Annotated in this window: 54 protein-coding genes (2 of these 54 running past the window's edge); 34 read left to right on the top strand and 20 right to left on the bottom strand. The window is 49.0% G+C overall.

Annotated elements, in window-relative coordinates:
- The 10 genes from topB to ACESPU_RS11305 all read left to right on the top strand — a co-directional run.
- On the top strand, nucleotides 1-33 hold the final stretch of the coding sequence (gene topB / locus ACESPU_RS11350; protein WP_004291456.1) for a type IA DNA topoisomerase. Its footprint begins 2,055 nt before the window's first position; 33 of the gene's 2,088 nt are visible here — the last part of the coding sequence; its start codon lies beyond the left edge, outside the window; it ends in the stop codon at nucleotides 31-33.
- Between the two features lie 162 nt (nucleotides 34-195).
- On the top strand, nucleotides 196-648 hold the full coding sequence (locus tag ACESPU_RS11345; RefSeq protein WP_004304266.1) for a DUF1896 domain-containing protein: 453 nt from the start codon (nucleotides 196-198) through the stop codon (nucleotides 646-648).
- Complete coding sequence (locus ACESPU_RS11340) at nucleotides 638-6,454, top strand: N-6 DNA methylase (RefSeq protein WP_004291462.1); 5,817 nt, start codon at nucleotides 638-640, stop codon at nucleotides 6,452-6,454. The genes ACESPU_RS11345 and ACESPU_RS11340 overlap by 11 nt, the downstream gene beginning before the upstream one ends.
- A 657-nt stretch (nucleotides 6,455-7,111) precedes the next feature.
- On the top strand, nucleotides 7,112-9,037 hold the full coding sequence (gene tet(Q) / locus ACESPU_RS11335) for a tetracycline resistance ribosomal protection protein Tet(Q) (RefSeq protein WP_004291466.1): 1,926 nt from the start codon (nucleotides 7,112-7,114) through the stop codon (nucleotides 9,035-9,037).
- Nucleotides 9,037-11,355, top strand: coding sequence for an ATP-binding protein (locus ACESPU_RS11330; RefSeq protein ID WP_004291467.1), 2,319 nt, complete (start codon nucleotides 9,037-9,039; stop codon nucleotides 11,353-11,355). The genes tet(Q) and ACESPU_RS11330 overlap by 1 nt, the downstream gene beginning before the upstream one ends.
- A complete protein-coding gene (locus ACESPU_RS11325) occupies nucleotides 11,348-12,670 on the top strand; it encodes a sigma-54 dependent transcriptional regulator (RefSeq protein ID WP_004291471.1) in 1,323 nt (440 codons plus the stop codon). The genes ACESPU_RS11330 and ACESPU_RS11325 overlap by 8 nt, the downstream gene beginning before the upstream one ends.
- A gap of 279 nt (nucleotides 12,671-12,949) precedes the next feature.
- A complete protein-coding gene (locus ACESPU_RS11320) occupies nucleotides 12,950-13,372 on the top strand; it encodes a dihydrofolate reductase family protein (protein ID WP_004291474.1) in 423 nt (140 codons plus the stop codon).
- 238 nt (nucleotides 13,373-13,610) lie between these two features.
- Nucleotides 13,611-14,216, top strand: coding sequence for an RteC domain-containing protein (locus ACESPU_RS11315; protein ID WP_004304269.1), 606 nt, complete (start codon nucleotides 13,611-13,613; stop codon nucleotides 14,214-14,216).
- 301 nt (nucleotides 14,217-14,517) lie between these two features.
- Nucleotides 14,518-15,648: an ATP-binding protein gene (locus ACESPU_RS11310; RefSeq protein WP_004291480.1), complete on the top strand. Its 1,131-nt coding sequence runs from the start codon at nucleotides 14,518-14,520 to the stop codon at nucleotides 15,646-15,648.
- A 16-nt stretch (nucleotides 15,649-15,664) separates the two neighbouring features.
- A complete protein-coding gene (locus ACESPU_RS11305; RefSeq protein WP_004291481.1) occupies nucleotides 15,665-18,919 on the top strand; it encodes a P-loop NTPase fold protein in 3,255 nt (1,084 codons plus the stop codon).
- A gap of 131 nt (nucleotides 18,920-19,050) precedes the next feature.
- Here ACESPU_RS11305 and mobC read toward each other — a convergent pair whose 3' ends face one another.
- From mobC to ACESPU_RS11285, 4 genes are all read right to left on the bottom strand, one after another.
- Nucleotides 19,051-21,069: a conjugal transfer protein MobC gene (gene mobC / locus ACESPU_RS11300; RefSeq protein ID WP_004291482.1), complete on the bottom strand. Its 2,019-nt coding sequence runs from the start codon at nucleotides 21,067-21,069 to the stop codon at nucleotides 19,051-19,053.
- Nucleotides 21,070-21,099: 30 nt separating this feature from the next.
- On the bottom strand, nucleotides 21,100-22,347 hold the full coding sequence (gene mobB, locus ACESPU_RS11295; RefSeq protein ID WP_004291483.1) for a conjugal transfer protein MobB: 1,248 nt from the start codon (nucleotides 22,345-22,347) through the stop codon (nucleotides 21,100-21,102).
- On the bottom strand, nucleotides 22,326-22,754 hold the full coding sequence (mobA, locus tag ACESPU_RS11290; RefSeq protein WP_004291488.1) for a conjugal transfer protein MobA: 429 nt from the start codon (nucleotides 22,752-22,754) through the stop codon (nucleotides 22,326-22,328). Before mobA ends, mobB begins: the two co-directional genes overlap by 22 nt.
- Before the next feature lie 381 nt (nucleotides 22,755-23,135).
- Nucleotides 23,136-23,300, bottom strand: a complete 165-nt coding sequence (locus ACESPU_RS11285) for a hypothetical protein (protein WP_196029218.1) — start codon at nucleotides 23,298-23,300, stop codon at nucleotides 23,136-23,138.
- Between ACESPU_RS11285 and ACESPU_RS11280 the strand changes: the two genes are divergently transcribed.
- From ACESPU_RS11280 to ACESPU_RS11190, 19 genes are all read left to right on the top strand, one after another.
- Nucleotides 23,299-24,225: a ParA family protein gene (locus tag ACESPU_RS11280; RefSeq protein ID WP_005783105.1), complete on the top strand. Its 927-nt coding sequence runs from the start codon at nucleotides 23,299-23,301 to the stop codon at nucleotides 24,223-24,225. The genes ACESPU_RS11285 and ACESPU_RS11280 overlap by 2 nt on opposite strands.
- A 2-nt stretch (nucleotides 24,226-24,227) precedes the next feature.
- Nucleotides 24,228-24,668 (top strand): DUF3408 domain-containing protein, encoded by a 441-nt coding sequence (locus ACESPU_RS11275; RefSeq protein WP_004291503.1) that lies wholly within the window; start codon nucleotides 24,228-24,230, stop codon nucleotides 24,666-24,668.
- Nucleotides 24,669-24,670: 2 nt separating this feature from the next.
- Complete coding sequence (locus tag ACESPU_RS11270) at nucleotides 24,671-25,024, top strand: DUF3408 domain-containing protein (RefSeq protein ID WP_004291505.1); 354 nt, start codon at nucleotides 24,671-24,673, stop codon at nucleotides 25,022-25,024.
- A gap of 16 nt (nucleotides 25,025-25,040) precedes the next feature.
- A complete protein-coding gene (locus ACESPU_RS11265; protein WP_004304280.1) occupies nucleotides 25,041-25,769 on the top strand; it encodes a hypothetical protein in 729 nt (242 codons plus the stop codon).
- A gap of 201 nt (nucleotides 25,770-25,970) precedes the next feature.
- On the top strand, nucleotides 25,971-26,288 hold the full coding sequence (locus tag ACESPU_RS11260) for a DUF4134 domain-containing protein (protein ID WP_002560983.1): 318 nt from the start codon (nucleotides 25,971-25,973) through the stop codon (nucleotides 26,286-26,288).
- A gap of 10 nt (nucleotides 26,289-26,298) precedes the next feature.
- Nucleotides 26,299-26,631: a DUF4133 domain-containing protein gene (locus tag ACESPU_RS11255; protein WP_004291514.1), complete on the top strand. Its 333-nt coding sequence runs from the start codon at nucleotides 26,299-26,301 to the stop codon at nucleotides 26,629-26,631.
- The gene (locus ACESPU_RS11250) at nucleotides 26,628-29,132 is read left to right on the top strand and encodes a TraG family conjugative transposon ATPase (RefSeq protein ID WP_004291515.1); all 2,505 of its coding nucleotides are present in this window, start codon (nucleotides 26,628-26,630) and stop codon (nucleotides 29,130-29,132) included. Before ACESPU_RS11255 ends, ACESPU_RS11250 begins: the two co-directional genes overlap by 4 nt.
- 40 nt (nucleotides 29,133-29,172) lie before the next feature.
- Nucleotides 29,173-29,553 (top strand): DUF3876 domain-containing protein, encoded by a 381-nt coding sequence (locus ACESPU_RS11245; protein WP_004291516.1) that lies wholly within the window; start codon nucleotides 29,173-29,175, stop codon nucleotides 29,551-29,553.
- Between the two features lie 23 nt (nucleotides 29,554-29,576).
- Nucleotides 29,577-30,206, top strand: coding sequence for a DUF4141 domain-containing protein (locus ACESPU_RS11240; protein WP_004304283.1), 630 nt, complete (start codon nucleotides 29,577-29,579; stop codon nucleotides 30,204-30,206).
- 3 nt (nucleotides 30,207-30,209) lie between these two features.
- Nucleotides 30,210-31,214 (top strand): conjugative transposon protein TraJ, encoded by a 1,005-nt coding sequence (gene traJ, locus ACESPU_RS11235; RefSeq protein ID WP_004291518.1) that lies wholly within the window; start codon nucleotides 30,210-30,212, stop codon nucleotides 31,212-31,214.
- A 31-nt stretch (nucleotides 31,215-31,245) separates the two neighbouring features.
- Entirely contained in the window at nucleotides 31,246-31,869 is a 624-nt protein-coding gene (traK, locus tag ACESPU_RS11230; RefSeq protein ID WP_004291519.1) for a conjugative transposon protein TraK, read from the top strand.
- A 6-nt stretch (nucleotides 31,870-31,875) separates the two neighbouring features.
- Nucleotides 31,876-32,184 (top strand): TraL conjugative transposon family protein, encoded by a 309-nt coding sequence (locus tag ACESPU_RS11225; protein ID WP_004291520.1) that lies wholly within the window; start codon nucleotides 31,876-31,878, stop codon nucleotides 32,182-32,184.
- The gene (gene traM, locus ACESPU_RS11220) at nucleotides 32,165-33,517 is read left to right on the top strand and encodes a conjugative transposon protein TraM (protein WP_004291521.1); all 1,353 of its coding nucleotides are present in this window, start codon (nucleotides 32,165-32,167) and stop codon (nucleotides 33,515-33,517) included. The genes ACESPU_RS11225 and traM overlap by 20 nt, the downstream gene beginning before the upstream one ends.
- Before the next feature lie 34 nt (nucleotides 33,518-33,551).
- Nucleotides 33,552-34,538 carry a conjugative transposon protein TraN gene (gene traN / locus ACESPU_RS11215; protein WP_004291522.1) on the top strand — a complete coding sequence of 329 codons (987 nt, stop codon included), beginning with the start codon at nucleotides 33,552-33,554 and terminating at the stop codon, nucleotides 34,536-34,538.
- 2 nt (nucleotides 34,539-34,540) lie between these two features.
- Nucleotides 34,541-35,116, top strand: a complete 576-nt coding sequence (locus tag ACESPU_RS11210; RefSeq protein WP_004291523.1) for a conjugal transfer protein TraO — start codon at nucleotides 34,541-34,543, stop codon at nucleotides 35,114-35,116.
- 7 nt (nucleotides 35,117-35,123) lie between these two features.
- Nucleotides 35,124-36,026, top strand: a complete 903-nt coding sequence (locus tag ACESPU_RS11205; protein ID WP_004291524.1) for a toprim domain-containing protein — start codon at nucleotides 35,124-35,126, stop codon at nucleotides 36,024-36,026.
- Nucleotides 36,023-36,526: a DUF3872 domain-containing protein gene (locus ACESPU_RS11200; protein WP_004291525.1), complete on the top strand. Its 504-nt coding sequence runs from the start codon at nucleotides 36,023-36,025 to the stop codon at nucleotides 36,524-36,526. The genes ACESPU_RS11205 and ACESPU_RS11200 overlap by 4 nt, the downstream gene beginning before the upstream one ends.
- The gene (locus tag ACESPU_RS11195) at nucleotides 36,523-37,050 is read left to right on the top strand and encodes a glycoside hydrolase family protein (RefSeq protein WP_004291526.1); all 528 of its coding nucleotides are present in this window, start codon (nucleotides 36,523-36,525) and stop codon (nucleotides 37,048-37,050) included. Before ACESPU_RS11200 ends, ACESPU_RS11195 begins: the two co-directional genes overlap by 4 nt.
- Nucleotides 37,051-37,114: 64 nt before the next feature.
- Nucleotides 37,115-37,504 carry a hypothetical protein gene (locus ACESPU_RS11190; protein ID WP_004291527.1) on the top strand — a complete coding sequence of 130 codons (390 nt, stop codon included), beginning with the start codon at nucleotides 37,115-37,117 and terminating at the stop codon, nucleotides 37,502-37,504.
- A gap of 33 nt (nucleotides 37,505-37,537) precedes the next feature.
- Here the strand turns inward: ACESPU_RS11190 and ACESPU_RS11185 are convergent, their stop codons facing one another.
- From ACESPU_RS11185 to ACESPU_RS11145, 9 genes are all read right to left on the bottom strand, one after another.
- Nucleotides 37,538-37,846, bottom strand: coding sequence for a hypothetical protein (locus ACESPU_RS11185; protein WP_004304290.1), 309 nt, complete (start codon nucleotides 37,844-37,846; stop codon nucleotides 37,538-37,540).
- 53 nt (nucleotides 37,847-37,899) lie between these two features.
- Nucleotides 37,900-38,202 carry a hypothetical protein gene (locus ACESPU_RS11180; RefSeq protein ID WP_005783104.1) on the bottom strand — a complete coding sequence of 101 codons (303 nt, stop codon included), beginning with the start codon at nucleotides 38,200-38,202 and terminating at the stop codon, nucleotides 37,900-37,902.
- Complete coding sequence (locus ACESPU_RS11175) at nucleotides 38,142-38,375, bottom strand: DUF3873 domain-containing protein (protein ID WP_004304291.1); 234 nt, start codon at nucleotides 38,373-38,375, stop codon at nucleotides 38,142-38,144. The genes ACESPU_RS11180 and ACESPU_RS11175 overlap by 61 nt, the downstream gene beginning before the upstream one ends.
- A gap of 19 nt (nucleotides 38,376-38,394) precedes the next feature.
- A complete protein-coding gene (locus tag ACESPU_RS11170; RefSeq protein WP_004291531.1) occupies nucleotides 38,395-38,652 on the bottom strand; it encodes a hypothetical protein in 258 nt (85 codons plus the stop codon).
- 24 nt (nucleotides 38,653-38,676) lie between these two features.
- Nucleotides 38,677-40,008 carry a PcfJ domain-containing protein gene (locus ACESPU_RS11165; protein ID WP_004291532.1) on the bottom strand — a complete coding sequence of 444 codons (1,332 nt, stop codon included), beginning with the start codon at nucleotides 40,006-40,008 and terminating at the stop codon, nucleotides 38,677-38,679.
- The gene (locus tag ACESPU_RS11160) at nucleotides 40,005-40,421 is read right to left on the bottom strand and encodes a PcfK-like family protein (protein ID WP_004291533.1); all 417 of its coding nucleotides are present in this window, start codon (nucleotides 40,419-40,421) and stop codon (nucleotides 40,005-40,007) included. Before ACESPU_RS11160 ends, ACESPU_RS11165 begins: the two co-directional genes overlap by 4 nt.
- A gap of 13 nt (nucleotides 40,422-40,434) precedes the next feature.
- Nucleotides 40,435-40,656, bottom strand: a complete 222-nt coding sequence (locus ACESPU_RS11155; RefSeq protein ID WP_004291534.1) for a hypothetical protein — start codon at nucleotides 40,654-40,656, stop codon at nucleotides 40,435-40,437.
- Between the two features lie 11 nt (nucleotides 40,657-40,667).
- On the bottom strand, nucleotides 40,668-40,883 hold the full coding sequence (locus tag ACESPU_RS11150) for a hypothetical protein (RefSeq protein WP_004291535.1): 216 nt from the start codon (nucleotides 40,881-40,883) through the stop codon (nucleotides 40,668-40,670).
- Between the two features lie 161 nt (nucleotides 40,884-41,044).
- Nucleotides 41,045-41,455 carry a hypothetical protein gene (locus ACESPU_RS11145; protein WP_004291538.1) on the bottom strand — a complete coding sequence of 137 codons (411 nt, stop codon included), beginning with the start codon at nucleotides 41,453-41,455 and terminating at the stop codon, nucleotides 41,045-41,047.
- A gap of 106 nt (nucleotides 41,456-41,561) precedes the next feature.
- On the opposite strand from ACESPU_RS11145, the gene ACESPU_RS11140 reads away from it, so the two are divergent.
- Entirely contained in the window at nucleotides 41,562-41,774 is a 213-nt protein-coding gene (locus ACESPU_RS11140; protein ID WP_007567577.1) for a hypothetical protein, read from the top strand.
- A gap of 212 nt (nucleotides 41,775-41,986) precedes the next feature.
- Here ACESPU_RS11140 and ACESPU_RS11135 read toward each other — a convergent pair whose 3' ends face one another.
- Nucleotides 41,987-42,838: a DUF6261 family protein gene (locus ACESPU_RS11135; RefSeq protein WP_373133365.1), complete on the bottom strand. Its 852-nt coding sequence runs from the start codon at nucleotides 42,836-42,838 to the stop codon at nucleotides 41,987-41,989.
- Between the two features lie 624 nt (nucleotides 42,839-43,462).
- On the opposite strand from ACESPU_RS11135, the gene ACESPU_RS11130 reads away from it, so the two are divergent.
- Complete coding sequence (locus tag ACESPU_RS11130; protein ID WP_122144966.1) at nucleotides 43,463-44,806, top strand: hypothetical protein; 1,344 nt, start codon at nucleotides 43,463-43,465, stop codon at nucleotides 44,804-44,806.
- A 344-nt stretch (nucleotides 44,807-45,150) separates the two neighbouring features.
- A complete protein-coding gene (locus ACESPU_RS11125; protein ID WP_121735780.1) occupies nucleotides 45,151-45,744 on the top strand; it encodes a hypothetical protein in 594 nt (197 codons plus the stop codon).
- 60 nt (nucleotides 45,745-45,804) lie between these two features.
- Here the strand turns inward: ACESPU_RS11125 and ACESPU_RS11120 are convergent, their stop codons facing one another.
- The 5 genes from ACESPU_RS11120 to ACESPU_RS11100 all read right to left on the bottom strand — a co-directional run bounded on the left by ACESPU_RS11120 (nucleotide 45,805) and on the right by ACESPU_RS11100 (nucleotide 52,562).
- Nucleotides 45,805-48,156 carry a glycoside hydrolase family 3 C-terminal domain-containing protein gene (locus ACESPU_RS11120; protein ID WP_217773618.1) on the bottom strand — a complete coding sequence of 784 codons (2,352 nt, stop codon included), beginning with the start codon at nucleotides 48,154-48,156 and terminating at the stop codon, nucleotides 45,805-45,807.
- Nucleotides 48,157-48,332: 176 nt separating this feature from the next.
- Entirely contained in the window at nucleotides 48,333-50,108 is a 1,776-nt protein-coding gene (locus ACESPU_RS11115) for a DUF4091 domain-containing protein (RefSeq protein WP_122378544.1), read from the bottom strand.
- Nucleotides 50,109-50,165: 57 nt separating this feature from the next.
- Entirely contained in the window at nucleotides 50,166-51,242 is a 1,077-nt protein-coding gene (locus ACESPU_RS11110; RefSeq protein WP_022192255.1) for a TIGR04133 family radical SAM/SPASM protein, read from the bottom strand.
- A gap of 3 nt (nucleotides 51,243-51,245) precedes the next feature.
- Nucleotides 51,246-51,716, bottom strand: coding sequence for a radical SAM-associated putative lipoprotein (locus ACESPU_RS11105; protein WP_022192254.1), 471 nt, complete (start codon nucleotides 51,714-51,716; stop codon nucleotides 51,246-51,248).
- Nucleotides 51,717-51,719: 3 nt separating this feature from the next.
- Nucleotides 51,720-52,562 (bottom strand): radical SAM-associated putative lipoprotein, encoded by an 843-nt coding sequence (locus ACESPU_RS11100; protein WP_217788611.1) that lies wholly within the window; start codon nucleotides 52,560-52,562, stop codon nucleotides 51,720-51,722.
- Between the two features lie 129 nt (nucleotides 52,563-52,691).
- Here ACESPU_RS11100 and ACESPU_RS11095 point away from each other — a divergent pair, with 129 nt between their 5' ends.
- Both ACESPU_RS11095 and ACESPU_RS11090 read left to right on the top strand, forming a co-directional pair.
- A complete protein-coding gene (locus tag ACESPU_RS11095) occupies nucleotides 52,692-54,539 on the top strand; it encodes an ABC transporter ATP-binding protein (protein ID WP_005853867.1) in 1,848 nt (615 codons plus the stop codon).
- 82 nt (nucleotides 54,540-54,621) lie between these two features.
- The gene (locus tag ACESPU_RS11090; RefSeq protein WP_057326858.1) at nucleotides 54,622-57,051 is read left to right on the top strand and encodes a glycoside hydrolase N-terminal domain-containing protein; all 2,430 of its coding nucleotides are present in this window, start codon (nucleotides 54,622-54,624) and stop codon (nucleotides 57,049-57,051) included.
- 60 nt (nucleotides 57,052-57,111) lie between these two features.
- On the opposite strand, the gene ACESPU_RS11085 is transcribed toward ACESPU_RS11090, so the two are convergent.
- Nucleotides 57,112-57,671 carry the 3' end of an OprO/OprP family phosphate-selective porin gene (locus tag ACESPU_RS11085; RefSeq protein WP_057326849.1) on the bottom strand. 655 nt of this gene lie beyond the right edge of the window, so the window shows 560 of its 1,215 coding nt (coding positions 656-1,215); the start codon falls outside the window, past its right edge — the gene reads right to left on this strand; its stop codon occupies nucleotides 57,112-57,114.

The following is a 57,671-nucleotide window of genomic DNA, read 5'->3' as shown; positions in this document are numbered from 1 at the left end:
AAGGACAAGAAATTTTCAGGACGGAAGAAATAGTATTAACTTTGCCACTTGTTCAGAGTAATGAATTGTTCTTCGATACCGGATTACACTCATACTTTGGATTTAGTGGTGGCACTCGGAGGGATACCGAGTGCCTTTTTCTTCCTTTTTCCAACCGATTATCCCGTTAATTATCAATCCGCTAAATCCAAAGTAATGAACAACAAGAAGAAAAACGAGGGTCAGACCGACTTTTCCTATTACGGTCTGTACCTGCTGGACTATCTCCGCACGAACAAGTTTGAACAGGCTGACGACACCGCTTTCATACGGGAACGGGCCGACCGTGCCGCCGAAACGTATGAGAGGGCACGGCTTGAAGGCTATCCCGCCGATGGTGCGCAGGAACTGGCGATGGACACGCTGCTGCGCGGGCTGCATTATTCCCGTTACGCCATCCTCCGCGAAGTCGTGGAAAACGAGTTTGCCGATGAAGTGCCGGAAGAGAAGCGTGAAGCCTTTGTCCTGAAACTGCTGCCGCTTGTCGGCAACGTGTTCTCCGTCTATGACCTCTCGGATGACAATTTCGCCCTGTCTTCCGATTACGACCTGCTCTACACGGAGCTGACGGGAGCAACCGTCCTTTACTTAGACGAATATGGCGTTTAACCGCAAACAGAAACTGCGGGACAACATCGAGGCGATACGGACGGCATTCATCCTTGACAGGGAAAATAGGACAGCGACAACCGAAGAGCGTGCCATACTTCAAAGGTACTGCGGTTTCGGCGGTCTGAAATGTATCCTCAACCCTGCAAAGGAACTGACGGATGCCGTCCGGTGGGCGAAATCCGACCTCGAACTGTTCGCCCCGACGGTGGAGCTGCACAGGCTTATCCGTGAGAACAGCAAGGACGAAACAGAGTACAAGCGGTTTGTGGATTCGCTGAAAGCGTCCGTGCTGACCGCTTTCTACACCCCCAAAGAGATAACCGACACCATCGCGGACGTGCTGGCAGATTACAGCGTCCGCCCCGCCCGTATGCTCGAACCGTCGGCAGGTGTCGGCGTGTTCGTGGATTCCATGCTGCGGCACAGCCCCAATGCGGATGTGATGGCTTTCGAGAAGGATCTGCTCACGGGTACAATCTTGAGGCATCTCTATCCCGACCAGAAAATGCGCACCTGCGGTTTTGAGAAAATCGAAAGACCGTTCAACAATTATTTCGACTTGGCGGTGTCCAACATTCCGTTCGGTGACATTGCCGTGTTCGACGCGGAGTTTCAGCGGAGCGACTCTTTCGGCAGACGCTCCGCCCAGAAAACCATCCACAACTATTTCTTTCTCAAAGGACTGGATGCCGTGCGTGACGGCGGTATCGTGGCGTTCATCACCTCGCAAGGGGTATTGAATAGCACCAAGACCTCCGTGCGTAACGAGCTGTTCAGTCAGGCCAATCTGGTATCCGCGATACGCCTGCCCAACAACCTGTTCACGGACAACGCGGGCACGGAGGTGGGCAGTGACCTGATTGTCCTGCAAAAGAACCTCAGCAAGAAGGAAATGTCGCAGGACGAGCGGCTGATGACCGTGATACAGACGGACACGAAAACCGCCCTGACCGACAACGCCTATTTCATCCACCACCCGGAACGCATCGTGCATACGATGGCGAAACTTGACACAGACCCCTACGGGAAGCCCGCTATGGTTTATCTGCACGAGGGCAAGGCAGCAGGCATCGCCGGGGATTTGCGCCGTATGCTCGACGAGGATTTCCATTACAGGCTTGCCATGCGCTTGTATTCGGGTTCAATCCGGCAGGCAGGAACGGAAGAAAAAGTTGCCGTTCAAAATAAAGTAGAGCGTCCTGCCATAAAATTGGAAACAGTATCCTCGGCGCAGACGGTGGAAACTCCGACAGAAAAGCCGCAACCCGCAGATGAAAAGCCGGAGATAGAACCGCGCCCGCAATATTCCGCAGGCGTGCAGCTCACCCTGCTTGACCTCTGGGGGATGACGGAAGAGGTCAGCCAACCGAAAACCTCCAAAAAGAAAAAGACGGTGAAAAAGGCAGTTACGGCAAAGTCCACTCCGCCCAAACCGAAAGTCACGGTTACACCGACAGCTCCAACTGCAAAACCCGCAATGGAGAATAAGGAGGTGAAAGCGGAGAACACCGCCAAGCCTGCCGACCCGGACGACATCTATGCCACACTGGACTGGGATACCAATCCTCCCATCAACGGTTTCTATGAAATGATGATGGGTTTGACGCCGGAGCGTAGGAAAGAACTTCGGGAACTGGCAAGGCAGCATAACGAGAAACAAGTGGCGGAAAAGACGGAAGTGAAAGCCGTGCCGGAAACTTCCCGTGAGCAGCCACGACAGGAGGAAACACAGCCGGAGGCAGTCGCCGCACCTGCCGTTACAGATACCCCATCGGAAGCGGTGGGGACTTTCCTTTTCCCCGACATCGAAGCGGAAAAGCCGAAGGAGGAAGTCGTGGACCTTTCTCCGCGTGCCTACCACCGCACGCCGGAGATGCACCTGCGCGAAGGGTCGCTGGTGGCTGACCGGGGGCGTCATAACATCGGCTACCTGAAAGACATCACGCCATACGGGGCGACATTCCAGCCGCTCGACCTGAAAGGATACCAGAAGGAAAAGGCGTTGTTGTATGTGTCGCTGCGTGACGCCTACGAGCGTCTGTACCGTTATGAATCGCTCCGGCGCGAGGCAAATGTTCCGTGGCGAGAGCATCTGAATACCTGTTACGATGAGTTTGTCATGCGCTACGGCAACCTCAACGCCAAGCAGAACGTGAAGTTAGTGATGATGGATGCGGGCGGGCGCGACATCCTTTCGCTGGAACGGATGGAAAACGGAAAGTTCGTCAAGGCGGACATCTTCGAGCATCCTGTTTCCTTCGCGGTGGAGAGCCATGCCAACGTAGGCTCTCCCGAAGAAGCCCTGTCTGCGTCGCTCAACAAATATGGTACGGTCAATCTCGACTATATGCGGGAGATAACCGACAGCACGGCGGAGGATTTGCTCACTGCCCTGCAAGGGCGCATCTACTACAATCCGCTCGTGACCGGTTACGAAATCAAAGACCGTTTCATCGCCGGAAATGTCATAGAGAAAGCGGAACGCATAGAGGCATGGATGGGTGACAATCCCGAAAATGAGCGTATGCCGGAGGTGAAGCAGGCGTTGGAGGCTCTGAAAGATGCCGAGCCGCAGCGCATCGCCTTCGAGGATCTGGACTTCAATTTCGGGGAACGCTGGATTCCGACGGGTGTCTATGCCGCCTACATGAGCCGGCTGTTCGACACGGAGGTGAAAATCGCCTATTCCGCAAGCATGGACGAGTTTTCGGTGGTGTGCGGCTACCGCACCATGAAAATCACGGACGAGTTTCTGGTGAAGGGGTATTACCGGAACTATGACGGTATGCACCTCCTAAAACACGCCCTGCACAACACCTGCCCTGACATGATGAAGTCCATCGGCAAGGACGAGCATGGCAACGACATCAAGATGCGCGACAGCGAGGGAATACAACTCGCCAACGCCAAGATTGACGAGATACGAAACGGCTTCTCCGAATGGCTCGAAGAGCAGTCGCCGCAGTTCAAGGAGCGGCTTGTGACGATGTATAACCGCAAGTTCAACTGTTTCGTGCGCCCGCGCTACGACGGCTCCCATCAGACCTTTCCCGACCTCAACCTGAAAGGGCTGGCAAGCCGGGGTATCAAGAGCGTCTATCCCTCACAGATGGATTGCGTCTGGATGTTGAAACAGAACGGCGGCGGAATTTGCGACCACGAGGTGGGAACCGGTAAGACGCTGATAATGTGCATCGCCGCGCATGAGATGAAGCGTCTGAATTTGGCACACAAGCCGATGATTATCGGGCTGAAAGCCAACGTTGCGGAGATTGCAGCCACCTATCAGGCGGCATATCCCAACGCACGTATTCTGTACGCTTCGGAGAAGGACTTTTCGACCGCCAACCGTGTGCGCTTCTTCAATAATATAAAGAACAACGACTACGATTGCGTCATCATGTCGCACGACCAGTTCGGCAAGATACCGCAGTCGCCGGAATTGCAGCAGCGCATCCTGCAAGCAGAGCTTGACACGGTGGAGGAAAACCTCGAAGTGCTACGGCAGCAGGGAAAGAACGTGTCGCGGGCGATGCTGAAAGGATTGGAGAAGCGCAAGCACAACCTTGAAGCGAAGCTGGAGAAGGTGGAACACGCCATAAAGTCACGCACGGACGACGTGGTGGATTTCAAGCAGATGGGCATCGACCACATCTTCATAGATGAGAGCCACCAGTTCAAGAATCTGACTTTCAACACGCGCCACGACCGTGTGGCGGGATTGGGAAACAGCGAGGGAAGCCAGAAGGCACTTAACATGCTCTTTGCCATACGCACCATACAGGAGCGCACAGGAAAAGACTTGGGTGCGACCTTCCTCTCCGGCACGACTATCAGCAACTCACTGACTGAATTGTACCTGCTGTTCAAGTACCTGCGCCCGAAGGAGCTGGAACGGCAGGACATAAGGTGTTTCGACGCTTGGGCGGCGATATTTGCCAAGAAGACGACGGATTTTGAATTTAACGTGACGAACAATGTGGTCCAGAAGGAGCGTTTCCGCTACTTCATCAAAGTGCCGGAGCTTGCCGCCTTCTATAATGAAATCACGGACTACCGCACGGCGGAGGATGTGGGCGTTGACCGTCCTGCCAAGAACGAGATACTGCACCATATACCGCCCACGCCGGAACAGGAGGACTTCATACAGAAACTGATGCAGTTCGCCAAGACGGGCGATGCCACCTTGTTGGGCAGGCTGCCGCTTTCGGAAACGGAAGAAAAGGCGAAGATGCTCATCGCCACGGACTATGCCCGGAAAATGGCACTCGACATGCGCATGATAGACCCGAATTACGAAGATCATCCCGACAACAAAGCGAGTCACTGTGCCAAGATGATCGCGGAGTATTATCAAAAATACGACGCCCAGAAAGGCACGCAGTTCGTTTTCTCTGATTTGGGGACATACCAGCCGGGCGACGGGTGGAACGTCTATTCGGAAATCAAGCGCAAACTGACGGAGGACTACGGTATACCGCCAAGCGAGGTGCGCTTCATTCAGGAGTGCAAGACCGACAAGGCGCGGAAGGCGGTGATAGACGCCATGAACGCCGGGACGGTGCGTGTGCTGTTCGGCTCTACCTCTATGCTCGGAACGGGTGTGAACGCCCAGAAACGGTGTGTGGCTATCCATCATCTCGATACGCCGTGGCGACCGTCCGACTTGCAACAGCGTGACGGACGCGGAGTTAGGGCAGGTAATGAGATTGCCAAACATTTCGCCGGGAACAACGTGGATGTAATCATCTACGCGGTGGAGAAGTCACTGGACAGCTACAAGTTCAACCTCCTGCACTGCAAGCAGACTTTCATAAGCCAGCTCAAAAGCGGTGCGATGGGTGCGCGTACCATCGACGAGGGGGCAATGGACGAAAAATCGGGCATGAATTTCTCGGAATACATGGCGTTGCTCTCCGGCAATACCGACCTGTTGGACAAGGCGAAACTGGAAAAGCGGATCGCATCGCTCGAAGGGGAACGCAAGTCGTTCAACAAGGGCAAGCGTGATTCGGAGTTCAAGCTGGAGTCAAAGACCGGCGAGTTGCGCAACAACACGGCTTTCATAGATGCCATGACGGAGGACTGGAACCGCTTCCTGTCGGTGGTGCAGACCGACAAGGAGGGCAACCGCCTTAATATAATAAAGGTGGACGGAGTGGATTCCGCCGATGAGAAGGTCATCGGAAAGCGTTTGCAGGAGATAGCCAAGAATGCCACGACCGGAGGGTTGTACACGCAGGTCGGTGAACTTTACGGTTTTCCGATAAAGGTGGTGAGCGAAAGGATACTCAAAGAGGGATTGGAGTTCACCGACAACCGCTTCGTGGTCGAGGGGAACTACAAGTACACCTACAACAACGGGCATCTGGCGATGGCTGACCCGTTGGCCGCCGCCCGCAACTTCCTCAACGCGATGGAGAGGATACCCTCCATCATCGACCAGTACAAGGCGAAGAACGAGGTGCTGGAGATGGAGATACCGCAGTTACAGGAGATAGCGGGTAAGGTGTGGAAGAAGGAGGACGAGCTGAAGCAGTTGAAGTCCGAACTTGCCGCCCTTGACCGAAAAATTCAGCTGGAGCTTGCGCCACCCACGCCCGAAGTCGCAGAAAAGGAGAATGAAGGGCAACAGCTCAAGCCGGAAGCGGAAGATGTGAGGAACAGGCAGGCGCAATATCCCGAAAATGCACCGCCGCAGATACGCAGTCCGGCGGATAGTATCGTTGCCAACCATGTCATAATCGGGCGTCCGGGACTGTATGCCAAGGAGGAAACCCGGTCCAAAGGATTGAAAATATAACCTAAGGAATTTTATCTGAAGTATTAATAAGGGCTATCCCAAAAGGTCTAAAAGTAAATTTTATCCTTTCTGCAAGTATCTATAGGATGGCAACTGCATTTTTTTCTTTTTGGGCAGCCCTTATTAAAATTTATTCTTATTTTAGGTTATATACATTCATGTCCATTTATGTAAAAAATTCCTGCTGACCTTGTTTATGTCTTGTCAGTCACCATTTGCAAAACCATATTTGACCCTCAAAGAGGCTGAATTTGATAAGTAACTTGCTACATACTCATAATAAGGAGCTAAATAGAACACGAATGGGAAATACACAAATGCTAAACTAAAGAAGATATTGGCCAAAATAAACGCTATACCGAGAGAGAAACTTGATTTTTCAACTTCCTAAAACGGTGTTGTTCAAACATTTCTACTTATTTGTACTTGCCAGTTGAACCTACGCTTCCCTAATAAAATGTCTATGGTAAAAAGTTAAAAAATCCTCCCACTTTTGTTAGATATATTTTTTTGTGTAATTTTGTAATCGTTATGCGGCAGTAATAATATACATATTAATACGAGTTAGTAATCCTGTAGTTCTCATATGCTACGAGGAGGTATTAAAAGGTGCGTTTCGACAATGCATCTACTGTAGTATATTATTGCTTAATCCAAATGAATATTATAAATTTAGGAATTCTTGCTCACATTGATGCAGGAAAAACTTCCGTAACCGAGAATCTGCTGTTTGCCAGTGGAGCAACGGAAAAGTGCGGCCGTGTGGATAATGGTGACACCATAACGGACTCTATGGATATAGAGAAACGTAGAGGAATTACTGTCCGGGCTTCTACGACATCTATTATCTGGAATGGAGTGAAATGCAATATCATTGACACTCCGGGACACATGGATTTTATTGCGGAAGTGGAGCGGACATTCAAAATGCTTGATGGAGCAGTCCTCATCTTATCCGCAAAGGAAGGCATACAAGCGCAGACAAAGTTGCTGTTCAGTACTTTACAAAAGCTGCAAATCCCGACAATTATATTTATCAATAAGATTGACCGTGCCGGTGTGAATTTGGAGCGTTTGTATATGGATATAAAAACAAATCTGTCGCAAGATGTCCTGTTTATGCAAACTGTTGTCGATGGATCGGTTTATCCGGTTTGCTCCCAAACATATATAAAGGAAGAATACAAAGAATTTGTATGCAACCATGACGACGATATATTAGAACGATATTTGGCGGATAGCGAAATTTCACCGGCTGATTATTGGAATACGATAATCGCTCTTGTGGCAAAAGCCAAAGTCTATCCGGTGCTACATGGATCAGCAATGTTCAATATCGGTATCAATGAGTTGTTGGACGCCATTTCTTCTTTTATACTTCCTCCGGCATCAGTCTCAAACAGACTTTCAGCTTATCTCTATAAGATAGAGCATGACCCCAAAGGGCATAAAAGAAGTTTTCTTAAAATAATTGACGGAAGTCTGAGACTTCGAGACGTTGTAAGAATCAACGATTCGGAAAAATTCATCAAGATTAAAAATCTAAAGACTATTTATCAGGGCAGAGAGATAAATGTTGATGAAGTGGGTGCCAATGATATCGCGATTGTAGAAGATATAGAAGATTTTCGAATCGGAGATTATTTAGGTGCTAAACCTTGTTTGATTCAAGGATTATCTCATCAGCATCCCGCTCTCAAATCCTCCGTCCGGCCAAATAAGCCCGAAGAGAGAAGCAAGGTGATATCCGCTCTGAATACATTGTGGATTGAAGACCCGTCTTTGTCCTTTTCCATAAACTCATATAGTGATGAATTGGAAATCTCGTTATATGGTTTGACCCAAAAGGAAATCATACAGACATTGCTGGAAGAACGATTTTCCGTAAAGGTCCATTTTGATGAGATCAAGACTATCTACAAAGAACGACCTATAAAAAAGGTCAATAAGATTATTCAGATCGAAGTACCACCCAACCCTTACTGGGCCACAATAGGGCTGACTCTTGAACCCTTACCGTTAGGGGCAGGGTTGCAAATCGAAAGTGACATCTCCTATGGTTATCTGAACCATTCTTTTCAAAATGCCGTTTTTGAAGGGATTCGTATGTCTTGCCAATCTGGTTTACATGGATGGGAAGTGACAGATCTGAAAGTAACTTTTACTCAAGCCGAGTATTATAGCCCGGTAAGTACACCTGCTGATTTCAGACAGCTGACCCCTTATGTCTTCAGGCTGGCTTTGCAACAGTCAGGTGTGGACATTCTCGAACCGATGCTCTGTTTTGAGTTGCAGATACCCCAAGTAGCGAGTTCCAAAGCTATTACAGATTTGCAAAAACTGATGTCTGAGATTGAAGACATCAGTTGTAATAATGAGTGGTGTCATATTAAAGGGAAAGTTCCATTAAATACAAGTAAAGACTATGCCTCAGAAGTAAGTTCGTACACTAAGGGCTTAGGCATTTTTATGGTTAAGCCATGTGGGTATCAAATAACAAAAGACGGTTATTCTGATAATATCCGCATGAACGAAAAAGATAAACTTTTATTCATGTTCCAAAAATCAATGTCATTAAAATAATGGAGCGGTCAGGAAATTTCTATAAGGCAATACGGTTGGGATATATACTTATCTCCATTCTTATCGGATGTATGGCATATAATAGCCTCTATGAATGGCAGGAGATAGAAGCATTAGAACTTGGCAATAAAAAAATAGACGAGCTCCGAAAAGAAATAAACAATATCAATATTCAAATGATAAAATTTTCTCTATTGGGTGAAACAATACTGGAATGGAACGATAAAGATATCGAGCATTACCATGCACGGCGTATGGCAATGGACAGTATGCTCTGCCGTTTCAAGGCCACCTATCCAGCAGAGCGCATCGATAGTGTGCGCAGTCTTTTAGAGGATAAGGAACGACAGATGTTCCAGATAGTCCGGTTAATGGATGAACAACAATCTATTAACAAGAAGATAGCCAATCAAATTCCGGTTATTGTACAGAAAAGTGTGCAGGAACAGTCCAAAAAGCCAAAACGAAAAGGTTTCTTAGGCATATTCGGCAAAAAAAAGGAAGTAACTCCAGCAGTATCAACCACTATCCTTCATTCGGTCAATAGAAACGTAATCAGCGAACAGAAAGTGCAGGATCGCCAATTGTCGGAACAAGCCGACAGCCTTGCAGCTCGTAATGCAGAACTTAACAGACAACTGCAAGAATTGATTTGCCAAATAGAAGAAAAGGTACAAACCGAACTGCAAAGCCGGGAAAACGAAATAGTTGCCATGCGTGAAAAGTCATTTATGCAAGTAGGCGGTTTAATGGGATTCGTTCTTCTATTGTTGTTAATTTCCTACATCATCATACATCGTGATGCAAAAAGCATTAAACAATACAAGCACAAGACAACTGATTTGATAAGGCAACTGGAACAATCCGTACAACGGAACGAGGCACTGATAACGTCAAGGAAGAAGGCGGTACATACTATCACCCATGAACTGCGCACACCGCTGACAGCAATAACAGGCTATGCCGGACTGATACGGAAAGAACAGTGTGAGGATAAGTCCGGGCAGTATATCCAAAACATACTGCAATCCTCCGACCGTATGCGGGATATGCTTAACACTTTGCTTGACTTCTTCCGCCTGGACAACGGCAAGGAACAGCCCCGTCTGTCACCCTGCCGGATTTCAGCAATCACGCACACACTTGAAACGGAGTTCATGCCTGTTGCCGTGAACAAAGGGCTGTCCTTGTCCGTGAAGACTGGACACGATGCCATTGTATTGACCGACAAAGAGCGAATAATACAAATCGGGAATAACCTGCTGTCAAACGCTGTCAAGTTCACAGAAGAAGGCGGTGTTTCTTTGATTACTGAATATGATAATGGAGTTCTGACACTGGTCGTTGAAGATACAGGTACAGGCATGACAGAAGAGGAACAGAAACAAGCGTTCGGTGCGTTTGAACGTCTATCAAATGCCGCCGCAAAGGAGGGTTTCGGGCTTGGGCTTGCCATAATGCGTAATATTGTGTCGATGCTTGGCGGAACAATCCGTTTAGACAGCAAGAAAGGGAAAGGCAGTCGTTTCACAGTTGAAATTTCTATGCAGGAAGCTGAAGAACAGCTTGGATATACAAGCAATACACCTGTTTATCATAACAATAAATTCCATGATGTTGTCGCCATTGACAATGATGAGGTATTACTTCTGATGCTGAAAGAGATGTATTCCCAAGAAGGAATACACTGCGACACTTGCACCGATGCTGCGGCACTGATGGAAATGATACGCCAGAAAGAATACAGCCTGTTGCTGACAGACTTGAATATGCCCGATATAAACGGTTTCGAATTGCTGGAACTGTTGCGTTCGTCCAACGTGGGCAATTCACCAACAATCCCGGTGGTTGTGGCAACCGCTTCGGGCAGTTGTAACAAAGGGGAACTATTGGCAAAAGGCTTTGCCGGATGCCTGTTCAAACCGTTCTCCATATCGGAACTGATGGAGGTTTCCGACAGGTGTGCCATAAAAGCGACACCGGACGGGAAACCGGACTTTTCCGCCTTATTGTCCTATGGCAATGAAGCCGTCATGCTGGAAAAGTTGATAACTGAAACAGAAAAGGAAATGCAGGCGGTACGGGATGCAGCAAAAGAAAAAGACCTGCAAAAGCTGGATTCCCTGATCCACCACCTGCGCAGTTCGTGGGAGGTGCTCCGTGCCGACCAACCGCTGAATGTACTTTACGGATTGCTTCGTGGCGATGCTCTCCCGGATGGTGAAGCGTTAAGCCATGCCGTGACTGCCGTGCTGGATAAGGGAGTGGAAATAATACGGTTGGCAGAAGAGGAAAGGAGAAAATACGAAGATGAATAAGACAAAAATAATTGTGGTGGAAGACAACATCGTGTATTGCGAATATGTCTGCAATATGCTGTCACGGGAGGGCTACCGCAATATGAAGGCTTACCACCTCTCAACCGCGAAGAAACATCTGCAACAGGCAACAGATAATGATATCGTGGTTGCCGACCTGCGTCTGCCTGACGGCAGTGGCATAGACCTTTTGTGCTGGATGCGAAAGGAGGGAAAGATGCAGCCCTTCATCATTATGACCGACTACGCCGAAGTTAATACCGCCGTGGAAAGCATGAAACTCGGCTCGATAGACTATATTCCCAAACAGCTTGTGGAGGATAAACTTGTCCCCCTGATCCGTTCCATACTGAAAGAACGTCAGGCAGGACAACGCCGTATGCCTATATTCGCCCGTGAAGGTTCCGCCTTTCAGAAAATCATGCACCGCATAAGGCTGGTAGCCGCCACCGATATGAGCGTGATGATATTTGGTGAGAACGGCACGGGCAAGGAGCATATTGCCCACCTGTTGCATGACAAGAGCAAACGTGCAGGCAAGCCATTTGTGGCGGTGGACTGCGGTTCACTCTCCAAAGAGCTTGCACCGTCGGCTTTCTTCGGACACGTCAAAGGTGCATTTACAGGTGCGGACAATGCCAAGAAAGGATATTTCCATGAGGCGGAAGGCGGCACGTTGTTTCTGGACGAGGTAGGAAACCTCGCGTTGGAAACCCAACAGATGTTGCTCCGTGCCATACAGGAGAGGCGGTATCGCCCGGTCGGAGACAAGGCAGACCGGAATTTCAATGTCCGCATCATCGCTGCTACCAATGAAGATTTGGAGGTATCGGTGAATGAAAAGCGTTTTCGGCAGGATCTTCTGTACCGCCTGCACGACTTCGGGATAACCGTTCCTCCGTTGCGTGACTGTCAAGAAGACATTATGCCGCTGGCAGAGTTCTTCCGTGATATGGCAAACAGAGAGCTGGAGTGTAGCGTGAGCGGGTTCAGTTCCGAAGCACGTAAAGCGTTGCTGACACACGCATGGCCGGGCAACGTGCGGGAACTTCGGCAGAAAGTTATGGGTGCTGTATTGCAGGCGCAGGAAGGTGTTGTCATGAAAGAGCATCTGGAACTTGCCGTGACGAAACCGACCTCTACTGTCAGCTTCGCCTTGCGCAATGACGCGGAGGATAAGGAGCGGATATTGCGTGCGTTGAAACAGGCAAACGGCAACCGGAGTGTCGCCGCAGAACTGCTCGGCATAGGCAGGACAACACTATACAGCAAACTTGAAGAGTATGGACTTAAATATAAATTCAAGCAATCATAGCCCGTAATTCACTGAATTTGGCTATCTTTGCATAACATTTGAGAAAAACGGCGATTGGCAGGAGCTTTTCGCCGCCAACATATAGGATAAGACCGCAAGGCGTTTCAAGCGAAAATCTGGTAAATTGGAACTACGGAGACGATTGCGTGATGCTTATGCTATGCTTACGCATAGCGTGCATTCACGTACTCTCCGTAAAGGCTTTACCAGAGCCATCGCTTGAAGGTAGTGTGAATTGCACGCTACTTTTTTACCCTTGCCTAACGAAAGGAAACGATTATGGGTAAAGTTCAGATTCTCGCCGTACTGACGATGGACGGATGTCTTTCTTCAGAGTTATATGATAAAGCACATCAGGATTTGTGCCTTGACCGTTGCGGTCTTGATGAAATCAGGAAGAAAGCCTTTTACCGTGTGACACCGGACTATTCCATTTCAATGCTGCACGAATGGAGAAAAGACTGCACAAACATCCGTTACCTCGCGGAAGCCACACCGGACACGGCAGACTATATAAACGGACTGCTGCGGATGCACGCTGTGGATGAAATCATACTATACACCGTTCCTTTCATATCCGGAAGCGGACGACATTTTTTTAAGTCGGCTCTGCCAGAGCAACACTGGACGCTTTCCTCTTTGAAAAGCTATCCCAACGGTGTATGTCGCATTATCTATATCCTTGATAAAAAAGCAAGATAGCCAAAATGTGCGGCAAGCATACATTTCTATTTTCAGGAATAGAATAAATGTTCCGATTACAAACAATTTAAGTCGGAGATAATTTGTCCTTGTGAAAAAATACTGAATTTTATACCTCTGAAATCCAGCACTTTGTAAAATTGAGTGTTGGATTTTTTATTTTCTGCCGCGTTTTTTGCCAATTATATTCATGTGCGCACGCAGAAAACAAAGTGTAATTTTCAAAATTGACAGAACCATGAATTATTTCTTGCTGGCGGAAACCGACTTTTTCCGCCTGATAAACGAAGCCGGCGACTGCAATATGGAAACGGCATACACGGCTTTCGCCACCCAAGTGATCGAACTGTGCAACGGCGGCATGGACATGAACCTTACCGTCATCGCGCTTGCCTACATCGAAATCGAGTTGCAGCACCATCCCGTACGTAATCTGTCAGAAGAAAAAAGAGAGATTGCCGCCTACGTCAGCAAGGCTCTGTCTTTCGTAAGAAAGATGCAGAAATTCCTTGCCACGCCCCAAGTGCCACCACTAATATCCGCCAACAACGCAACAGAAACCACCGCCAGCCTTCTTCAATGGACGGGCAATGCCATCGACCTCGTGGAACTTATCTACGGCATAGACGTGATGGGCTGCATCAACAACGGCAATATGCCGCTCAAACAGCTCGCCCCACTTCTCTATAAGATATTCGGGGTTGATTCTAAAGACTGCTACCGCTTCTACACTGATATCAAACGCCGGAAGAACGAAAGCCGCACCTATTTCATTGACAGGATGCAGGAAAAACTGAACGAGAGAATGTTGCGTGATGAGGAGTTGGAGCGGATGAGAAAATAAAAAAATATCCATTACATATGAGAAGACAGGAATACTCGTATCCTGTCTTTTTATTTTCATTTAATTATATATTAATTAGCACAATATATGTGAGTTTTTCATTCCTATAAGGACAAATTTCAGAAACGTATGTCTGGTAAATTATTGAGTCATCATAGTATGAACATATATCATTACTAAAAACAATGAAACAACTTCCATAAGATTGTGGTTGTAAAAATCGCCATTTAATAGCCCGTTTTTTTTGTAAAATTCGCCAATTAAAAAAATATGATTATCTTTGCATTATATTTTATAAGGTATGGAAACAGTAAATAGAATACTTCAAGAGAAGATTACAGCACGAATCGCGCCCAATAAAGCAGTACTGATTTTTGGTGCTCGCCGTGTTGGTAAAACGGTAATGATGCGTAAAATTGTGGACAACTATTCAGGTAGGACGATGATGCTCAACGGCGAAGACTACGACACATTAGCACTATTGGAGAATCGCTCAATAGCCAATTATCGGCATTTATTGGATGGTATTGATTTGCTGGCTATTGATGAGGCACAGAACATACCACAAATCGGTAGTATTCTGAAGTTGATAGTTGATGAAATACCGGGAATAAGTGTCTTGGCAAGTGGTTCTTCGTCATTCGATTTGCTGAATAAGACTGGTGAACCGTTGGTCGGCCGCAGTACGCAATTTCTCCTTACACCATTCTCGCAACGGGAAATCGCACAGACGGAAACGGCACTTGAAACCCGCCAGAACCTCGAAGCGCGCTTGATTTACGGTTCCTATCCCGAAGTAGTAATGATGGAGAACTATGAACGTAAAACAGACTACCTACGTGATATTGTCGGTGCATACCTGCTTAAAGATATCTTAGCAATTGACGGCTTAAAAAATTCGAGCAAGATGCGCGATCTACTGCGATTGATAGCTTTTCAGTTGGGCAGCGAAGTTTCTTACGAAGAGTTAGGTAAACAACTCGGCATGAGCAAGACGACCGTTGAAAAATACCTCGACCTATTGGAAAAGGTCTTCGTTATCTATCGTCTGGGGGCTTATTCGCGTAACCTACGCAAGGAGGTTACAAAAGCTGGCAAGTGGTACTTCTACGACAACGGCATTCGCAATGCCATTATCGGGGCTTTCTCACCGCTGGCCATTCGGCAGGATGTCGGTGCGCTGTGGGAGAACTACATCATCGGAGAGCGGCGCAAAGCGAACTTCAATGAGGGACTGCACAGGGAGTTCTATTTCTGGCGCACCTACGACAAACAGGAAATCGACCTGATTGAGGAGAGTGCCGACAGTCTTACCGCCTTGGAGTTCAAGTGGGGAAATAAAATGCCGGCCGCACCGAAAGCCTTCCAAGAAGCCTATCCCTATGCCGAGTTTCATGTGGTAAATCGGGAGAATTATTTGGAGTTCGTATAATCAATAAATTACGTATATGGAAACAAAACTACAATCCAAACAGCAATATCCGCGGTTTATCCAAAATAAACCGTGTGGTATTGACAAATTCGATGGAGGTTCGCAAGAAAGGTTGGCAAAAACTATTGCTCGCCATTTTTGTCAGAATGATTCATTGGATGAGGAATGTACTTTACCTCGAATTATCGGCATCGAAGGTATTTGGGGATCTGGAAAATCCAACGTGGTTAAAATGTTGGAACGTGAATTATCAGACGACTATTACTTTTTTGAGTATGACGCATGGGGACATCAAGAGGACTTGCAACGCCGCTCTATATTGGAATTGCTTACAAGCAAACTTATTGATGATGGTATCCTATCTGGAAATGCAACAATAAAAGTCAAAGGTGGAGGTACGAAAACCGTATCATGGTCTGAAAAGCTGAAATATTTATTAGCCCGTAAAACGGAGACCGTAACCGAAAAATATCCCCTTATCAGTAATGGTATGGTTGCGGCATTTTTGGTTGCAGTTTTAACTCCGATATTTACATTTATTGCGTATGCAGTAAAACCTACACCCACAACATGGTGGTTTTCTTTATTGTCTATTATCATAGCTGCACTGCCAGTTCTTATTGCATTGTGCGTTTGGAAATGGGCATATAGCAAAGATCATAAATATGGATGGAGTTATATGTTAGCTATTTATCAAGATAAAGTCGAAAAGGACGTTTGCTATGAGACTTTGAGCGAAGACGAACCAACGGTTTACGAGTTCAAAACATGGATGCAAGACATTTCTGATTTTATCAAGGAAAAAGGACAACGTAAATTAGTCCTTGTTTTTGACAACATGGATCGTCTCCCCGCTGAAAAAGTAAAAGAATTATGGTCTTCTATCCATACGTTCTTCGCCGATAGCGGTTTTGAAAATGTTTGGGCTGTTATTCCTTTCGATGAAACACATTTAGCTTGTGCATTCGGAGATGAGACCGACGAACAAACGAAACAACTGACCAAGTATTTTATCAATAAAACTTTCCCTATTGTTTATCGTGTTGCTCCTCCTGTTATTACCGACTATCGAAGTATATTCAACAAACTGTTTGTTGAAGCATTTGGAGAAACAGAAAATGAAGCGAAAGAAACTATAAATCGGATATTCAGATTGGTAAATCCTAATGCCAATGTTAGGGAAATTATATCATATATCAATGAGATGGTCGCTCTTAAACAAGAGTGGTGTAACGAAATTTTGATGATAAACATAGCATTGTTCTGTTTGAAGAAGACGGATATTCTGGCAAATCCAGTAGAACAAATATTGTCCGGCGACTATCTGAATGGCATTCAAACAATAATTAACAATGATCTGCAAACACAACGCGAAATTGCAGCTTTGGTATATGGTGTCGATGTTGAAGATGCTCGACAAATTCCATTGAAAAAATATATTGAAGGCTGCATCAACGGAGAAGAAGACCACGACATAAATCAATATGCAGAGACTAATAAACAATTTGACACTGTATTAGAAGAAGTTATACAATGTATGGACAATGCGCTTATCGATAAGATTATACATTGTTTGCATAAATTAACTCGAAAGAGCGATGTTATTCTGCGTGTATGGCAAAGAATAGCACAATTGAAATTAAAAGAATCCATAGAGAAGCAGGTGTTCCCTGTCGAATACCAAGAACTGCTGTTGCATTTAGACACGGAAAGCCAAAACCATGTGATTGCTCAATTATATAAGAAGATAGTTCGGTTCAATGACTTCAATGGCGGCGACTATTTCAAAACGTTAGATGCAATAGACAGGTTTATTGCGCAAAATAAGTTGGCGTGCGATTTTACGTCATTGATTGAAGCAAAAACAGTCAAGCCAAATACATTTATCGATTATATTCAAGCTGCAAATGCAACAGATGCTGCCTATCGGGATAACGCGACAACTAAAGCATATAAATATTATCAAGTAGCAACAAATTCGGAGGCGCTCGATAATTATTTGGCAAACTTACTACCCGATAATTTCGACCATGCAGATATTGTAAAAACGTTAAAAGATAATTCTACCTATACGTTTCCAACGCTTTTGCAAGCGATCACGAATTGCATTGATGAACAGAATGTAAATAAAGATAATATAGGGGCTATATTTACAACCTATCGTTTATTGGCATCTGACGAAGAAAGACCTTTACCTGTAACGTTAGATTCAACCTACATAAATCAGTTGCATTCTGAATTAGAAACTGATGGCCGAAACATTAAAGAGTCTGGATATTACGATTTAGTCGCCATGCAATTGGCACATGGTCATTCCGTTTCCTTAATAGAGGGTGGAGATATAAAATATGTTGCAGAACTCATGGACTATTATGTGGATCATGGAGACTTATTAGTAAATAGTGTGGGATGGAATATACCGCTATTAAATGAAACACTACAATACATGGTAAATCATAAACTTGGCTATAAATTATTGCTCTCAGACATATTGCCCCAATTTGAAGATATTAAGAACAGAATAGGTGTAACGGATGAGGTATTTATCGAGCATTTAGCAGAGTGGAATACCGATTTGGATAAGTATATCACTAAGAACAATATTAAAGATGTAATTCCTGACGCATCTTTTTACGATTTGACCACTAAAATAAGCAATGTCCTGACCGATCATATCAATAAAATAGCGTTCGAAGCGTTGTCTGAAATAAGTGTTGATACATTATACGCCCAAAGAACAGCACATACATCATATTATTGGTTTGTCGCAATAAAACATTTACTGGCTAAAATCAAATCCTTGCCAGATAACTTGACTGAATTTGGCAAAAAGATTCTGATGGATATTGCTTCTGGAACTCAAAGTTTGAATCCTTTCCCTAATTGTTTCAAGAATATAGTTGAAAGATTGGATAAACGAAAAATTAAATCGACAGTTACCGATATAAGAAATGATTTCTGCATCGGTAAAAAGACTATCAATGCAATAAAGTTTCAATTTTTCGAAACATGGCTTAGATCGCATGGTAATTTGAAAAGTCAAGCTGGAGACGTTATTGATAAAATAGTGAAACCTGTAATTTCCGATGGGGCATGCCGTTCATTGATTCTGCAAAACAAAGATTTTTATATGGATTTAATAAATACAGCAGGGGATGATGCTTATGAATTGAAAAAGAGTCTCCGAAACCTCATACAAAAAGATTCAGATCCGCAATTGGTTAAATTTGTCAATTCGATAGATTCAGTACCTGAGGTTGAAACCGCGTAAGTATTTGTCTAACAAGTCCGAATTTTACGATTTTACCCGTCAGAACTGAAGTGCCCCCCAAAAAAATTGTATCCAACTTTTGGGGGTCACTTCAAACTTCGATAGGGATAATTTTCAATTTTGGGGACTTGTTAGACAGTCTCATTATCTGGTAGCAGTTTACACAGCACCGGATCGTTTTTGATACGCTCCAGTTCCTCCTGCACAATCTGCTTCACCTCTTCCTTGATGCGCCGGTAGTTCGCCTGCACCGTTTCCTTCATGCGGTCGTTGCCGTCCTCGTCCGTGAAGTTTGTAATGACGGGAATTTTCTTGTAGGCACTTTCTTCCCGTTTCACCTTTTCGGCATCCACCACAATCTCGCAATGAAAAATCTTCTGCTCGATACGCTCGTTGAAGTTGTCGGATACAGAACCGACAAACATTCCCTGCGTAAGCCCGGAAATCTTACTCGGTGGAATGAGCGCGTCCATCTGCGTGTTGATGGAGGTGGAAACATCCTGCCGGTTGATGGAGATGGACTGCCGTTTCTGCAACACCTTACCGAACCGCTCGGAGAGCGTCTTGGCTGTTTCCCCCACCACCTGACCGGAGAAAATATTGCCGACAGTGTTCATCACCACTTTCGCCTCTTTGTCCCCGTAGTCACGCACTAACTGGCTGAAATCCTGAAAGCCCAGACACACGGCAACCTTGTTGCTTCGGGCGGTAGCTATAAGATTGTCCAACCCTTTGAAGTATATTGTGGGCAACTCGTCGATGATGACCGATGACTTCAGCATCCCCTTCTTGTTGATGAGCTTCACGATACGGGAATTATACAGACCGAGTGCCGCACCGTAGATATTCTGACGGTCGGGATTGTTACCCACGCAGAGGATTTTCGGCTCTTCGGGATTGTTGATGTCCAGCGTAAACTCGCTGTCTGACATCACCCAGTAGAGCTGCGGTGAAATCATCCTCGAAAGCGGGATTTTTGCCGACGCTATCTGACCCATGAGCTGCTCCGCAGCCCCTCCAAGCCACGCATCCATGAACGGCGAAAGGTAGTTCTCCAGCTCCGGATAAGAGGTCAGTATCGGAAATATATCCTCGTAACGGCGGTTCAGAAACTCGATAGCATGGGGAAACGTGCAAAACTTCCCGTTCTGATAGATTTTGAGATACCAGATAATACTGGCAAACAGAATGATAGGTGACTCCACGAAGAAGTCGCCCTGCTTTTGCACCCACGTTTTATTGAGGTTGAGCATTATTGTGTAGGCACTCTCATAGGCATCCGTAATATCTTCCATAAAATCCGGGTGAATGGGATTGCACCGATGAGAGCGTCGCGGGTCGTCGAAGTTGATCACATAGAACTTCGGCTTTACCTTGTAGCCGTCCGGGTGGTTCAGCAAATGGTTGTAGGCAATAGTAGATAGGTCGGGATACTTGAAATCGTAGATGTATTGACTAAAGCCCTTTTCAATCTGTTGCTTGATAAAATTGTTTACCACGGCATAGGACTTGCCGCTGCCCGGCGTACCCAACACGATGGACGCACGGAAGGGATTAACTACATTGATCCAACCGTTGTTCCAGCGTTTCCTGTAATAGAAACGTGTCGGCAGATTGACCGAATACTCGCTTTCGATAAGCCTCGTTTCCTGCATGAAACTCTCGTTCTCGTTGTTGAAAACATCCTCCATCAAATTGTGTTTCAACAGGCGGCTCATCCACAGACCACCCATCAACAGGCAGACATAGCCCGTTCCAATGGTAAGGACATACAGTCCCGTCACCGCTTCAAGCGGCAGCGGCAGGGGCAGCAACCACCAGTTCAGGAAAAACAGCACGAACCCGACGGCAAATGCTGTCCAGATTCTCCCCCAAGTGATTTTCTCACCCTTGACACCCTTCGTACCCAGACAGGACAAGGCAAGCAAAAGGACGGAAAACAGCTTCGTGTAGAGAATGGAATGGAACAGCCCCGCCGTGCGGTCGAAGTTCAGAAGGATTTTGTCCACCACGCCGATGTTCACGCCCCACAGCCGGATGGCTTCGTAGCAGAACCAGTACACGTTCATGACCACTAAAATGATACTCACGGCACGCAGAAAATCCATGATTTTCGCCAATGCCCTCAAATCGTCTTCTTGTTGTGACATACATTGATTTTTTAATTGTTGATACTCTGATTACATACCCAAGCCCTTGCGTTTTTTCTTCTTTTTGCGCTTCATCGCCCGGATGAAAGCCTCTTCCTCGGCATCTACCGCCGGACCTTCGGGAGTGAGCAAGCCCATACCGCCCGATATATCTTCACTGTCGTAGGCGGTCTGCCCGTGTGCCTTGTCCGCAGCATCCACAGGGATGGATAGCGGTATCGGCGGTTGTCCGGCGTATGGCAGGGTGAAGTGTTCCTGCAAGGCATTCGCCGAAAGCTCCTTACCCATGCGCGAACCGTTCAGCACGCATCCCGTGCGGTGGTCGATGAAGGTAGCCCCATAGATGCGCCCTTCCTCTGTGTAGCGCAGTACGGTGTCGATGCCCTTCTCTTTGAGTTGGGATACAAATTTGTCCTTGTCATAAGTGCCTTGCAGCACGGAAAGGACGGTGCGTTTCGTCATGTCTGCCAGTTTCCTATCCTTGATTTCCGATTTGGAACGGACAAACTTCTTCTGTACGGCTTCATAGCCTGCGGACTTCCCGAAAAGCGAGGATTTGAACGGGTTGCCCACCTTGTTACCCTTGTCGTCCGTGACGGAATAGACCAGCCCGTGATACTCCCGTCCGCGCACGTTGCCCCTCGCTTCCTCCACCGTCATATTATATAAGGAAAGGAGCGCACGGTATTCGCCCATCGTCTGGAAACGGTACTGCCCATTCAGAGCCTTCACGGTGTTGCCTACCTGCTTCTTCACATCACCTGCCGATGCGGCCACCTTGCGCAACGGATTATCCAATCTCTGATTTTTACGTTCTGCCGGATGCAATCCGTACTTCTGTTCCAGTTCCCTGCGGATACGGTCGCTGCGGCGGTAGAGAAAATCCCGGTTGAGCCTTTTCCCGTTCTCGTCCACGTTGACCGTCACGATGTGCAGGTGGTGGCGGTCGATGTCCTCGTGCTTGAATACAAGATAAGGCTGGTTTCCGAAACCGAGTTTTTCCAGATACTCGCGGGCGATATTCTGCAACTCAATATCGGTCAGCACATCCTCCGGGTGCGGGTTGAGAGAGATATGCACCACCGGCTTCTCGATCTTCATCTGCGGTGGCAGGAAGGTGAGAAAACCCTCCATCGCCTTGCCTATGTCCACCGTTCCCGAACCGTCATTGTAGATGCGGTTGGTGGTGAGAAGCCGCCCCTGCGCCTCGTTAATCTTCTCCCCGTTGTAGGCAATCGCGCCGTACAACGAACTTCCTACACTGATTTTTGCGACCATTTTGCCTCCATTTCCCTTGAAAGTTCCACAATCCGGCGGCTCAGTTTCACGAGTTCGACGGTGTGTTGCTCTAATTTGTAGAGCAACGCCATCGCCTTTTTCTCTGAAAAATGCAGCCTCAGTTCCTTCACGACTTGGTTGTAATTCGTACCCACGGCACGGAATTGTGCATGAAAATCCGACAGTTTGGTGTAATAGTCCACCAACGTCTTGTCCACCTTCAGCACCTTGAACGGTTGCCCGAAGAAGTGCGCTTTGAGGAAAACAGACCGTGCATAGACACCCGATTTTCCGAACATGGCGAGGAAACGGTTGTGTTCCTCCTCGTTGAAACGGACGGTGTACCGGTACACCGCCGGATCAAGTTTGGGATTTCTCCCTGATTTGCTTTTCCTTTTCTCTTTCATATTACTTTGGATTTAGCGGATTGACGGCATAAGCCGCCGCTTCGGATTACAGCACCGCAGTTCTGAAAGGCTTCCCGACTTCGGAGGGAAAGCCCGCCCCCTGCAAGGGCAAGTGCTTTTCGTGGCTGCTCAAAATATTTTGAGCGGCTGAAAAGACATCTTGCTATGTTCAGGTGAACATAAAAATCCGTCAGGGGACGGATTGGGAAAATACCTTTCAGGACTCCGGGCCGCGCGTCATCGGCGAACCCTGCTGTCCGGGTGCAAAGTTACGCCCTTAAAGCGGTATCGGACAGATGCTTGACCCGGTCAATGACTGCCAACCGGCGCAACGTGCCGCCACTTGCCGGAGAAGTGATACAGGTTCCAAAATATACTTGTTTATTTGCAGCATGATTCAAGAAACGAACGATTTGAAGATATGATAAACGGAACATTCAAATACCCGGAAATCCGCTTCTTCGGATACTTGCCGAAACGGATACCCGAACCGTCGGAAACCCGGTTCTCCGACAATTCGGTGACGTATGGATTCAATGACTTCATGACGCAATGTCGTCAATCACCATTTGTCCGACGCACCGCTTCACCACAGAACCGGATACGCGACGACCCGCCTGCGTGTGTAGTCACGGAAGCGGATGGTGCGACAGCCAAATCCGTATGGAAACAGAAAAACAAATCATCAACAATTAAAATAAATGGAACTATGAGTAAGGAAATCTTCGTTGCATTCGCAACACAGAAAGGTGGCATCGGCAAATCCACTGTCACGGCACTTGCCGCCAGCTACCTGCACAACGTGAAAGGCTACAATGTCGCCGTCGTGGACTGCGACGACCCGCAGCACAGCATCCACGGGCTGCGCGAACACGAAATGGGGCTTATCGACAGCAGCACCTACTTCAAGGCTCTCGCTTGCGACCATTTCCGCCGGATCAAAAAGAACGCCTACACCATCGTCAAAAGCAATGCGGTGAACGCCCTCGACGATGCCGAGAGGATGATTGCCACTGAGGACGTGAAACCCGACGTGGTGTTCTTCGACATGCCCGGCACACTCCGAAGCAACGGCGTGATAAAGACGCTCTCGCAGATGGACTACATTTTCACTCCGCTGAGTGCCGACCGCTTTGTCGTGGAGAGTACCCTGAAATTCGTCACGATGTTCCGCGACAGGCTGATGACTACCGGACAGGCGAAAACAAAGGGGCTGCATCTGTTCTGGACGATGGTGGACGGCAGGGAGAGGAACGACTTGTACGGCATCTACGAGGAAGTGATAGCCGAAATGGGCTTTCCGGTACTTTCCACCCGCTTGCCCGACAGCAAGAAGTTCCGCCGTGACCTTTCGGAAGAGCGCAAGAGCGTTTTCCGCTCCACCATCTTCCCGATGGACACGGCACTGCTGAAAGGGAGTGGCATCCGGGAGTTTTCCGAAGAGATAAGCGACATCATCAGACCGCAGTGAGCATGGGCAGCAGGAAAGTGAACACGGAAGGCATCGACGAGGAACTGCTGTTAGCCTCCATCGGGCGGCGCACACAGGACGGGACACTGCGCCCCGCACAGGAAGTACCCGCAGCTGCACCGACCGAAGAGGACACCGCCGCACCGGAACCATCTCCTGTGCAACCCGTAACACGGGAAAAAGCGCAGAGGGAAAGTGGACGCCGGAAAAGGCAGGACGAGGACTACAACGAGCTATTCCTGCGCCGCAACGAGATAAAGACCCGCCAATGTGTCTATATCAGCCGTGACGTCCACGGCAAGATCCTCAGAATCGTGAACGACATCGCCGGAGGGGAAATCTCAGTAGGCGGATATGTGGATACCGTGCTGCGCCAGCATCTGGAACAGCACAAGGAGAGAATCAACGAACTGTACAAGAAACAACGTGAAGATCTGATTTGAAAATGGAAAAAGAAATGACACCGAATGAAAAAAGACCACAGCAAGACTGCGGAGGTATGTTTACCCAAGTGCAGGCGAGTGTGGAAATACTGTCGCCTGTCCCGGTAAGCGGCAAATGCAGTGAGAAGGACTATGAACGCCTGTTCATCCGCGACCCGGAAGTAAAGGCACGTGAGGGGAAGATGGCGTATGTGCGCCCGGAGTACCACGAGCGTATCATGCGTATCACCCGTGTAATCGGGCATGACCGGCTTACGCTGTCCGCTTACATCGACCATGTGCTGACGCACCACTTCAACCAGTGCGAAGATGCGATAAAGAGCCTTTATGCCCGAAATTACAATTCAGTATTCTAACCAAAAACGGAAGGATATGAATTACACAATCAGCATGACAGACATTCTGCTGGCGGTATCGGTCGGCTGCAACCTCTGGTTCCTGTTCCTGCTCCTTTACGAGCGCATCATGGACACGCGGATTGTCCGCTTCTTCAAGGGCATTGTCGGATTATGGCGGTCACTGGACGGGAATGAGGCTAAACGCATAGCGGCACACGAGGAAGTCCCTGCGGAAAAGGCGGACATCATCGGCAAGAGCCGTTTCAGGATGGCATCCACCCGGACAACCGCTGCCATACCGACGCAAGAAGCCGCCACTATTGAAAAAGGCATTGAGCTGTCGGAGGAAGAGGCTACTTTTGACGACGGAAAAACGGGAAACGCATCCCGCCCGGCACAAGTCCCGGAGGAAAAACTCGATGAGACCTTCACGAGCATACCGCCGGAGGAACTGGGATACGGGGACGACGAACCGGAAGAGGACGCCTCGGACACGCCACGGGCTTCGGGCAGCAGCTTTGACGAGATTGACGACGCCTGCAAGACCGCCAAAAACCCGGACGCGACACAGGCGGAACGTGAAAAGGCGGCTAAGGTGTTCACCGACATGGAGGGCACGGAGTTGTACGAGAAAATGATGGAAGGCTCTTCGGAGATAGGCATCCGCATCAAGGGGCTTATCGAGATTCGGCTGAAGAAATCTGAAAAGGAGTTCGTCGTGCCGGACAACATCGAGGAGTTCGACATTCGCAACTATGTATGACAACAATAAAAGAAATGAACATGAAAGAATGACATCAACCCACGCGGCGAGGAAACGCAAGGCGCATCCCCATCCGCAACGGACACGCCCACGTCCGTGGAAACAAACGGGCATCCACTAAAACCAAAGTAAAGAAACAAAGTATCAACCGCCCGACAAAGGACCATCCACCCTTTTGACGGCAAAAAACAAGAACAGTTTATGAACAAGAACATCTTGAAAAACAGAAAAGCAATCCTCTCCGCGGCACTTGTCATCGCCGCAACCGCCTCCGCTTTCGCGCAGGGAAACGGCATCGCGGGCATCAACGAAGCCACCTCTATGGTGAGTTCTTATTTCGACCCCGGAACTAAACTGATATACGCCATCGGTGCAGTCGTCGGGCTTATCGGGGGCGTAAAAGTGTACGGCAAGTTTTCATCGGGCGACCCCGACACCAGCAAGACAGCCGCCTCGTGGTTCGGCGCGTGCATCTTCCTGATTGTTGCCGCCACCATCCTGCGCTCATTCTTCCTTTAATAAATAATGTATGGCTGAATACCCAATCAACAAGGGTATCGGCCGTCCGGTAGAGTTCAAGGGCTTGAAGGCACAGTACCTCTTCATCTTCTGCGGAGGTCTGCTGGCTCTCTTCGTCCTGTTCGTCATCCTCTACATGGTCGGTATCGACCAGTGGATATGTATCGGCTTCGGCGCGGCATCGTCCTCCCTCCTTGTATGGCAGACCTTCGCGCTGAACGCCCGGTACGGTGAACACGGGCTGATGAAATTAGGAGCGGCACGGAGCCATCCCCGATACCTTATCAACCGGCGGCGGATAACCCGTCTGTTCAAACGACAACGAAAGGAAGAAAGACAATGAGGAATACATCGAAAATGACAACACTGGAAAACAGGTTCCCACTTTTAGCGGTGGAGCATGGCTGCATCATCTCAAAGGACGCCGACATCACGGTGGCTTTCGAGGTGGAACTACCGGAACTTTACACCGTGACGGGTGCGGAGTACGAGGCGATACACAGTTGCTGGTGCAAGGCTATCAAGGTGCTGCCGGACTACTCCGTCGTCCACAAACAGGACTGGTTCATCAAGGAACGCTACAAACCGGAGCTTCAGAAGGACGACATGAGCTTTTTAAGCCGCTCTTTCGAGCGTCACTTCAACGAGCGTCCGTACCTGAAACACACCTGCTACCTCTACCTGACCAAGACAACAAAGGAGCGTAACCGGATGCAGAGCAATTTCAGCACGCTGTGCCGGGGACATATCATCCCGAAGGAGCTGGACAGGGAAACCACGACCAAGTTCTTGGAAGCCTGCGAACAGTTCGAGCGCATCATGAACGACAGCGGGCTTGTCAGGCTGCGCCGCCTCTCCACCGATGAGATTGTGGGTACTGAGGGAAAGACGGGACTTATTGAACGCTACTTCTCGCTCATGCCGGAAGGTGACACCACCTTGCAGGACATCGAGCTTTCGGCAAGGGAGATGCGCATCGGCGACAACCGCCTGTGTCTGCACACCCTCTCCGACGCGGAAGACCTGCCGGGCAAGGTGGCTACCGACACCCGTTACGAGAAGCTCTCCACCGACCGGAGTGACTGCCGACTGTCATTCGCCTCCCCGGTGGGGCTTCTGCTCTCCTGCAACCATATCTACAACCAGTATGTGCTGATAGACAACAGTGAGGAAACCTTGCAGAAGTTCGAGAAGTCCGCCCGTAACATGCAGTCGCTATCTCGCTATTCAAGGAGCAACAGCATCAACCGCGAGTGGATAGACCAATACCTGAACGAAGCCCATTCCTACGGACTGACCTCGGTACGGGCACACTTCAACGTCATGGCGTGGAGCGACGATGCGGAGGAACTGAAGCATATCAAGAACGACGTGGGCAGCCAGTTGGCAAGCATGGAATGCGTGCCGCGCCACAACACCATCGACTGCCCGACACTCTACTGGGCGGCGATACCCGGCAATGCGGCGGACTTCCCGGCGGAAGAGAGTTTCCACACCTTCATCGAACAGGCGGTGTGCCTGTTCACAGAGGAAACCAACTACCGCAGCTCGCTCTCGCCCTTCGGCATCAAGATGGTGGACAGGCTCACGGGAAAACCGCTGCACCTTGACATCTCCGACCTGCCCATGAAGCGAGGTATCACGACCAACCGCAACAAGTTCGTGCTGGGTCCTTCGGGCAGCGGCAAGTCTTTCTTCATGAACCACCTCGTGCGCCAATATTATGAGCAAGGCGCACATGTGGTATTGGTGGACACGGGAAACTCCTATCAGGGCTTGTGCGGCATGATCCGACGCAAGACAGGCGGAGCGGACGGTGTGTATTTCACCTACACGGAAGATAAGCCCATCAGCTTCAACCCGTTCTACACCGACGATTACATCTTCGACGTGGAGAAGAAGGACAGCATCAAGACCCTGTTGCTGACGCTCTGGAAGTCGGAGGACGACAAGGTGACAAAGACGGAGAGCGGCGAGCTGGGCAGTGCCGTGAGTGCCTATATTGAGCGCATCCAATCCGACCGTAGCATCGTGCCGTCGTTCAACACCTTCTACGAGTATATGCGTGACGACTACCGCAAGGAACTGGCACAGCGTGACATCAAGGTGGAGAAGTCCGACTTCAACATCGACAACATGCTCACCACCATGCGGCAGTATTACCGGGGCGGGCGTTACGATTTCCTGCTCAACTCCACGGAGAACATCGACCTGCTCGGCAAGCGGTTCATCGTCTTCGAGATAGATTCGATTAAAGAAAACCGCGAACTGTTCCCCGTCGTGACCATCATCATCATGGAAGCCTTCATCAACAAGATGCGGCGGCTGAAAGGCGTGCGGAAACAGCTTATCGTGGAAGAGGCTTGGAAGGCCCTCTCATCGGCGAACATGGCTGAATATCTGCGCTATATGTATAAGACGGTCAGAAAATATTACGGCGAGGCAATCGTGGTGACGCAGGAGGTGGACGACATTATCAGTTCTCCGGTGGTCAAAGAGAGCATTATCAACAACTCGGATTGTAAAATCCTGCTTGACCAAAGGAAATATATGAACAAGTTCGACCAGATACAGGCGTTGCTCGGACTGACGGAAAAGGAGAAGTCGCAGATACTCTCCATCAACATGGCGAACAACCCTTCACGGCTCTACAAGGAGGTGTGGATAGGCTTGGGCGGCACGCAGTCGGCGGTCTATGCCACGGAGGTCAGCGCGGAAGAGTATCTGGCGTACACCACCGAGGAAACGGAAAAAGTGGAGGTTTACCGTCTGGCGGAGAAGCTGGGCGACGACATCGAAGCCGCCATCCGGCAGCTTGCCGAAAGGCGGAGAAACAAGGAATAACTAAAAAACAGAATGTATCAACCAAAAAAGAAAAACGCGTATGAATTTACCAAAAGTGAAAATGCTGCAAGTCAGCAAGTGCCTTATCGGATTGGCGGTCATGATGCTGCAATCCTGCGACGTGGCCGACAACCGCCGCGACATGCTGTGCGGGAACTGGGAGAGCGTGGAGGGAAAACCTGACGTGCTTATCTACAAGGAGGGCGAAGCCTACAAAGTGACGGTGTTCCGTCGTAGCGGTCTGCGCCGCAAGCTCAAGCCGGAAACCTATCTCTTGCAGGAGGAGAACGGCAACCTGTTCATGAACACCGGCTTCCGCATCGACGTGTCCTACAACGAGGCCACGGATGTGCTGACTTTCTCGCCAAACGGGGACTATGTGCGGGTGAAGCCGCAGCCGGGACATCCGACCGAAGAATAACAACCACTAAAATCCAAAGTAACATGAGAACAAGAATAACAATGATTATCTGCCTGTGCCTGCTTTTCGCGGGCAGGGCAAGCGCACAGTGGGTCGTAAGCGATCCGGGCAATCTAGCGCAGGGCATCATCAATGCCTCCAAAAACATCATCCATACCTCCAAGACCGCCACGAACATGGTGAGCAACTTTCAGGAGACGGTGAAAATCTATCAGCAGGGCAAGAAGTATTACGATGCCCTCAAATCGGTGAACAATCTGGTCAAGGACGCCCGCAAGGTGCAGCAGACCATCCTGATGGTGGGCGACATCACAGACATCTATGTGAACAGTTTCCAACGGATGCTCCGTGACGGGAATTTCAGACCCGAAGAGCTTTCCGCAATCGCTTTCGGCTACACGAAACTGCTGGAGGAAAGCAACGAAGTGTTGACGGAACTCAGGAACGTGGTGAACATCACCACGCTCTCCATGACCGACAAGGAGCGCATGGACGTGGTGGAACGCTGCCACTCGAAGATGAAGCGTTACCGCAACCTCGTGAGCTACTACACGAACAAGAACATCTCCGTGAGTTACCTGCGTGCGAAAAAGAAGAACGACCTCGACCGCATCATGGGGCTGTACGGGAACATGAACGAAAGATACTGGTAGCCTATGAAGTTCGACAACCTTCATCAGATTTTACGTTCACTTTATGAGCAGATGATGCCGCTGTGTGGGGACATGGCTGGTGTGGCGAAAGGCATCGCCGGGCTGGGTGCGCTGTTCTACGTCGCCTACCGGGTATGGCAGTCGCTGGCGAGAGCTGAACCGATAGACGTATTCCCGATGCTCCGTCCTTTTGCCATCGGTCTGTGCATCATGTTCTTCCCGACTGTGGTGCTGGGCACGATAAACAGCATCCTCTCACCCGTCGTACAGGGCACGGCAAAGATGCTGGAGGCGGAAACGCTGGACATGAACCGATACCGGGAGCAGAAGGACAAACTGGAATACGAGGCGATGGTACGCAACCCCGAAACCGCCTACCTCGTGTCCAACGAGGAATTTGACAAGCAACTGGAGGAACTCGGCTGGTCGCCCTCCGACATGGTGACGATGGCGGGAATGTATATCGACCGGGGAATGTACAACATGAAGAAGAGCATCCGCGACTTCTTCCGCGAGATACTCGAACTGCTGTTCCAAGCCGCCGCCCTCGTGATAGACACCGTCCGCACCTTCTTTCTCGTGGTGCTGGCGATTCTCGGTCCGATAGCCTTCGCCCTGTCGGTATGGGACGGTTTCCAAAACACGCTCACGCAGTGGATATGCCGCTATATACAGGTCTATCTGTGGCTACCGGTATCGGACATGTTCAGCACCATACTGGCGAAGATACAGGTTCTGATGCTGCAAAACGACATCGAGCGGATGCAGGCAGACCCGAACTTCTCGCTGGATTCGAGCGACGGGGTGTATATCGTATTCCTCTGCATCGGCATCATCGGCTACTTTACCATTCCCACCGTTGCGGGCTGGATTATCCAAGCCGGAGGCATGGGCGGTTACGGTCGCAACGTGAACCAGATGGCGGGACGAGCCGGAAGCATGGCGGGCAGCGTGGCGGGTGCAGCCGCAGGAAACGCAGTCGGACGTGTCGGCAAATTGCTGAAATAATCAATGTGCAATCATAAATTGGAAAATATAAATGGAATTCAAATCACTTAGAAACATCGAATCGTCGTTCAGGCAGATACGCCTGTTCGGTATCGTCTTCCTCTCGCTGTGCGCCGTGGTGACGGTGTGGAGCGTGTGGAACTCCTACCGTTTCGCAGAGAAGCAACGGGAGAAAATCTATGTGCTGGACAACGGCAAGAGCCTGATGCTCGCCTTGTCTCAGGATTTGTCGCAGAACCGCCCGGCGGAGGCACGGGAACATGTGCGCCGTTTCCACGAGATGTTCTTCACGCTATCACCTGAAAAAAGCGCGATTGAACACAACGTGAAACGTGCCTTGCTGCTGGCGGACAAGAGCGTGTACCACTATTATTCGGACTTCGCGGAGAAGGGGTACTACAACCGCATCATCGCCGGGAACATCAACCAAGTGCTGAAGGTGGACAGCGTGGTGTGCGACTTCAACGCCTATCCCTACCGTGCCGTGACCTACGCCACACAGAAAATCATCCGGCAGAGCAACGTCACCGAGCGCAGCCTCGTGACCACCTGCCGCCTGCTGAACGCATCGCGGTCGGATGACAACCCGAACGGTTTTACCATCGAGGGTTTCACCATCATTGAGAACAAGGATTTACAGACTATCAAACGGTAACAGGACATGAAAAGTATCAGAAAATCAATGTGGGGCATGTATTGGAAACTCCACGACAAACGGAAACGCTTGGCGGCAAGTCTCAAAGGGTATCTGGACGGCTTGCCGCCGGAAACACGCCGCCGCATCGTGCTGGGGATGTTCGCCGCCTTCGCGGTGCTTGCCCTTTACACCTTCGGCAGAGCCGTCTATGACATCGGCAGGAACGACGGCTCACATATGGAAACGGGACACGCCGGACGGGTGGAACTGCCGACCCCGGCGGAAACAGGCAATCACTTAACACCTTATTTATATGGAACAGACAAAGAATGAACCGACGAAAGAGAACAAAGCTGCTCCCGAAACGGGGAAACCGAAAAAGGAGCGCGAACCGCTGACAGAGGCGCAACGGCTGAAACGGCAGAAGATGATCGTGCTGCCCGCTATGGTGTTGGTGTTCATCGGGGCGATGTGGCTGATATTCGCCCCGTCCTCCGGCAAGGAGCAACCGCCGGGAACGGACGGATACAACACCGAGATGCCCGACGCTGACAAGGCGAACCGGCAGATTATCGGCGACAAGCTGAAAGCCTACGAGCATGGGGAGATGGAAGAGCGTCAGGAGAGCCGCAACCGTGCCATCGGGCAGCTGGGCGACATGTTCGACCGCGAGATAGCGGGAACGGAGAACGGAGTGGACTTCGACCTCGCCAATCCGGGCGGCAAGGAAGAAAGGGCAAAGCCAGCCACGCCGCAGACCATCCAGTCCTCCGCAGCCGCCTACCGTGACCTGAACGCCACGCTCGGAAACTTCTACGACCAGCCGAAAAACGACAATGCGGAGATGGACGAATTGTTGGAGCGCATCGCATCGCTGGAGTCGGAACTGGAAAGCGAGAGGGGCAAGGCTTCCTCTATGGACGAGCAGGTGGCTCTTATGGAGAAGTCCTACGAGCTGGCGGCAAAGTACATGGGCGGTCAGAACGGAGGACAGCCATCGGCGGAACAGAGGGCAGAGCCAACTACCGTGCAGAAAGGGAAGAAGAACAAGGCAATGCCTATCAGACAGGTGGAGCATCAAGTAGTTTCTTCACTCTCACAGCCTATGAGTAACGCGGAGTTTGTCGCCGCCTTATCGCAGGAACGCAACCGGGGTTTCAACACGGCTGTCGGCACGGCGGAGGTATTGGACAGGAACACCATACCGGCGTGCGTGCATGGGGCGCAGAGCGTGACGGACGGGCAGACGGTAAGGCTGCGCCTGCTGGAGCCTATGGCGGTGGCAGGCAGGACAATACCCCGGGGTGCGGTGGTGGTCGGCACGGGCAAGATACAGGGTGAGCGGCTCGACATCGAGATTACCTCGCTGGAATACGACGGCACGATTATCCCCGTGGAGCTTGCGGTCTATGACACGGACGGACAGCCCGGCATCTTCATCCCGAACTCGATGGAGATGAACGCCGTCCGGGAGGTCGCCGCCAACATGGGCGGCTCGCTGGGAAGCAGCATCAACATCTCCACCAATGCCGGGGCGCAGCTCGCCTCCGACTTGGGCAAGGGGCTGATACAAGGCACGAGCCAGTACATCGCCAAAAAGATGCGAACCGTCAAGGTGCATCTGAAAGCCGGGTACAGGGTCATGCTTTACCAAGAAAAATATTGAAAACAATAAAAATTACCACTAAAATCCAAAAGTAATGAGAAAAGTAATCATCATGTTTGCCCTCGCTATGGGCATCATAACTGCCAACGCGCAGGAGAATGTAACCGTTGAAACGACCAACGGAAGTGAACAACCGACCTTGACGAAGGAGGTCTATCCGCAGAAGGAGGCGGACGGCGACCTATATCACGGGCTGTCACGCAAGCTGACCTTCGACCGCATGATACCGCCGCACGGTCTGGAAGTGACCTACGACAAGACCGTCCACGTCATTTTTCCGGCGGAGGTGCGCTATGTCGATTTAGGCTCGCCCGACCTGATTGCCGGGAAAGCCGACGGAGCGGAGAACATCATCCGTGTGAAGGCTACCGTAAGGAATTTTCCCAACGAAACGAATATGTCCGTCATCACGGAGGACGGCAGTTTCTACACCTTCAACGTGAAGTACGCCGCCGAACCGCTGTTGCTCAACGTGGAGATGTGCGACTTCATCCATGACGGCAGCACGGTGAACCGCCCGAACAACGCGCAGGAAATCTATCTGAAAGAGCTGGGCAGCGAAAGCCCGATGCTGGTGCGCCTTATCATGAAGTCCATCCACAAACAGAACAAGCGCGAGGTGAAGCATATCGGCTGCAAGCGTTTCGGCATCCAATACCTGTTGAAAGGCATCTACACGCACAACGGCTTGCTTTATTTCCACACGGAGATAAAGAACCAGAGCAACGTGCCTTTCGATGTGGACTACATCACTTGGAAAATCGTGGACAAGAAGGTTGCGAAGCGTACTGCCGTGCAGGAGCAGATTATTCTGCCGCTCCGCGCGCAGAACTACGCCACCCTCGTGCCGGGCAAAAAGAGCGAGCGCACGGTCTTCACGATGGCGAAGTTCACCATCCCCGATGACAAGTGCCTCGTGGTGGAATTGAACGAGAAGAACGGCGGCCGTCACCAGTCCTTCGTGATTGAGAACGAGGATTTGGTACGCGCGGGTACCATCAACGAACTTCAAGTACGCTGACCATGAGAAAGTACATCGCAATAATCATCGCGTCGCTTGCCCTTTTTACAGGGCAGGCGCACGCCCAGCGGTGTCTGCCGAAGATGCAGGGCATCGAGGTGAGGGCGGACATGGCGGACGGCTTCAATCTCGGCGGCAAGGACGGCGGGTACAGCTTCGGGGCGGCTCTCTCCACCTACACGAAGAAGGGGAACAAGTGGGTGTTCGGTGGCGAATACCTGTTGAAGAACAATCCCTACAAGGACACCAAGATACCCGTGGCGCAGTTCACGGCGGAGGGCGGCTATTACTTCAAGATACTGTCGGACGCCCGAAAGATTGTTTTCGTCTATGCCGGGGCTTCGGCTCTCGCCGGATATGAGGCGGTAAATTGGGGGAAGAAGGTGCTGCATGACGGCTCCACGCTGCACGACCGGGACGCCTTCATCTACGGCGGTGCGCTGACGCTCGATGTGGAGTGTTACGTGGCAGACCGTATCGCCCTGCTTGCCAACCTGCGGGAGCGTTGCCTTTGGGGTGGCGACACACGGAAGTTCCACACGCAGTTCGGGGTCGGTATCAAGTTCATCATCAACTGACACGGGCATGGAAAGGACGGAAATAGATGCTGTCAGAAGGATGCCGCTTGCGGATTTTCTCGCACGGCTGGGGCATGAGCCTGTCAGAAGGAGCGGTAACGAGCTGTGGTATCTTGCCCCGTACAGGGGCGAGCGCACATCCTCTTTCCGTGTGAACGTGGCGAAACAGCTCTGGTACGACTTCGGTTTGGGCAAGGGCGGCGACATCTTCACGCTTGCCGGGGAGTTTCTGCAAAGCGATGACTTCATGAAGCAAGCGAAGTTCATAGCGGAAGCCGCCAATATGACGGTTGCCGGATGGGAAAAGCCCGTCTATCTCTCGAAGCCGACCGAATCCGTTTTTGAGGATGTGGAGGTCGCTCCGCTGCTCCGCTCACTGCTGACGGAGTATTTAGAGGAACGGGGCATCCCTTACGCCATCGCATCCCGTCACTGCTGCCGCTTGAACTACGGTGTGCGTGGGAAACGGTATTTTGCCGTTGGCTTTCCGAACATGGCAGGTGGCTATGAAGTCAGAAGCCGATATTTCAAGGGTTGCATACCTCCGAAGTCTGTATCACTGGTAAAGGCGAATGACATCCCGGCTGACGAGTGCCTCGTGTTCGAGGGCTTCATGGACTTTCTCTCTGCCGTGACGCTTGGTGTAACCGGTAACGCTGACTGTCTTGTGCTGAACTCAGTCGCCAACGTGGAGAAGGCGGCGGGATTGCTGGACGGATACGGGCGCATCGGCTGCTTCCTCGACCGTGACGAAGCCGGACGGCGGACGCTTGCCGCACTTACCATGCGATACGGGGAACGTGTCACCGACCGTTCCTCCCTCTATGACGGTTGCAAGGACTTGAACGAGTACCTGCAACTGACAACGAAAAAACAGAAAAACAACCATCTAAAAATCGAAGAACAATGAACATACTGAACAACAGAAACAAGAGAACATCAATATTCAAGGCAGTGGCGTTATGCCTGATAGCCGCCATGTCATTCACCCTCGTGTCATGTGACGATGACATGGACATCCAGCAGTCCTATCCCTTCACGGTGGAGGTCATGCCCGTGCCGAACAAGGTAGTAAAGGGGCAGACAGTGGAAATCCGCTGTGAACTGAAAAAGGAGGGCGACTTTTCGGGTACGCTCTATACCATCCGCTATTTCCAGTTCGAGGGGGAAGGCTCGCTCAAAATGGATAACGGCATCACCTTCCTGCCTAACGACCGCTACCTGCTGGAGAACGAAAAATTCCGCCTGTACTACACGGCGGCGGGTGATGAGGCGCATAATTTCATCGTGGTGGTGGAGGATAACTTTAGCAACTCCTACGAACTGGAATTTGACTTCAACAACAGGAATGTAAAGGACGACGATCTTACCATCGTTCCCATCGGCAACTTCAGCCCCTTGTTGAAATGATGCGTGTATTCATGACAATGCTCTGTTCACTTCTGACGGTCTGTTCTGTGTCCGCGCAGATCAGCCGCCAAGAGGGAACGGACGGGCAGGCGGCAATCTACCGACTGCCGCTTATGGAACGTGCTTTTTTATGCTGCCGCTACTTTGAAGGCTGGCACTCAGAAAAACACTACCCATACGTCGGTTGGGGTCACAAACTTTTGCCAAACGAGAAGTATTCGGCACGAACCATGACAAAACGGGATGCGGATGAACTTTTGCGGAAAGACCTGCGCAAATTTGTCGCCATGTTCCGTAAATTCGGGGTTGATTCGATTTTGCTTGGCACGTTAGCTTACAATGTGGGACCGGCGAAGCTGTTAGGCAGCAAAACAATCCCCAAAAGCACCTTAATCAAGAAGCTGGAAGCTGGTGACAGGAACATCTACCGTGAGTATATAGCCTTCTGCAACTACAAAGGAAAACGCCACGCCATGCTGCTCAAACGGAGAAAGGCGGAGTTTGCGCTGTTGTATATCCCATAAAAGGACTGACAAAACTGGCAAAAGACGTGCCATATTTAACTTGGCACGTCTTTTGCTCTATCACTTGATAGATTATCGTAGGATTTTCTCGTTAATTGACATCGTTGAGCCATTTTTGCCTATCGGTTTCCAAATAACACTTCAAGTTGTAAGTGTTGTGAGAGCAATACAAAACATAGTTATTAACCATAAAAAGTATAGCGAAATTATGAAGAAAGTATTTAGGAAAATTCAGAAAGGAACAACAAAAATGATTGAACGTATCAAATCGTTGGGGGAAATGGAGACGAAGCAGAAATGTGTAGTTCAACGGTTCGAGATTATCATTCCCCTCCACCAAAAAATAACGACCCAATATATAGCCTCCGCAAGTTTTACTTGCGGATTTTTTAGTTATCGCAGATTGGACAAAGGTTTCTTTGCTACTTTCTTTGTCCGCCATCATGCTCACTGAAAGAAAGTAGGGCGGCTCTCGCCGCCCCGCCACTCAAAAGCGTGTGTAAAGTCCCGTCACCATCGTGAACATTTCCTCCAGCATATCAAAATAGATACCCTCGTGTACGGCAATGTCCTTTGTCTTGCACTCAAAGGTCTTTTTGCTGAACGTCCTGCGGTAGAAGCGCATATTGTAGAGGTCTGCCCCTTCGTCATAGATGATGTCAAGGCGGTTGGCACTTGTTTTGTTCCTTGCAAGGCTCATCCGTAAGCCGTTGCCCATATCTATGAAATCACGGCTACCTGTCATGGCGGTGAAGCGTTTTCCGCCTATCTGCTGTAATATCGTCTTGGCTATCATATCTTTTGTTTTTAGGGTTTTAAGTATTGGCGGTGCGGACACCGCCATCCCGTTCAAAATTCTCGCATTTCGGAAATGGGGGTCTGCCGTTGTAGCCACTCTTTCACACATTCCATATTGTACTCGCTCGTGATGACTGCCGTATGGCTGTCGGTGGCGGTGAAACGTGTGCTTTCGTAATCATCTATCCACCCCTTGAGGGTGTCCGTTCCCCACGCTCCGGTATCGTCAAAGATACCGTCCAATGCCGTGATAGGTTCGCTGAACTTGACTATCAGCGTTTGATAGGTCGTGTTCATAGTCTGTCCTCCTTTCCCTTCTTTGCGTTCAGCCACTTGTCCCGTGCGGCTCGGCACTCGTCCAACGTGGGTTTGACACAAGAGAACAATTCTCTGTCTATGGGGTGGCGGTAGTCGTACTGCACAAGTGTCCGCCTGCGTCTTCCGATACCCGATTGGAAACGCTCGTATTTCTCCGTACCTGCTTCCGCGCAGGTGCTTACTCCGTTGATGGTCATTCGTGTTGTCATAATGTTGCTTTTTAGATGGTTAAAAATGTACTGACAGAACTCTGTTCTTCATCACCATTTCGGGGTTGCTTGTGTAGCGTTGGTGCAGGTAGAAATGGTGTGAGCCGAAGCCGTAAAGGAAAAACTTGTCAAGTTCGTGCTTCTCGGCAAACTCCTTTACGCTCTTTCTCAATTCCCCCTCACTCGTTGTGAGAGTGAGGAGGTTCACAAATTCAAGGAACATCGTGGGGATTGCATCATCCCACACACAAATCATACTTTCAATTCTTACTTCCATATCAATGTTGTTTTAGGGGTTATGCTATGCCGCTTTCATCCGCTCACGGATAAGGTTGGCGTTCTTGTTCACAAGGTCTATGATGCGCTCGTGATATTCGGTGTCCTGGTTGTGCTTGCCGTGGCACTGCACCACTTCGAGGGTTCGCAAGTCCACCTCTACGGTTTCAATAATCTCATCGCCAATCCTTGCCGATAGTATGAGGGTGTCGGCTTTCTTGTAGTATCCACTGCCAAACACGCAGATGCCCTGCGTCTTGCCCTCGTTGTAATACTCGTCTATGCTTTCAAGCACCTTGACGATTATTTCCTCGTCCGTGATTACCAAGCCGAAGAATTTGGATTTGTTGGCGATGAAATCCTCCGCATCTTTCTTTCGTTGGAGTTGTCGCTGTTGCTCACGCTCACGCCTTTCAATCTCCCAACGGCGTTGCTCTGCGGCTCTTTCCTTCTCGTGTATGGCTTCAATTTTTCGGGTTGCGTTGTCGTGTGCCGCCATGAAATCTTCGGGACAGATGTTCTTCGGGTTACGGAGGTCTTGACCGAGTTTTTTGAGCATACGCAGATAGTCGCACCACATTGAGAGGTTGTCTATCTGATACTTGTGACGCTTGGCAATCAGATATGATGCCCAACATTCATCGGCAGTACGGGTATTGAAAAGAAAGTGTTTCATGACCTCAATCTCACCGCCTTTCATAAGGGTTTCAATTCTTGGGTCTGAAAGCAAGGCTTTGAAAAGACGCACGGGGGAGATGCCGTGGAAATCGCCCTTGAAGCCGTTACGTCTGAGTTGGGGCAATATCCTCATCTTTGGATATGCACAGCTTCTTGCCACCACATCATCGTATAGGCTGTTGTGCGGTCTTACCTCCATATCGCTGCCTAATGCCCACACATCGCAATAGCAGAAAAGGAAGCCACGGAGCAACGCCATGTCCGTAACCTTGCCGTCGGGTGAAATCCAACGCTGCACGACCTCGTGGCAGTAGAAACGCATCGGTTCGCCTTTCCTGCTCTCGCATCTGACCTGCGCCACGCGGATTACCTGATACCCTTTGCAGGTGGTTATCACGCTGAAATTCTGCGTTTCCTTGTAGATGCGTCTGCGTGTGTCCTGCACTTTGAGTTCGGCATGGCATTTGGGGCAGGTGCAGCCTTCAAGGGTGTCGCATAGTCCGCTGTCGCTGTGCCACTCGTGACCGCAGTCGGAACAGGTGATGTTCCCTTTCTTGGTGCGGTAGCCGATATGCTCAACGCAGTGGCGGTATGCCCAATCTATTTGTGTCGCTGATATGGGGCGAAGGTTGGCGGAAAGTCTTGCCACCTCTTTCTGTATCTTGGTCTTCGGTTTCATAAGCCTAAATCAAATAATGAGGGTTGGGGTTGGTTTTCTTTTCTCGCTGACGGTCTGTGGCGGTTCTGCAACTTGCGGAGTTCCTCCTCTTGGTATTTGCGGACAGCGTTCTGACGTGCCTCCGCCTTTTCCTCTGCCGTGAGTTTCACAACGTGGTTCACAACCACTTGGCAGTCCATCGGTTTGCCCACCTCTATCTCGTTTTCCTCATAGTAGTGGATGGCTTGCCCGAATATCTCTCCGTCCGTGAAACCGTTGCAACCGCTTTTCTGCACATAGTTCAGAATGTGGGTCACGCACTCGTCCATGTTCTTGGCAGGGTTGCGGTACTTCTTTGCAAATAGCGCATCTTCCTCCGCACGCTGTTCCAAGTACATATATATCGTTCTCTTGAAATGGTCTGTTCCTTTCATATCGCTGTCATTTTTAGATTATCTGTTTCAGTATCTCTCTCCAATAGGTCGGCTCTACCTCGCTGAGAAGGAAGTCCATGAAATCCCTCCGTGCGTCCTTGTTCAGTTCGTGGTACAATCTTCGGAAAGTTTCAAAATTGCCGTTGATGTACGTTTCCACCATATACACGAAGATGTTGTCCACCTCGTAATATCTGCACTGCTGCGCTGCCGTCTTGCTGTTTCTTTTTGCCATGTCGGTAAGGGTTAAAGGGTGAATAACCAAAGGATGAAGCCAAAGAAGGCAATGGTGGAAAGGATAGCCACGATTACACCTATCGCCACTCGGAACACTCCGTTTACAATCTCTCTGATGATGCCCCAAAGGATGCCGAACACCCCGAAGGCGGTGCGCATCATCAAGCCGCATATCGCCAACCCGATGTGTTGCGCCATTTGTCTGAAATTTGCCGTTGCCGTCATATCTTCGCTGTTTTTGATTTTTTTGTTTTTAATGCGGATTCAAGAGCTGAGGGAGTTGAGTTTCAAACTATCTTATCTGCCTCTCGTTTATCCGACATTTTTTTTATGCGTCTTTCTGTCGCATCGGTCGTTTTCGTTTCGGGTGCTTGAAAAGGTAGGGATTAGGGAATGCAAGGTTTTTCGGTCAAAATACTACCCGCAGGGCTGGAGATTTTTACCGAAAACAGGAGGCTTGACCTTGCTTTCCCGTCCAATCCCGGAATTACCTTTGCGCCCAGAACGAAAATGACTGACTGATGCGGCTTACTGAAAGGCGCAAAATGGAGGTAAACGAAAACAGAGGCAGATTGTGTAGAAAAAAACTTCAGGGGAAAATCCGTAAAAAAAAGAATCACCAAAAGGAAAAAGACATCACCGGAAGCGTGAAAAGGGCAAACCACAACAAAGGAAGTATGATTGTTTCCGATCCGACGGAACTTGTTCAGCCGGGTGGCAACAATCATTCTTCCCGGTTTGTCCGGCTGTGTGTGGGCGCCTGTTTCATTCATGGGGCAGGCTGACACACTCTGCATTCACTTTCCGCTTCCGGCAAAAGAGACAGCGAAAAAAGAAAAATCATTTGAAAACCCGTAAAAGCACCTCTTGGCATAGGCGCAAAAGAAAGGGGCATTGCTTCATCTGTCTAAACATCGTTTAGGCGTGAGGCAATGCCCTTTTCTCCAGCTATGCGGTAGTCGGCACACGTTTGTTCCAAACTCGTTTTGGGCAATGGTGTGCCGACGGACAATACCGCTTTTACGGAAAATTCTTATGAATGAGGGGATAAAAAACGGGAGTTTATATCAAAATCTCGAATTAAATAGCTACTTTTGCATACGAAGAGTTCTTTGAAGGTTACGCAACGCGCAGAAGGATAATGCAGTAGATAACTAACTAAATCGTAACCTATTACTATCAAGAGCAATTAACCTACGCTCATTTCCAATAAATTACACTCTTTTCGTAACTTCCCTTCGCAAATATACGGAATAAAAAGAGAAGGGGAATTGTTTTCCTTCTCTTTTTATTTCCCACTTCCGCGTCGGGAGGGAGGGACGTGACGGTTAGATCTCGTCCGGGCTCTCGGAGTCTCCGCCGGGCGTAGGCTCGGGTGTAGGCTCGGGAGCGGGCGCCGGTTTCTTGGCGGAGGCCATGCGCTGGTTGTAGGCGGCGGTGGTCTCGGCGATCAGCTGGTTGAGGGCGGCGATGAAGGCGGTTGCCTTCTCGGACGGCTTCGCTACGCTATGGGACTGGGCCAGCAGGGTGAGATCGTCATAATACACGTCGATCCGCTTGCGCAGGTTGGTGCCGCTTTCCTTTTTGGAGGTGGTCCGGTTTTGGACGCGTTGCTGCGACAGGCGGTCGTAGGCGTTATTCTCTTTCTCCAGCTCGGCCAGGTAAGCGTCGAGGCCGAGGGTGGTGACGTACGGCTTGTTCTCGTCCTTGCGCAAATCCAGCAAGAGGCCCTTTATCTTGGCGGTCTCCTGTGCCATGGGGAGGCGGGCGATGCCGTTATAGGGTTTGATGATCTTGTATAGGTACTTGCCTGCGTCACGCTCGGCCTCCAGCGGGAGGGTACCGGCCCGTGAGATGCGGGTGATGATATAGATGGCGAGGTTGTCGCGGTTGGTATCGTGCAAGGCCATTTGCTCGGTCTCCTGCGAGGTGCGGCTCTCGTCCACCACGTCGGCCATGGCGAGGAGGTCTGCCTCGTAGGTATCGAGGAATTCTTTGGTGAGGCCCAGCTCGGGGATGCCGTCGCTGCCGGTCAGCAGGGAGATCTCGTCGGGGGACTCGGAATCGCCGCCACCGCTGTTTCCGTTGGCTAGGTCGAGGACGTGGTTCATGAAGGAGAGGTACTCCGCGTTGTTGAAAAGAGAGAGCGGAAGTGTCTTGATTTTTGTGTAAGTACTCATGGTAAATTTGATTTAGAGTTTAAAAACTTCTCTAAGTTAGGGATATTTACTGAATAAGGGCTTCTTAGGCCTAAAAAATGGGGATTGAATGGCGCGAATAATCATCTTAGGCCTAAAAAATGACTTTTCAAGGGTGAAAATAGGCTTTTTAGGCCTAAGAAATGGTTTCGCGGCCTTGAAAGTCCCTTCCTAGGCCTAGGAAATCACTTTTCACGGTTGAAAAACTATCTTTTAGCCCTAAGAAGTCATTTTTCACCCTTCGAGGGCATTTCTTAGGGCTAAGAGACATTAAGAATCTGATTGTTTTGCGAATGTTTTAAAAAAACACGATCTTTGCGATGTATTGGAAAAATAACGTAGAAGCGTTTCGATATTATCTTGTACTGGAATCTGGACAATTTCATTACCCAAGATAATAGGAAAATGGCTCCTGCGCTTTATCTGTTATATACCTACCCATTCATGGATAGATTATATACCTGCATAAGGCGTGGGATCATTGTCTTATTATTGGGTAAGGGCAGTCCAGAGCCTCAGTACAGTGATAGACAATGGTCTCCACGCTTCTTTTATTTGTTAACCGACGACCGGAGGAGGCACGGGAGGGGATAATTTTTTATTATAATGGTGAAATATTTGTGGGTGTTTTTCTTTTTTGTGTTTTGTGTTTCTTGTGGAGAGCAAGAGGATATAGTAGAAAATGAGGAGCCATTATTACCTTCCGCAGGAACTCCGTGGGATTACCAGTTTGAGAAGATTCTCCCTTTCTTAAAGGATACGGCGGGATTTGATAAGGAGTCTTTCTGTAAAGAGGGGACATGGCTAGCTTATGTTAAAAACGAGAAGCTGTGGATGGGGCTGTTTGGCAATGATTTCACGGGGTTAATCGGGGAATGGAATTCTTCTTTTGAATTGCCAAAGGAAACCAAAGGACTTAAGATTTGTCATATTGTCAAGGTGAATACAGGATATATTTTCTTTGTTCATGTTTATAATACGAGGGAAGTATCTCAAACATCAGGCATAACAAGTTTTTTGCTCTATTTAATAGATGGTTCTATTGAATTGATCCATCATTTTAAAGATGACTTTGATAAAGCTAGTGTTTTTGATTTTAGATGGGAAACTTATGGAGATAAACTTTTATTTACATTCTATGATAATCCGGGAGGAAAGCAATATGGCTATTTGTACTTCAATGGGGGAGTAAAGGCATCGCAGGCTACGGTCGTAAAAGATAAAAACTCTTATTTCTTTACTGGATTGAAAGATAAAAAACTGAAAATATATGTATGTGATGAGGAGAGTGGGATAACTGATTCTTGGAGTGGTGATACTTCGATCGACTTGAACCTTACGATCCATGAAGGCTATGGAGGATATAAGACGTATGAGGTTGACCTTGTTCGTTTGGAGGATATATTGACTATGCGTTGGGGCTATGTAGCCAATTTAGCTTTTCTATCAAGAAATCAAGAGATAAAAAAAGATGTGTTGATATTGAACGATCAAAATGGCATAAATAGATATGAGGAGACGGACTCTGATCCATACTCAGATATTCGTTTTTATAAGTGGTATGATGAGTCAATTCTATTTTATAATACGTATACGGACTCTTGTTTGGTAGTTTCTTCGACAGGAAAGGATATAAAGGAATTTTATAGTTCACGCTTATATGAAAAATTGGCTTCGGTAAATTATGAATCGATCTCCTATGAGGAAGCAATTTTTCTTAGCCGCGATTGGGATTTATCTCGTTTTGATTTAAGCAGATCGGAGTCTAAGTGGATTTCTCCTATTCGGATTTTGAAGGAAAATATGCAAAGGAATGCACAATTGACGGTTTCTATAGAAAATAAAAGCGGAAATCTTTGGGAATATAAATGTGATATACTTTATTATGAAGGCAATAAGAAACAGGTGAGGTTTTCCGTTGATATAGAAACAGGCGAAGTCTTTCCTTGAATGCCCTATATAGTCCGAAAACCTTCTCCATTGAATCTTATCGTATGAAATGGAGAAGGTTTTATAGTTCCATATATTTTATTTTTCCAATATCCCTATCATGCACCCTTCAGCACCGGGATATGGTTCATGATAAGCGTCCAAAGAAAATCGGGAGTCACGCTATCTCTCTTTTAAATGGGTCTTAGGGGATTTTCATCACGAATATATGGAATAAAAAAGATAAGGGTACGAGTTCGCCTCTCTTTTTTGTCTTTCTTTCATCCACATTTCCTTGAAACCCTTGGAATCCCCATTTATAATCGTACCTTTATGTCTCTTTACCTTAAAAATTAAAAATAATCATGTTTACGCCATCAATGACAAACGAGGAAATAGAGGCAGTGGCCTATAAGGACTTTCTGGAGATCCGGGGAAGAGTGGAAATCGCGAAGGATAAATTCGTACAAAGGGTGAGATGCACACCCCCGGGATTTTGGGCCTTGCATTCCTTGCAGGAGACACATACCCTTCAAACCCGCTCCAAGAATACATGGACTGTATATTTCTATTATTTGTACACGACACCGGCCGGTGCCGTGAAAGTCTCATCTATGATCTACACCTCCCTGCCGGGAGATGAAGGCACGGATTACCTGTTTATGAATAATCTCGACCGCTTCCGGCTGGAGAGGGTGAGCTCGCGTTTCTCGCGACAATACGAGGAACGCTATATCGACCCGAACCAGATCCAACTGAACGGCCTTCTGCCCGCTATCTATTTCATGAGGACTGCCGGCGACCGGAAGATCGCTCCCTACACTCCCGATACATGGACCGAGGAGGAGAAAAAGGACAAATATCTCTTCGTGTCGGAGCAAGGGACCATGGAGGCGAAGCTGGAGGGGCGTGTGGAGACCTACCTTACTTTCAGGAAGCCGGAACAATCGGGTGATTAAATAAGTAGAGGGCGAGGTTGATACCCCGCCCTCCCGATAACTAGGTAGATACCTCCGGGCTTATCTTTTCAGAAGATCGATCCTCTCGCCGGGCAACAGTACCGCATGAACCTTCTCCGTTACCCGCCCCTTCACGTTGAAGGAATCCCTTAGGCGGATGTCGGCGGCGGAGGAACCGATCTGCGCCTCATATTTACCGGACTCTACGACCCAATGACTGGCGCTCTCGTCGAAGGAGGCCAGATCCGTATCTTTCACCTTGAAGATGATCTCACGGCTCTCCCCCGGCTGGAGGAGTTGGGTCTTGACGAAACCTCTCAACTCTTTCGCCGGTTTATCCATGCTCTTGCCGGGGGCGGAGATATATAGCTGGACCACTTCCTTCCCGGCTACCGGGCCATTGTTCGTGATCGTGCAACTGATGCTGTAGTCCGTATCGCCCATGAACACTTTCAAGCTCGAATAATTGAAAGTTGTATACGACTGTCCGTAGCCAAACGGATAGGAGACGGGCACGCTGAATGTATCGAAGTAACGGTAGCCCACGTAGATACCCTCCTCGTAGTTGGTATAGTCAATATTCTTACGATCCGTATGCTCCGGGCCTCCTCCCATGAAACCGGCTAACATTTCTTTCAGGTCGATACCCGAAGCGTCCGGGAAATTCTTCGTGGAGGCTACGTCGGCGATGCTCACGGGGAAAGTCATCGGGAGCTTACCGGAAGGATTCACCTTTCCGGACAGGATATCGGCTACCGTGTTACCCCCTTCCTGCCCGGCTTGCCAAGCCAATAGGATGGCGTCCGGTTCCGATTTCCAGCTGGCGGTCTCGATCACGCCCCCGATATTCAAGATTACGACCACCTTCTTCCCTTCCTTATGGAAAGCGTCGGAAACCGATTGGATCAACGCTCGCTCATTCTCCGTCAGGTTGAAATCTCCCTCGATCTTCCGGTCTTGGAACTCTCCCGAGCTACGGCCTATCGTAACGAAGGCGATATCCGCCTCTTTCGCCTTAGCGGCCAGCCCTGCGGCATCCGGAACGAACTCCGGGATACGAGGGTGGTTGAAGAAAGCGGCGGCGGGACTCGTTTCTTTCGGCTGTTTCGCCTTTTCCTCGGTACTGTATTTCTCGTATAAGGCTTTCACTTCGGCGTCCATGGTATAACCGGCGTTCTCCAGACCTTCCACGAGGGATACGGTATAAGCCTCGTTCACGTCGCCACTGCCGGTGCCTCCGGCGATAAAATCGTACGAGGTGGTACCGTAAGCCGCTATCTTCTTGATACCCGGGGCCAGCGGCAAAGCATTATTCGTATTCTTTAATAAAACCATACCTTCGGAAGCGGACGCACGGGTTACCTCGGCGTGAGCTTTCAGGTCCGGTTTGTCGGAATAGGCGTATTGGGCAAAGCGGGGGGCTTGAAGAATCAGTCGTAATACACGGGTTACGTCCGTATCCACGTCGTCGATAGAGAGAGAACCGTCCTCAAGCGCTTTTAGGAGGGCCTCTTTCTGGTCCGGCCGGCCGGGCATCAGCAGATCGTTTCCGGCGTGGATCTGGGCGGGGGCGTTCTTGCCGCCAAACCAGTCGGTCATGACAAGGCCGCTAAAACCCCATTCGTCACGGAGGATGGTCGTTAGCAAATCACGGCTTTCGGAGGCATACTCACCATTTATCTTATTGTAGGAAGACATGACCGTCCACGGGCTTGCCTCTTTTACGACCATCTCGAAACCTCTTAGGTAAATCTCCCGCAAGGCACGAGGGGTGAGGCGGGCATCCGTTCCTGTCCGGTTGGTCTCTTGATTATTGACGGCGAAATGCTTGATGGAGGTTCCCACGCCATTGCTTTGGATACCGTTTACCATCGCTGTCGCTATCCGGCCCGTCAAGTAGGGATCTTCGGAATAATACTCGAAGTTACGTCCGCAGAGAGGGCTTCGGTGGATATTCAGCGCGGGGGCCAAGAGTACGTCGCAACCGTATTCTTTCACCTCGTCGCCCATGGCGTTGCCTACGTTTTTGACCAATGCGGTGTTCCATGTGGAGGCTAGCAAGGTAGCGACCGGGAATGCCGTGCAATAATAGGTCGCCTCGTTCCCCTCGCGAGTCGGGGAGATACGTAATCCGGCGGGACCGTCGGCCACTACGATAGCGGGGATTCCCAGACGTTCGATCGGGAAGGTCGTTCCGGCGGCTCCCGGCACTATATTTTGCGTGCTGCCGACTACGGCTGATTGGCCGCCGAACCCGGGCATTCCGGTTCCGACTAACAGGGATACTTTCTCTTCGGCAGTCATGGCGGCTACGATTTTCTCGATAGGATCTTTACCCAATTGCGGCAAGGTTTGGGAGTGCCCTACTTGCATGGCCATCGTAAGGCATGCGCCCATTAATAGTTTGTTCATATAGAATGGTTTTTGTGTTTTTCAGTGCCCCAAAAATAGGCGAAGGAATCGAGGCGGACAAAGAAAAAGAAAGGTATCGGAGGTAAGGATTTCGTTTTTTGATGAATATCAAACATTGTAGGGGTTTGATGATATATTTAGGGGACGCCGACTGCGCAGTCGGCGTCCGGTACTATTTATAATGTATTCAGAAGTTTATGAATCTCATTAACCATCTGCGTAGCGGATTCTTGTGTCTCGGATAAACCTTCCGGAGTGATCTTGGCAACCGTCTTGTTCAACTTCTCGAGTTTGCCTTTAGCTCCTTTCGTTGTCAGCTCTTCCCGGAGGATGCGGATCTTCTCGCAATCTTGTATACCCTCGACCAAACGTTCGAAGCGAATGCTACTGCGTGGACCGGGATAAATACTGTATGTATCGCCTGCCGCCCAAGTGCGGAAACGCGAGTCACGCAGAGGATCGGCGGTCCAGCTATTAACTGCCCAACGTAGATAACCGTCGTAACCTCCGGCTACGGCGTGCAAGACCGTCCATGCCGCTTCCGCCGGGTCGGAGAAGGTGAAGGTATTCGGGAACGCTTCCGCGCAACAGGTATAAACGGTACTGATCTGTCCCGCTTTATCACGGGCAGCCTTTACGTCTTCTGGGAATTTATGCCCATAGGGAATACTTAAATAGTATAAGTCCGATTGAATTTCCGGATGATAATTTCCGGCCAGCGTGATCTTGAACTCCGGATCGGCTTGCTTGATAACCTTGATCGCCTCACGCATCGCCTCCATCGGACGCTCGTCCATAGAGATGGCGGTTTTCTCGAACCAGCCTTTCTCGCGAAGGTGGCGGGAGAAATCTTTTAGGAAAGTATCCCAATAGTCTGCGTAAGCGGCGTCACCCGGTTTCGTGTTGAGAAATTGTACACGATTTGTCGCCTCGTCGTAATAATCGAAAGATAAAGCCCAAGGGATCATGGTGTAGCAACTGATCATATCATCGATACCGATCTCGTTCATCATGAATTCCACCCATTTGTCGAAGACGGCGTAATCATATGCCCAAGTGCCGTCTATCTTCTTGATCCGGGTGATCATGCTGTCGAAATGATCCTCGGTCTGTCCGGCCCAAGGTTTATGCATGATACTGGTGGTGATAGCGCGCTGTCCGGCGTTCGCCAACATCTTCATGATCGGGCGCATAGCGTCGAAATGCTCTTTACTCCAAAGAGGAACTTGGTAGTAACGGGCCACGGAATACGGGTTCTGCCATAAGTCCAGATGGAAAGCCCAGTCCTTCGGGGCGGGAAGTGTGCGGTTCAATACGTCCACTTCTATTTGTAATTCCATGGGGGAGGCATTTTTTCCCGTGACGGTCAATGTCCCTTTATATTTACCGGCTTTCGCGGATTGAGGTACCCAGATATTCATCCAGATCGGCTGGGTGGTGCGTGCCTTGATATCACGGATCTTTACGATATCCAATACATCGGCTACGACGGAGGAATCCCATTCCGCCTTATTCTCTCGGTGGCCGCAACCGCCTTTACGGTCTTTATTCAACTCATCGGTCATGACGTAACGGACAAAGTTCGTCATGATAGCGGAGGATGGGATGATGGAAGAACCGCTCTTTAAGTCGCTCACGGTGATAGAGGCATCCTCGAGTCCCACCTTGGTCCATAACACGGCTTGTGCGTTTACCCGTTCCCCTTTCCATGCTTTCGTCTGCCAGCGATTGCTTTTCTTGACATCGGGAATACTGAGTTTCGGATATCGTATATCGGTCGTGCCCCAGCTTAATTGGGTTGGGGCCGATAACTTGTCCCAGATCTCGTCGCTGTCATGCGGTTTCGTGTCGGTCAATTCCGTATAGTCGCCTAGCGGGTATTTCTCGGATTGCTGGGCTACGGTAAAAGAACTTAGTGCCAGAAAGGCACAAAGGATGAAAGTGTTTTTCATACGATTGCTTATTTTAGAATATTAACTAGGGCAAAGATAGGAATTAGTTGACAGTTGTCAACTGTCAACTAGCCTTTTATAGTGGCATACGAGCAGATTCCCCTCATCATCGTATAAGTGCATCCCGTTGCCTTCGCAATAACGGAACATCTTACAATCCGCGCATTCCCCTTTTTTAGCCCACTGGCGGTTACGATACGGTTTAAACTCATTATTCCAGATATCAATGAAATCGTCTTTATAGATGTTCCCTTGGTGGAAGTTCGCCCGTATACTGGGACAACCGGAGATAGCGCCATCAGCGAGGACAGAGGCCGTATTGATACCGGCGTTGCATTGGAAAATCGAGTCTCTCACCTCTGCCTCATAATTCCCGAGGAAGCCCTCACAGCCGTAGCTAACGTGTATTTTACCCTCTTTCCGGCAGAAGCGGATGAAGTTCATGACCCATGTAAACTGCTCGTTCGTCAGTTGCAAATCGGTCTCAGTCGCGGCACGTCCAACTGGGAAGATCGTAAAGATACGCCACCGTTTTACGCCCATCTCGATCAAGAAATCCTTGAAGAGCATCAAATCCTTGAAGTTGCGTTGGTTTACGCAAGTCACCACATCCCAGATGATCTCCTTTTCCTCGGCCAACATACAGATGGCATTCAGTGCCTTCTCGAAACTTTTAGGATTACGGCGAAGCCAGTTATGCGCTTCCTCGAAACCATCCAAGCTGATAGTCGCCGAGTGCAATCCGGAAGCCAAGAGCGAGTCGAGCCGTTCCCGGGTCATCAGATAACCATTGGAGACGATCCCCCAAGGATATCCCCTGCGATACAGTTCCAACCCGCATTTCTCGATATCCTTACGAACCAGCGCCTCGCCTCCGGTAAAGATGACGAGCACTTTGTTCGGCTCGACGTAAGGCGTGATATCGTCTATGACTTTCAGGAAGTCTTCGACAGGCATATCCGGGACAGAGGCCGAGACATGGCAATCGCTCCCGCAATGACGGCAGGATACATTACAACGAAGCGTACACTCCCAAAAGAGTGTACGCAATTCATGTAATTTAGCCCTGTTCTTCTTGATACTTCGAAAAAGCTCTAGGGCGATACGTTTTTTGATGTTTGGGCGTTTGTCCATATTTTATTCTTTTTTCTCTTTAAGTTTGATGTCGGGGATGTTAACCTCCGCTTTCCCATGGAACCAAGATTTACTTCCCTCAAATCCTTCGATCTTGACATCTATCGAATCCGTCTCGAATGATCCGTTTTCAGGCCCGTCAATATCTTTAGCGATAATGCGTACGATACCCATTGGGGAATCCTCGAATTTTATATCGTAACTTCCGTCTTTTTGGGTTTGGGGTGATTTATATATTTCGCTTATATATGAGGGAGATAATACGTTATTATATATGCCCCCATAGTTGATCTCTATTCCTTGGATGGGATCTCCGTTCATATCTGTAACTTTTCCTTTCAACTCGTATTCTGCGTAGGGGCTACCATACTCATCTGTAGCGCCACAGGAAGTAACGCTGAAGCCTAGTAGAGAAAGAAGCCCCGCTAAAATCCAGTTAAAACCTTTTAATATGGAATGATACACTGTTTCCATTTTCTAGTTTTTGCGTGTTAGTTGGAAGTTAATTTCTTTTGATCCTTTACCCATTAACATCCCTTTCCCTTGTGATAATTCAATTTCGGCGAAATTTACGATAATAGAATCAGTTTTGCAAGCGTTTGGGTCATTCCAATACGAAGATAATTTTGTGTAGATGGTATGTTCGATAGCCGTAGCCTTATCGTAGGTGAATTGATATCGTCCGGTCTCATCCGTGATAGCCGGAAAGCTGGAAAGGTCGTCCTCTTGAGTAGGGGTATATGCCGGTGAGGTTAAGATTGCGACTCCGGCCAGCGGATAGCCTTGATCATCAGTTACTTTTCCGTAGATCGTGTACAATGCGTAAGGTTCCGTATGTGTATCTACATATTCCTTAAGTGTGATCTTGATTTCCTTAGAGGCACTACCTTCGTACCATCCATCACCTCCAGTAAGTTCCTCGCTGTCGAAGATTACTTGAGTCGTATCGGATGCGAATTGTCCTCCGTTCATTTCTTCATCTATGTCTTCCGTGATGAATCGGTATTTTAGGATTGGAAAATCAGTTTTCTTCCAATCAAACTCTCCGTTAGCGTTGGTCCTTACGGTATCGGTATGCAGCCATCCGTAAGGATAAATTCTTGCGTCATTTCGATTTATACGTATTTGGGTGTTAGGTATCGGATTATCGTTTGTATCCACGACTTTTCCTTTTATCTGAAAATTGGCGTAAGGAGTGCCATATTCACAAATTATGGGACCTTCTCCCTCGTCGTCAGTGCAGGAGAAACCTAAAAGCATTAATAAACTCGCCAATACGCAGTTGGCTTTTTTCAACAGTTGCAAGTGCATCCTTTTCATGGTGTAAATTATTTTTATTTACGATTCTATTTATTTGATGAATGGGGCAGCAAAATAGTTGCATGCGAATGCGTAAGAAAATGTGATGACTTTTTGTATCTTTGCCACTTCAATGTAACAGATCAATTTATGAGAGATTTCATACGTATTTTAAAGCGTTTCGTTCCCCCTTACAAAAAGTATATGGTTCTGAACATCGTGTTCAATGTACTTTCCGCTATCTTGAACCTGTTTTCTTTCGCCTTGATTATCCCGATCCTTCAGATCTTGTTTAAGATGGATGAGGGGAATTACACCTTTATGGATTGGAATTTTAACGCGGGAAGCTGGGAGTCGTGGAAAGCCTTGCCGGAGTTGATCAAAAATAACTTTTTTTGGTATGTATCCGATCTGATAGAGGTACACGGAGGTTCGTTCGCCTTGATTATGTTGGGAATCTTCCTGATCGTGGCGACTTTCTTGAAAGTGGCGACCATGTATCTGGCCTTTTATACGATGATCCCGATTCGAACCGGAGTCGTTCGTGATATCCGTAATCAGATTAACAAGAAGATTACGCAGTTGCCGTTGAGCTTTTTCTCCGAGGAGCGAAAAGGGGATATTATCGCCCGTGTATCCGGAGACGTGAACGAGATTGAGACATCCATCATGAGTTCATTGGACATGTTATTCAAGAACCCGATCCTGATCGTGATCTATCTTGTGGGTATGATCGCTATCAGTTGGCAACTTACCGTGTTCGTCTTGATCCTGCTGCCGTTGGCGGGTTACGTAATGGGACAAGTCGGTAAGAAGTTGAAACGGAAGTCCTTGGAAGGACAGCAACAATGGGGATTCCTGATGAGCCAGATCGAGGAGACATTAGGCGGACTCCGTATTATCAAGGCCTTTAACGCCGAGAAGAAGATACAAGACCGCTTTGAGCGAAGCAATGATACTTTCCGCCGGTTGACGAACCGTATCTATCGCCGCCAACAAATGGCGCATCCGATGAGCGAGTTTTTGGGAACCGTTACGATCGCTATCGTACTTTGGTATGGAGGTACGCTGATCTTGAGTGCGAATAGCCCGATCGACGCTCCTACGTTTATTTATTATCTGGTTATTTTCTATAGCATTATCAATCCCGCGAAAGATCTAAGTAAGTCGGTTTATGCGATCCAGAAAGGTCTGGCCTCTATGGAGCGTGTCGATAAGATCTTGAAGGCGGAGACGGATATCCATGATCCGGAACATCCGAAGAAGATCGCCTTGAAAGAGAAAATCAGTTATAAAGATGTTTGGTTTAAATATCAGGAAGCTTGGGTCTTGAAAGGAATCAATCTGGATATCCGGAAAGGAACAACCGTGGCTTTGGTCGGTCAATCCGGTTCGGGCAAAAGTACCTTGGTGGATCTATTGCCTCGCTTTTATGATGTGAATAAAGGGAATATCCGTATTGATGATACGGATATCCGTGAGGCCACCCTTTTCGATCTTAGGGGATTGATGGGAAATGTCAATCAAGAGGCTATCTTGTTTAACGATACCTTCTTCAATAATATCGCTTTTGGAGTGGAAGGAGCTACGATGGAACAGGTGGAGGAAGCCGCCCGCATCGCCAACGCTCACGATTTTATCATAGCGAGTGAGAAAGGTTACGATACCAATATCGGCGACCGGGGTGGAAAACTGTCCGGCGGACAACGCCAGCGAATCAGTATCGCCCGTGCGATCTTGAAGAATCCCCCGATCTTGATCTTGGATGAGGCCACATCCGCCTTGGATACGGAATCCGAACGTTTGGTACAAGAAGCGTTGGAGAACTTGATGAAGAATCGTACGACCGTAGTGATCGCCCACCGTCTCTCTACGATCCGTAATGCGGATGAGATCTGTGTGATGCATGAGGGTGAGATCGTAGAACGGGGCAAACACGAGGAGTTGTTGGCTTTGGATGGCTATTATAAACGACTATGTGATATGCAAAGCTTTTAGGGTGATACTGCAACCCGGGTTGCAGTGGATCGCCTCTTCGGCTTTTGATGGAAAAACAATAACAAGGAATAATCGTATGAATATGAAAGGACTTTATTTGATTTTGTTATCGTTCCTTTTCGGTTGTAATTTGCCGGATATGCAGACTGGGAAGGAGGTCTCTTATTATTTTGACCAACCAGCGCAGATATGGGAAGAAACTTTGCCTTTGGGAAACGGCCGTATCGGTATGATGCCGGATGGTGGTATTGAGCGGGAGAATGTGGTCCTGAATGAGATCTCCCTGTGGTCCGGAAGTAAGCAAGATACGGACAATCCTTATGCGTATTACTCTTTGGCGAATATTCGTCGCCTCTTATTTGAGGGACGGAATGACGAGGCACAGGATTTGATGTATAAAACTTTCGTCTGCAAAGGGACCGGGAGTAATCTGGGGGACGGTGCGAACGCTCCGTATGGGAGTTACCAATTATTCGGAAATCTAGTGCTGAGATATACGTATCCGAATGAATCGGATTCTATCGCTGAGTATCGCAGGCGGTTGAACCTAAGCGAGGCTATCGCTTCCGTCTCTTTTAAAAGGGGGAATGTGAATTATCAACGGGAAATGTTTACCTCTTTTTCCGGGGATCTGGGAGTGATTCATTTGGTAGCGGACGCAGATCGGGCCTTGAATTTCTCATTGGGTATGAATCGTCCGGAACATGCGACGATCTCTTTGGACGGAAAGGACTTGCTGATGCGGGGACAATTGCCGGACGGGGTGGATACGTTGGAGATGAAAGGGATGCGTTTCGCCTCTCGTGTCCGTATCGTCTTGCCGAAGGGGGGAGATTTGACCGCAACGGATAGTAGTTTATCGGTGCGAAGTGCCTCGGAAGCGATTATCTTGGTAAGTTTAGGTACGGATTATTTCGATAAAGACGGCGTCGGACAATCCTTGGAAAAATACTTATCGCAAGCGGAATCTAAGGATTTCTCCACCTTGCGCCGGGAACATACACTCGCTTATCGCTCCCTGTTTGATCGGGTCTCTTTGGATTTGGGAAAAGGCGAAAGGGATCATCTTCCGATCCATGAGCGTTTGGCCGCTTTCGCTCAAGATAAGAACGATCCGGGATTGGCGGCTTTATATTTCCAGTTCGGTCGATATTTATTGATTTCCTCGACCCGGCAGGGATTACTGCCCCCGAATTTGCAGGGCTTGTGGTGTAATACGATTCATACGCCTTGGAACGGGGATTATCACCTAAATATTAATTTACAGATGAATCATTGGCCAGCGGAGGTCACGAACCTCTCCGAGTTGCACCTTCCGCTGATCGAATGGACGAAACAGCAAGTCCCTAGCGGTGAACGTACGGCCAAAGCTTTTTATAACGCACGGGGATGGGTCACGCATATTTTAGGTAATGTCTGGGAGTTTACCGCCCCGGGCGAACATCCGTCGTGGGGAGCCACGAATACATCCGCCGCATGGCTATGCGAGCATTTGTATACGCATTATCAGTATACATTAGATAAGGCGTATTTGAGGGATGTTTATCCGACGATGAAAGGGGCTGCCCAATTCTTTGTGGATATGCTGGTGCAAGATCCCCGGACTAAATATCTGGTGACGGCACCTACTACCTCTCCGGAGAACGCTTATAAAATGCCAAACGGAAGTGTCGTGAGTATTTGTGCCGGATCGACGATGGACAATCAGATCTTGCGGGAATTATTTACGAATACCATTGAGGCTGCTGGGATTTTAGGTGTGGATAGCGCGTTCGCTGCTGAGTTGGCGGCGAAACGAGATCGCTTGATGCCTACGACGATCGGTAAAGACGGCCGTATTATGGAATGGCTCGAGCCGTATGAGGAGGTAGAGCCTACCCATCGTCATGTCTCTCATTTATATGGGCTTTATCCCGGGAATGAGATCTCGATAGAGCATACGCCGGAGTTGGCAGAGGCGGCTCGTAAATCCTTGGAGGTCCGTGGCGATCAAAGCACGGGCTGGTCTATGGCTTGGAAGATTAATTTCTGGGCCCGTTTACAGGATGGTGATCATGCTTATAAATTGCTGGGTGATTTGTTACGTCCCTGTGTAGATGAGCATACGAAGGAGGTGAAGGGAGGAGGTTCTTATCCTAATTTGTTTTGTGCCCATCCTCCTTTCCAGATTGATGGTAATTTTGGAGGAACAGCCGGTATTGCGGAGATGCTGATACAGAGTCAATCCGGATTGATCGAGTTCTTGCCCGCTTTGCCATCCGCTTGGAAAAATGGAAGCTTTAGCGGTTTAAAAGTCCGGAATGGCGGGGAGGTGTCGGCTAAATGGACGGAAGGTCTGTTGACGGAAGCTCGATTGAAAGCGATCGTTCCCGGTTCTTTCCTGATCAAGCTTCCGGCGAATTCCGCGAACATGAGCCTCAAAAAGAACCAAAAGCCGGTTTCCCTACCTGTAGTCGATGGAAAAGTAACAGTGGACTTGTTACAAGGGGAAGAGTTTGTGTTGCAATTCTAAGTTACCATTCTGAGGGGATGAGACGCAGCATGCTGCGTCTCTACAACAAATGAGAAAAATTTAATATAACGGTAATCTATAAATGAAACCGATCGAAAGGCGTGCGGTGTCGTCCAAAGAGGCATCGAGCGCCTTCGCTCGTTCAGAGAGGTTATATTTTTTACCTATGGCGGTCAAAAAGATATGTAGATTATCATCGGCCATCGGATAGAACTCTAGTCCTCCTTGATACCCCCATGCCGTACGGTATTTTCCTTTCTCGTAAGCATCGTAGGCTTTATAGATCGATGCGCTTTCATACATTCCTTTCGCGAATAGTTGCCATTTGGGATGAAAACGATATTGTATTTCTCCCACCAGCGAAAGATAATCGATGTTTTGCATACGAACCGGTGGTTCCGGTTCCTCTTCTCCGGCGACTTCGGGCTGAGTCAATTCGGTCAATAATCCTAACGGATCTAATTTTCCCCGTGAATACATGACATCGAAATAAGCATAGACCGGTCCGGCCTCTATATTTTGACCGGTAAAGACGCTATACATATATTTCCCTTGGGCTTGCTCCGCGGCGGATACGGAGTATCGTAAATGAATCAACTCATCCAGAAAGTTACCGTTCC

The sequence above is a fragment of the Parabacteroides sp. 20_3 genome (assembly GCF_964238835.1).
GTDB lineage: Bacteria > Bacteroidota > Bacteroidia > Bacteroidales > Tannerellaceae > Parabacteroides > Parabacteroides distasonis.
This window is presented reverse-complemented; position numbering and strand designations above follow the sequence as displayed.

Bases quoted from the DNA above. Each gene is read 5' to 3' on its own strand.
- ACESPU_RS11200 (WP_004291525.1), top strand. From the start codon at position 36,023: ATGAACATACTGAACAACAGAAACAAGAGAACATCAATATTCAAGGCA.
- ACESPU_RS11275 (WP_004291503.1), top strand. From the start codon at position 24,228: ATGGGCAGCAGGAAAGTGAACACGGAAGGCATCGACGAGGAACTGCTG.
- ACESPU_RS11330 (WP_004291467.1), top strand. From the start codon at position 9,037: ATGGAGCGGTCAGGAAATTTCTATAAGGCAATACGGTTGGGATATATA.
- ACESPU_RS11255 (WP_004291514.1), top strand. From the start codon at position 26,299: ATGGCTGAATACCCAATCAACAAGGGTATCGGCCGTCCGGTAGAGTTC.
- ACESPU_RS11170 (WP_004291531.1), bottom strand. From the start codon at position 38,652: ATGGAAGTAAGAATTGAAAGTATGATTTGTGTGTGGGATGATGCAATC.
- ACESPU_RS11165 (WP_004291532.1), bottom strand. From the start codon at position 40,008: ATGAAACCGAAGACCAAGATACAGAAAGAGGTGGCAAGACTTTCCGCC.
- ACESPU_RS11205 (WP_004291524.1), top strand. From the start codon at position 35,124: ATGGAAAGGACGGAAATAGATGCTGTCAGAAGGATGCCGCTTGCGGAT.
- ACESPU_RS11280 (WP_005783105.1), top strand. From the start codon at position 23,299: ATGACGCAATGTCGTCAATCACCATTTGTCCGACGCACCGCTTCACCA.
- ACESPU_RS11095 (WP_005853867.1), top strand. From the start codon at position 52,692: ATGAGAGATTTCATACGTATTTTAAAGCGTTTCGTTCCCCCTTACAAA.
- ACESPU_RS11150 (WP_004291535.1), bottom strand. From the start codon at position 40,883: ATGACGGCAACGGCAAATTTCAGACAAATGGCGCAACACATCGGGTTG.
- ACESPU_RS11270 (WP_004291505.1), top strand. From the start codon at position 24,671: ATGGAAAAAGAAATGACACCGAATGAAAAAAGACCACAGCAAGACTGC.
- ACESPU_RS11315 (WP_004304269.1), top strand. From the start codon at position 13,611: ATGAATTATTTCTTGCTGGCGGAAACCGACTTTTTCCGCCTGATAAAC.
- traM (WP_004291521.1), top strand. From the start codon at position 32,165: ATGGAACAGACAAAGAATGAACCGACGAAAGAGAACAAAGCTGCTCCC.
- ACESPU_RS11345 (WP_004304266.1), top strand. From the start codon at position 196: ATGAACAACAAGAAGAAAAACGAGGGTCAGACCGACTTTTCCTATTAC.
- ACESPU_RS11125 (WP_121735780.1), top strand. From the start codon at position 45,151: ATGTTTACGCCATCAATGACAAACGAGGAAATAGAGGCAGTGGCCTAT.
- ACESPU_RS11265 (WP_004304280.1), top strand. From the start codon at position 25,041: ATGAATTACACAATCAGCATGACAGACATTCTGCTGGCGGTATCGGTC.
- ACESPU_RS11100 (WP_217788611.1), bottom strand. From the start codon at position 52,562: ATGAAAAGGATGCACTTGCAACTGTTGAAAAAAGCCAACTGCGTATTG.
- ACESPU_RS11195 (WP_004291526.1), top strand. From the start codon at position 36,523: ATGATGCGTGTATTCATGACAATGCTCTGTTCACTTCTGACGGTCTGT.
- mobB (WP_004291483.1), bottom strand. From the start codon at position 22,347: ATGGTCGCAAAAATCAGTGTAGGAAGTTCGTTGTACGGCGCGATTGCC.
- traK (WP_004291519.1), top strand. From the start codon at position 31,246: ATGGAATTCAAATCACTTAGAAACATCGAATCGTCGTTCAGGCAGATA.
- ACESPU_RS11115 (WP_122378544.1), bottom strand. From the start codon at position 50,108: ATGAAAAACACTTTCATCCTTTGTGCCTTTCTGGCACTAAGTTCTTTT.
- ACESPU_RS11130 (WP_122144966.1), top strand. From the start codon at position 43,463: ATGGTGAAATATTTGTGGGTGTTTTTCTTTTTTGTGTTTTGTGTTTCT.
- ACESPU_RS11135 (WP_373133365.1), bottom strand. From the start codon at position 42,838: ATGAGTACTTACACAAAAATCAAGACACTTCCGCTCTCTCTTTTCAAC.
- ACESPU_RS11090 (WP_057326858.1), top strand. From the start codon at position 54,622: ATGAAAGGACTTTATTTGATTTTGTTATCGTTCCTTTTCGGTTGTAAT.
- ACESPU_RS11120 (WP_217773618.1), bottom strand. From the start codon at position 48,156: ATGAACAAACTATTAATGGGCGCATGCCTTACGATGGCCATGCAAGTA.
- ACESPU_RS11160 (WP_004291533.1), bottom strand. From the start codon at position 40,421: ATGAAAGGAACAGACCATTTCAAGAGAACGATATATATGTACTTGGAA.
- ACESPU_RS11185 (WP_004304290.1), bottom strand. From the start codon at position 37,846: ATGATAGCCAAGACGATATTACAGCAGATAGGCGGAAAACGCTTCACC.
- ACESPU_RS11105 (WP_022192254.1), bottom strand. From the start codon at position 51,716: ATGGAAACAGTGTATCATTCCATATTAAAAGGTTTTAACTGGATTTTA.
- ACESPU_RS11250 (WP_004291515.1), top strand. From the start codon at position 26,628: ATGAGGAATACATCGAAAATGACAACACTGGAAAACAGGTTCCCACTT.
- ACESPU_RS11285 (WP_196029218.1), bottom strand. From the start codon at position 23,300: ATGAAGTCATTGAATCCATACGTCACCGAATTGTCGGAGAACCGGGTT.
- ACESPU_RS11325 (WP_004291471.1), top strand. From the start codon at position 11,348: ATGAATAAGACAAAAATAATTGTGGTGGAAGACAACATCGTGTATTGC.
- ACESPU_RS11225 (WP_004291520.1), top strand. From the start codon at position 31,876: ATGAAAAGTATCAGAAAATCAATGTGGGGCATGTATTGGAAACTCCAC.
- ACESPU_RS11240 (WP_004304283.1), top strand. From the start codon at position 29,577: ATGAGAACAAGAATAACAATGATTATCTGCCTGTGCCTGCTTTTCGCG.
- ACESPU_RS11175 (WP_004304291.1), bottom strand. From the start codon at position 38,375: ATGACAACACGAATGACCATCAACGGAGTAAGCACCTGCGCGGAAGCA.
- ACESPU_RS11155 (WP_004291534.1), bottom strand. From the start codon at position 40,656: ATGGCAAAAAGAAACAGCAAGACGGCAGCGCAGCAGTGCAGATATTAC.
- ACESPU_RS11340 (WP_004291462.1), top strand. From the start codon at position 638: ATGGCGTTTAACCGCAAACAGAAACTGCGGGACAACATCGAGGCGATA.
- ACESPU_RS11320 (WP_004291474.1), top strand. From the start codon at position 12,950: ATGGGTAAAGTTCAGATTCTCGCCGTACTGACGATGGACGGATGTCTT.
- traJ (WP_004291518.1), top strand. From the start codon at position 30,210: ATGAAGTTCGACAACCTTCATCAGATTTTACGTTCACTTTATGAGCAG.
- ACESPU_RS11110 (WP_022192255.1), bottom strand. From the start codon at position 51,242: ATGGACAAACGCCCAAACATCAAAAAACGTATCGCCCTAGAGCTTTTT.
- mobC (WP_004291482.1), bottom strand. From the start codon at position 21,069: ATGTCACAACAAGAAGACGATTTGAGGGCATTGGCGAAAATCATGGAT.
- traN (WP_004291522.1), top strand. From the start codon at position 33,552: ATGAGAAAAGTAATCATCATGTTTGCCCTCGCTATGGGCATCATAACT.
- ACESPU_RS11310 (WP_004291480.1), top strand. From the start codon at position 14,518: ATGGAAACAGTAAATAGAATACTTCAAGAGAAGATTACAGCACGAATC.
- ACESPU_RS11145 (WP_004291538.1), bottom strand. From the start codon at position 41,455: ATGCAGAGTGTGTCAGCCTGCCCCATGAATGAAACAGGCGCCCACACA.
- ACESPU_RS11245 (WP_004291516.1), top strand. From the start codon at position 29,173: ATGAATTTACCAAAAGTGAAAATGCTGCAAGTCAGCAAGTGCCTTATC.
- ACESPU_RS11260 (WP_002560983.1), top strand. From the start codon at position 25,971: ATGAACAAGAACATCTTGAAAAACAGAAAAGCAATCCTCTCCGCGGCA.
- mobA (WP_004291488.1), bottom strand. From the start codon at position 22,754: ATGAAAGAGAAAAGGAAAAGCAAATCAGGGAGAAATCCCAAACTTGAT.
- ACESPU_RS11210 (WP_004291523.1), top strand. From the start codon at position 34,541: ATGAGAAAGTACATCGCAATAATCATCGCGTCGCTTGCCCTTTTTACA.
- ACESPU_RS11305 (WP_004291481.1), top strand. From the start codon at position 15,665: ATGGAAACAAAACTACAATCCAAACAGCAATATCCGCGGTTTATCCAA.